This is a genomic window from Candidatus Eremiobacteraceae bacterium (genome assembly GCA_035295225.1).
GTDB lineage: Bacteria > Vulcanimicrobiota > Vulcanimicrobiia > Eremiobacterales > Eremiobacteraceae > JABCYQ01.
In genome coordinates, this window is sequence record DATGJI010000024.1 from 1 (window position 1) to 57,671 (window position 57,671).

Consider the following 57,671-nt stretch of genomic DNA (forward strand, 5'->3'; position numbering starts at 1 on the left):
ACCGGTTGTCACGCCAGTGGCAGAGCCGGGTAGCCACGTTCGGATCTGATAAACGCTGAAAGCATCTAAGCGTGAAGCAGACTCCAAGATAAGGTCTGGAACCGCAAGGTGAAGACTCCTGGTAGACCACCAGGCAATAGGCCGGAGGTAGAAGCGCAGTAATGCGTGCAGCTGACCGGTACTAATCAGTCGGAGAGTTATTCACTCGCAATCATCATAGTTGCGAATGAAGTTGCAAGATACACACCACACTATTGACGATTTCCCGCTATGCAGTTTTCAGCGAGCATGCACGTGCGCGCTGCAAAGTTTCCGGTGCCGATGGTGGTGGGGCCACACCCGTTCCCATTCCGAACACGGCAGTTAAGCCCACTAACGCCGATGGTACTGCAACCGCAGGGTTGTTGGGAGAGTAGGAAGGCGCCGGATTACTCAAAAGAGCCGGCCGCGAGAGATCGCGGCCGGCTCTTACTGTTGTAGGGAGAGAACCGAACGTATACCGGACAAGGGTATGGGGGCCGAACTCTTCTAACGGACGGATCGCGGACGCGTGCAAACTACAATGGAAGCGCAAAGATCAGTCTCGGAAGGGAGATCTGTATGAAATCAGCATTGCGCATCGCGCTGCCTTTATTGATCGCATTGACCGCGCTGTCGTCAGTCGCTTCAGCCGGCGCGAATTCGCGGGACGGCTGCATGAACCAGTGGCTGTTCAACGGCCTATGGCGCGTCGAGGTGACCAAAGTCGAGCCGTACATGAACGGCGGCCAGCAAACCGGGTGGCAAGTCACTGAAGTCTGGCGCAACGGAACGAGCCAAGAGCTCGCCCCGAGCGACTCCGTTTTGAAAGATCAGCAGCTCACGCTCGCGAGCGGCACGATGCTCGCTTCAGCCACCACCACCGGCACAATGTCGCTGTCGAGTATGCAGTTCCACTCGTTCGCGCCCGCCGCCCAGTTCCAATACTCGCAGATCTTTGTCGCCGCCAACGTCGATCCATCGGACAAACCCAAAGCGGTAGACATCTTGTTCGACGCGGCAAAGCTCTCCCAGCTCACGTTGAAACCGCAGTTCAGTACAGCGCAGCATGATTTCCACTTCCGGCTCGACTGCGTCGCATCGGGTGCGGCCGCACAAGCTCAAGGTGGCGCGAGCGAGATTCAAGCCCGCCAAGGCTGCATGGGGCAGTGGATGTCCAACGGGATATGGCGGATGCGCGCGACCGCCGTCAACCCCGACAACAACAACGATCCGTCAAGCCCGCAGATCGGCTGGATGATCACGCAGGACTGGGTGAATCTCGCGAGCCGGCCGCTCGCGCCGAGCGACGTGTTCGCCCAGGACGAATATCTCGTCACGGCCGGCGGGCAGAACGTGCCATCATCTAACAGTGCCGGCACCTCTATGAACCAGCAACAACTGCAATTCCGCATCTTCGCGCCCGGCAGCTCGTTTACATATCAACAGCGATTCCGATGGGCCGGGCTCGACCCAAACGACAAGCCGACAAAATTGCTCGTGACGTTCGACGGCCCCAAACAAAACGCTCGAGTCGGGCAACCGCACTACACGATGCCGGCGGACTTCCGCATCGACCTGACGTGTACGAAATAGTGTGAGTTGGAGGCGCGGCGAGCCAAAAACCGGAGGAGCCGGCCGCGGGTTATCGCGGCCGGCTTTTTGTCTGCCGTCTTGGGGGTCTGCGCGAGCAATCTCGCAAATGGCAACGCGTCCGTTCAGAGCGGTCAGGTCGGAAGTCCGCATTGCGTCGTGTGAGGTAGCTTCATGCACTTGGACGTCGTGAACGTCATCGCCACCGTGGGCACGTTCGTCGTGATCGCGGCGTCGGCGGTCGCGGCGTTGATTCAACTCCGGCATATGCGCGGCAGCAACCAGATCACGGCGCTCAATGAATTTCGCGAGACACTCGAATCCGGCGAAATCAGCGAAGCTCAGCGCTTCGTGTCGTTCGTACTTCCCGACCGGATGCTTGACCAGGCCGAGCGGGTGAAAATGACCACGCTACCGTTTACCGGTGACTACGCGAAGATCGGGTCGATCGCCAACCTTTTCGAGAGCCTCGGCGAATTCGTGAAGATCGGCATCATCGACGCGAACATCGCGTGCGACATTTGGGGGTTTGTCGTGGTCCGAAACTGGAACGCGCTTGCGCCGCTGACGACCTATATCCGCGTGACGATCGGCATGCCGCAGCTCTGGGAGAATTTCGAATACTTGACGATTCTGGCAAAGCGCTACCTAGAGCGATATCCGAACGGAACGTATCCCGCAAACATGCCACGCATGCCCGAGGACCGGCGGCTGCTAAATACGATCAATCAAGACCGAAACTCACAACCAAGTTGAGGAACGTCGTTTCGTCAGGTTTGAACGCCAGCGATGAACGAGAATAGGTTGATAGCCGCCTGGGAATCGTCCATAAATCACCGCTCAACTATCCTCGCGAGCGCCGTCTGCGGATGTTTTCACTGTCGTAGGTTTTTTGGACCGGGCGAAATCGACGACTGGACGGACCCCGACAACGAAGGAGTTGGAACGACGGCACTTTGCCCAAGGTGCGGAATCGATTCCGTTATCGGTTCGGCCTCGGGATACCCGATGACTGAATCGTTTCTCGGTCAAATGAAAAGGCGCTGGTTTGGAGCGCCGCGGCTGGACAAGAAGCTTCATAAGCGCTAGACCACCTCGCGGGCTCCGTGATATACTGCGGCGTGAAAGAGGGCGCATGCGCGACATCGTACTTCCAGAAGTCAAGCCAGCTCTCGAGTGGATCGGCGGCCGCGCCGTTCAAAAGGTGAGCCCGCAGCGAAAGCATGCACTCGCGCAGACTCGTTTCGCCATGGCACTAGAAGCGTGGGCGCGCGCGGGCGGTCGTGGCACGGTCGGCACTGAATGGGAATTCCGACTCAAGCCGGCAGGCGAGGCGCGCCGGCCCCTCGTGCCCGACGTCGCGTTCATTTCGTTCGAGCGTCTGCCGTACGAAGATGAGGCGGCCTCCGATATCCCGCACGTAGCTCCCGAAGTCGTCGTCGAAGTGCTCTCACCGAACGATCGCCGATCCGACATCGAGGAAAAGATCCGAGTCTATCTCGAGTGCGGCACAGCCGTGATGTTTTTGGTCGATACGGAATCGCAAACTGTTACCATCCGCGACGCCTCGCGAACGATGGGGTTGTCGCGCGGTGACATTCTGTCGCACCACGCGATGCCCGGGTTCTCCCTTCGCGCGAGTGAATTGTTCGATCGGATATCGCCCCGCCCGTAGAGAACGTCGAACTCGGGGGGTTAGAGCGCGGCGAGGCGGCCGCCGTCCACGATCAGCGTCGTGCCGTTCACGAACTTCGCGTCATCCGACGCTAGGAAGCAAATCGCGGCGGCGAGGTCCTCCGGCTTGCCGATCGCGCCGGTCACTTTTTCGGCGCCGCTTTTCACGTTCGGATTATTCCAAAGCATCGGCGTATCTACCGCGCCCGGCGCGACGCTATTGACCCGGATCTGCCGCGAAGCCATCTCAATGCTGAAGCCGCGCGTGAAGGCCTCGATAGCGCCCTTGGACGCCGCGTAGGGCACCACGTTCAACGTGGTCGCATGCGCGTGGACCGAACTGACGTTGACGAACGACGAACCGGCCGACATGTGCGGCGCGCCGTACTTCGCGAAGAAGAAAACCGAGCCGAGGTTCGTCGTGAGCACATGGAAGAAGTCGCTCTCGGCGATATCTACGATGGGAGTGAATGTCATCATCGCTGCGTCGTTGACGATGACATCAATCGTGTTGAACTGCGCAACCGCTTTTGCCACCACCGCCTGAACTTGCGCCGAGTCGCCGACGTCCACGGCGATCGCGATCGCCTTGCCGGCGGCAGCCGCGATCGCCTCGACGGTGGCTTGAGCGGCGTCGAGACGGAGATCCGCAACCACCACGTTCGCGCCTTCCGTGGCCATCTGCATGCAAGTGGCGCGACCGATCCCCGAACCGCCGCCCGTGACGATACACGTTTTTCCGCTGAACCTCATGATGGCAAAAGGCGTTCGCCTTTTGCGGCGAACATCCGGCTCCATGCGACGCGATTTCCGTTTTGGTGTGGCGACCGCCGACCATCAGTGCGAGGCCTACGACGGCCGCGACGACGTCCGCGACGTCTGGGAACGCGTGCGCGGGCTGACATCGCGCGGCCGAGCCACTGACTTTTGGAACCGTTACCGCGAAGACGTCGATCTTGCCAAAGGACTCGGCTGCCGCGCGTTTCGTCTCTCGCTTTCGTGGGCGCGTCTCGAACCCGAAGTGGGCACTTGGGATGACGGCGCATTCGGGCACTACCGCGATGTACTACAGTACATGCGTGACGCCGGCATGACGACGGTCGTCACGCTCCATCACAACACGTGGCCGCTGCACGTGCAGGCCGCAGGCGACGGCGCGGGCATGCTCGACGCACGATTTCCCGAGAGAATGCGCGCGTATGCAGAGCAGGTCGCACGCAGACTCGGCGATCTCATCGATTACTACGTCACGCTCAACGAACCGAATCAACTCGTCTACGGCTACATCAAAGGCTTTTGGATGCGTTCCTATCCCGTGCCGCCCGGCCTAGAGCCGTACGCGACGGGCGAGGAGCAGATGGACGCGGTGCTGCGTCTCATCCCCAATCTGTTTCGCGCTCACGCGCAGGCGCGACAGGCCATCCGCGCCATCAACCCGGATGCCAAAGTCGGATCAAATCCCTTAGTGCTTGGGTTGCCGCGTTGGCTTCAGCGGCTCATCGACCGCAATGCCACGCACTTGAAGTCGCCCGAACAAGCGGTGCGCCAGGCCGCTCGGCTGTCGCAACATAGGATCGTCGATACCGGTTTGGTGGATATTTCGATCGCGCAGATCGCGATGACGCAGCAGCGGATGAATCGCGTGCTCTTCTCCGAACCGTACGCGATCGCGACGCCGGCGCTGTTGCACCCGGCGTCGCTGACCGTTCCATCGGCGCTGCAATCGTGGCCGGTTCGCGTGGGGGTGATCGCAGACTCGCCGACTGCCGCGCGCGTCGGCGGCCTGTTCACCGCCGCGCAAGTCGAATACTATCCCGACATCGCAACCGCGTTCGACGCGCTGCAAAAAAGTTCGATAGATCTCATTTACGATGCCGACCTCCTATTGAAGCCTTGCGCGACGGCAGGATTTGCTCTGACACGACTGCCCCGGCAAGGCTGGCCCCTGTGCGTTGCGGTCGCGCTCGGCAGCCGCGCGCTCCTCAACGCCGTGGATCGTGCGCTACGCGCATTCAAGGAGCGAAACCCGGAACTTCCGCGCGATCACAACCGAAAGACGATCGCCGACATCGGAAAGGGCGCGCGGCCCGAGCGATTGGGCGATGTCCCCGACCTCGACCCGTCGCTGCGCGCCATTCGCAAGCGCGGCGTCTTGCGGGTGGGTATTCATCCCGGTGTGGAGGGGATGTGCATGCCGGACGGTGCCGGCGGATACACGGGGTTGGAGCCGGACCTGGCGCGCGCGATCGCGGACGGGATACTCGAGCCCGGCGCGCGGATATCATTCGTGCCGCTGCGCGGCGACAATCGCTGGAAATCCACCCGATCCATCTTGAGCATCGCCGACGATTTGCGCAAGACGATCGGCATGTTCGGCACGCTGATCGGCACCAACTGGTGGAACCTTGGGATGGCGGGCAAGATTCCGTCGTTCCTGTGTCCGCGAGAGTGCGTAGGCACGCTCGACTACGTCGGCATCGACTACTACTGGGGCATCTCATCGATCTGGCCGAGCGAACTCCATCGCCTCTCTGCGGCCGCGGAGTGCCACTATGCGACGGCGCCCGTCTGGCCCGGTGTTCTCGACGGCATCTTGCGCGAAGCCGAGGAGCAGTTTCCGGGATTGCCGATCATCATCATCGAGAACGGCTGCGTCACCGCGACGGACGGCTTCTCGCGCGCGAAGTATCTGAACGCTCACATCGGACAGGTGGAACGGGCCTTGAAACGAGGTTCGCCGATCGAAGCATATCTGTGCTGGAGCATCACATCGAACCGCGAGTGGGGTCTGCCTTTTGACGACAACAGCGACTTCGGGTTATATCACATCGATCTCGATCGCGACGCGGACCTCAAGCGGACCCCGACCGAAGCGAGCAACCTCTACGCCGAGTTGATCCGCGCGCACTCCGAAAACGCGACCTAAGACGTCAAACCGGCCGCGAACGGTCGCGGCCGGTCGTGGCCACACACGGCGACTAGATCATTCGCTCCAGGCGTTCGTAGCTTGTCTCCATTCCGCTCTCCATGCCCGTGGCGAGCATGGCGTCGCGCGTCTCGGCGTTGGGAAGCGTCATGCGCATCGTCATCAACGTGCCGAGGCCATCGGGCTCAAATCGTGTCTCCACCCGGTTGTCCGGCGTCGGAGCGGGCAAGTGCATCCGCTCGATGTGGACGATCCTGCTGTACGGCTCCAGCTCGACATACTCGCCCGTCAAGTAGAATCCGTTGCCTTTGCCGTCGGTCCATTCGTAGCGGATCCTCCCGTCCGGCCGCGGATCGTTGATGCAGACCGGCATCGTCCATCCATCGGGGCCGAGGAGCCATTTCCGAAGCAGTTCGGGTTCCGTGTGTGCGCGGTAGACCGCTTTGGGCGGCGCCGCGAAACGCCGCGTCACGATGACGTACTTGTCACCTTCGGTCGTCAAGGTCATCTTGCTCATCACTGCATTTCCTTTCGCCTGTTCACAGAGTCGCCAGAACGTCATCGAGACGATCGTAGTTCTTCGCCAGAGCTTTCCTCAACATCGCCAACCACTGATCGATCGCTTTGACGGCGGTGGGCGCTAAACGGCGTGGACGTCGCGATCCGTCAATGCGCTGGACCACAAGTCCGGCCTCCTCGAGAACCTTCAGATGCTGCGAAATGGCCGGCTGGCTGAACTTGAAAGGTTTGGCCAGCTGCATCACGGTCGCCTCACCGCGGGCGAGCCGGTTGAGGATCGCCCGCCGCGTAGGATCTGAGAGTGCGGCAAATGCCGCGTCGAGGTTCGTCACTCGGTTTACCGCCTTTATAAACGATATCTTATATAAGTAACACCTTATTGTCAAGCCCTATCTTCGTACCCGTGACGGCGACGCTGCCCGAGCGGGCAGAAATCCATCGCCGTATTTCATATAACAAGTTCGAAGCGCTCGCAGGCAGGACGTAGCCGGACGCACAGAGGAACGCAGTCGCACGGTAAGAGTGGCTTGAGCCCAATCTTCCCCGTGTGCTTTACCGCTAGACCGGAGCTCCATCATGCTTTTCCGCCGCTTGATTCCGATCGCAGCGTTACTCGTAGTTTCGATCTCCGGATGTTCGAGTCGAGGCGCCGTCCCCGCCCCGACTGCACAGGGCGTAAGCGAATTCGTCCAGCCGGATGCGATCGGAAGCTGGCTCTATGCCTGCGCTCCTAAGTCCAATGCATGCGACGCATTCAAGGTCTCAGGTACGAAGCTGACCTATGCGAAGACGATCACGACCTTGATGTCGATCCCTGAAGGCGGCGTCGCCACCGTTGCGGGTAACTGGTATCAGACTGAGCAGGCAGCGGCCGACATACAGATATTCGCGTCGCACAGCACGGGTCCCACGGGTCCCATCGGTACGCTTGCAGACGCAAACGCGCGGCCTCTTGACGTCGCGATAGACGCATCAGCGAAACTTGTGGCTGTTTCCGATGTATTCGCGGGCAGCGGCGGCCCCGGTGATCTAGCGATCTACAAGAATGGCGCAAGCACCCCCGCATCCAGGCTCACGTTTACGATTGCCGGCGGAAGCGTGGCGGGATTCGGCGCGGCCATCGATCACTCCGGCGACTGCTTCTGGTCGATCAACGATCTGCACAACATCATCGGTGACATCGTCGAATTCAAGAAATGCGCGGGCAAAGGCACCATCGTCGCGTCTACGGCGAAGTTCGACGCCATGGGCGGTCTGACGTTTGACAAATCCGGCAACCTCTTTTACGTCGACCAATTCAAGGGCGTCATGAAGTGCGCGGGCATCAAGAACTGCAAGCTGCTCAAGGGCGGTCTCAATTCCCCGGCGTACATCCGATTTGACTCAGGCTGGAAGCATCTCTGGTTGACCGACAACGGCGCAGGAACCATCATCGCGTTGAATCCGGCTACGGGCGCCGCCGAATCCACGACCCCGGCGCACACCGGCCCTTACTCCGGACTTTCCCTGGCGCCGGGCCCTCTATACTAGGCGGGGTGAGAGATATCCTGAGCGGAAAATATATCGCGGCGTTGTTGTCGCTCATCGCGACCCTTGGCGCCTCGCCGTACCCGACAGAGCCCGCGCCGGCGACGGCAAATGCTTTATTGACGGAGTTTCGGCAGGCGGTCAACGCTCACGACAAGTCAGCCGTCGATGCGCTTGTCTATTGGGGAACGGCCGACGAATGGTCGCGTCAGATGACAGAAACGGTCCTCGAGATCATGGAACGCGAGACCATCGCGTCCATCCATTTGGCGCCGCTTGACGCGTCGAGCAACAAAACCGCGACAATGCCCAACGGTAAGAAGTACGGTCCCAGCATCCCGCCCGTGTATCGCGTCATCGTGGACTATGTCCGCACACCCGGCGTGACCAAAGATGAAAGCTCATTTACGATCGGCAAAGCACATGACGGCTGGTACATAATCGCGATCGCCCCGTTAAAGCAGTAGCCGACAAGGCGGCCGTACGGTCAAAACGCCAGAGCGTTATGGCACGATCGAGTCGCCCACGGCATCGAAAGCCGGTACGCGTTTTCGCTGTACGACGGCACGCCCGCTTGTGAACCGATCGTCACAAGTTCTTCCGTGTCATGATAACAGATGCCGTTCGTCGTCAACGGGTCGAGCGGCGTCGCGTCAAAAATGCCGCGAGCGAGGTGGAACGCATGGGTCAGCTCGTGCGCGAGTCCGACGTGCCCCGGCGTCTTGCGGAAGTTGATCGGAAAGACGTCAGGGTCGAAGAAAACCGTGCTCGCGACGCCCGTGCCGCGAAGCTTCGCCAGTTGCCCGGTCGGCTGCAGCGCGCGCAGCGATCCGATCGGGAATTGCAGGAGCGTAAACGTGCCGACATAGACGGGGTGGTCGCGTCGCGCCGATCCCAACACCCAAGCTGAATCGCTATCGAGCTGCGCGCCGGTCCCCGCCACCGTGCGCAACTGTTTGGAACGGTATACGACGCAGACGTAAATGGAAGGATGCTGCGCGTGAATCGCTTCGATAGCGTAGATCAGATTGTTCCCGGTCCGATTCAAGAAGACATCGTTCAACAACCGCACGAGCTTTGCGCGATGGGCTGGGTCGCCAACGACATAGATAGCGCCGCCGTACAGCGATTGTGCAGGCGCGCCGCCGCATGCCGGTGCAGGTGACGGCGAAGGTCGAGGCGATCGCGACGGCGACGGCCGCGGGGATGGCGACGGTCGCGAAGACGGCGACGGCCTCGGAGACGGCGACGGCCTCGGAGACGGCGACGGTTGGCCGCCGGGTGCGGAGGGACTCGGGAACGGGCTCACGCTTGCTTTCGGACCGGGGATGAACGGCGTGAACGCATAGAGTTTGATGCAAGGCCACTCGGCTTCAATGATCGCACCCGCCTGACGGAAGAGCGCATTCGCCTTTGCGACCAGCGTCCGCGATTGATCCCCGTCCTCAGACCGGCGCGCCTGCTCAGCGAGAAGACCGCCTGACACGATGAGCGTGCGGGCGATGATGATCTGCGCGACGCATCCGGACGTGGCTTTCAAATACCAACCCGGTGCGTTTTTCTTCGCCTTCGTCCACTCGTCCATCGATGCGGTCTGCGCCGTGAGCTTCACATTGCCGCTGTCGTCGGTCACCGAGAGCACTTGGTAGAATCCGACCGCGTCGCGCGCTTCCGCGAAGAGATGCCACAGGCCGAGTACCGCAGCCTTGAGCGGCGGGTCCTGATCCGCGTCGACGTATCCTTGCAGTGTTTCGGCCGCGCTGGTCGATGTTTCACCGCCGTAGCGGGGCGCGGCGGTGAGGGCGAGCGCGACGAGAGCGAGGACCGCTACGAACGTGCGCCTCAAGCGTGACCGCGCGACCATGTCAAAAGCCAACGTTGCACAACCCCACGGGTCGGTTTGCCGCTGTGGCGAGTTTTGTCGTCATCGACGTCGGCTCCCTTCGGAGCCCGCGTGAGAGCCGCGAACCTCGGCAAGCGAGAACCGGCCGCGTATCATCGCGGCCGGTTCGTCACCGTGGAAGCGAGTATCGTTTAGTGATGGACGCGGCGGAAAACGCTCGGCCGCACCGACGCATTCGGCGAGATCATGGGCAACCGCGTCGAGTGATCCCCAAACGGCCTCGCCACGATTCTGTAGTCAAAGGCTATCGTCGATCTGCCGCCCCGCAGCTCGGCGACGTCGAATCCCGTGGGTGTTTTGTCCGCGACAAAGAGACCTTTGCAATCGCCGTCGGGCGTGAGAAAGACGAGGTAGCTCGTGCTGCGGTCGATGACGTTGCCGAATGACCCGTCCAACGCGACGTGCGCGCGCCCGTTCGTCAATTGCGCCGAGCCGAGATCCTCCATCGTAGGCTGGCTTTCGCGGGGCGTGTAGGAGACGACGCGCTTTGCAACATGCCCGCCGGCGATGCATCCGCTATTGCACGTGCCGGCGGTGAATATCTGGCCGGCGATCCGGATATTGCCTGAGGTGTCCAACGCATAGACAGTGTCGAAATTAGCATCGAACCCATCGAAGAGAGTGCCGTTTGCATTGCTCGTGTCAGCTTCGACCGACGCGTACGGCGAATTGGGGTCTTGATTGAATCCGTCCACCGATCCGTAGTTGACGCCCGTGGGCGCCTGTCCGAAGACGCCGCCGCCATTGACCGTTTTCGACTGCACGTTGCCGCCGGTCGTGAAATTGCCGCTCTCATCGATCGTGAACGGCGTGTTGAAACCCACTCTGCCGATGATGAGGCTTCCGCCCTGTCCGCCGCCGGTGACTTGTAACGCAGCACCGTTATTGGCTTTGATCGCATCGACGCCGACAGCGCCGGTCCCGATGATGCCGACGAACGGCGAAGTTCCCGTCACTCCGACCCCGGTTGCATTTGTGGACGTGCCGGAGACGCCGGAAAGAAGATTGCCGGCGTTCGACGTGCCGATCACGCCGTTGCCCTTAGCCGAAACGCCTTTCACGCCGTTGCCGCTGGTAGACGTGCCGGTCACCCCGGTGCCCGACTTCGATACGCCCTTCACACCCGCGTCTAACGAACCGGACGGCGATGAATCTGTGCCGAGCACGCCGGCAGCGTTCGTCGTCTTCGTGCCCACAAGCGTCGTGGATCCGGTCAGCCCGGATCCCTTGACGCTGCTGGAAGCCACGCCGGGACCTGAGCTCGAGTTCGCATATGACACACAACCGCCCGTGCTCGAGCACGTGGTATCCGGTGCACCGCCGCCGTCGGCCAGGACGCGGCCAATAGTGGACGCGCTCGTGAGGGTGCCGAGGCCGATCGCGAATACCACCGCGGCCAGAACCAGAAGTTTCTGCTTCAACATAACTTTTCTCCAATGAGCTGCGCCGAGACGCGAGTACCTCGCCTCACGCGAATGATGTAGGTCGGATTGTAGCACTCAGCCGACGCGTCAGCGTCCGACCACGGCCCTATCGGACTCAGCCTGCCCCACCCTGGGCGGTCCCGCGACTGGCTAAGAAAACCGCGCCCAGCGGCTCCCTCCGGCAGGGGGCCAGAAAGGCTCGGGTTGTCGTGTGACAGAAAATTCGGAACGTGTTCGTCCACCGCCTCAAACTACGGCCGCCGCAGGTGCTTGCGACGTGGCTCGAGCGGCCACATCTCGAAAAGCGCCTGCATTCGGGCGTGCGCGTTATGTCATTGGCGACTGGGCCTGGGTACGGCAAGACCGTGCTCGCTGCTCGGCTCTACGCCGCGTGGACCGGAACGAAGCTCTGGTACGGCTTGGACGCCACCGATCGTGATCTTTCGGTCTTTGCCGCGCACCTCAACGCGGGGATCAAATCTCTCGGCGTCGAGCCGCCGACATTCGATGCGACCGCGGCGAATACGCTCGGTTCGCCCAGAGAAGTAGGTACGCGGTTCGCGGAGTGCATCGCCGAAACGGCGCACGCGACGCTCTTCGTCTTCGACGATGTCCACTTCCTCGAAGGCGGTCGAGCGCTCGGCGCACTGTCGGAGTTCGTCGAGCGTTCTTGCAAACTCGGCGCGTCCTTCATCCTGTGCGGTCGATCAATCCCGATCTCTCTGCACAACGTCGCCGCTTCGGCGCAACTCGTCGCGATCGGACCTGGGGATCTCGCGTTCAGTAAGATCGAGACGGATGCGTTCTTGAAGCGTGCGCGCGGCGATGCCGAACGGCTGGACAGCATCGCGCATCTCGCAAAACGCGCAGAAGGGTGGGCGGCCGGGCTAGCCCTTATCGCATCGGACAGGACGATGGGAGAGGCCGATGCCGAGCGCGAGGCCCTCACCGCGCGCGACGACGACGCGCGGCAATACCTCTTCGACTACCTCGCAGCGGAAGTGCTCGAAAGCCTCAGCGAGCGGGAACGAAGGTTTCTCGAAGAGACGTCCATCCTCGACCAGCTCGAGACCGCGTTGTGCGATGCGATCCGCGACGCCGACGACTCTCGCGCTCTGCTCGAGTCGTTCGCGCGGCGTGGCCTGTTCGTCACGCGTCAGTCAGACGATGCGTACGCGTATCATCAACTATTTCGCGACTTTCTCCGCCACACGCTGACGCGGTCGCATCAATCCGATTCCGTCGCGCAATTGCACCGTCGCGCGGCCGCATTCCTGACGGCGCGAGGAGATGCGCCGCTTGCGATCGAGCACCGGCTCGTCGCGGGCGACGAGGCCGATGCCGCCGCCGCGCTCGAAAGCGCCGCATTCAAACTGCTGCGGGCCGGTCTCGTGACAACCGTGAGCGGTCTCATGCGGCGCCTCACCACACCGCGCATCGAAGCAAGCCCGACTCTGCTCGCCGCGCTCGGACACGTGCAACGCGATCGCGGAGAGTGGGATGCCGCGCTCTCGTCGCTTGAACGGGCCATGACCGCGGCGCGCACGGTCAAGGCCTACGACGTGTTAGCCGAAGCCGTGCGCATTTGTGCGCCCATCCTCGCATCGCGCGGAGAATTCGATCGGCTTCGCTCGATGCTGGACGAGGCGCTGTCGCCGGGATTCGATCTTCCCGAGACGAGCCTGACCTCGCTGCGGATGACCAAGGCAGCGGTAGACGTCGAAACCGATCGGCTCGAAGAGGCGCTCGAGTTGTATCGCGAGATCACGCCGGTCCTTGTCGCTCGCGGCGATTTGCCGGCGCATGGACAAGTGCTCCACAACACCGCGGTCGCTCATCTGCGCCGGGGCGATGTGTACGCCGGGCTCGCCATGTACGAGCGCGCGCTGAAACTCAAAGAGTCGGCCGGCCAGCGCGTTTCGATGCTCACGACGCTCGAAGATCTCGTGTATGTCAAGACGCTCCTCGGCGATGTGGACGAGGCGCGACGCTTGGTCGACCCGCTCGTGTCGCAGGCCAAGGATCTCGGGGCGACCGCAATCGTGGCGCGCGGGCTCGAGCAGCGCGGGGTCCACTGTCTTTTCAGCGGCGATATAGACGGCGCCCTAGAAGCTTTCCGCTCAGCCGAGGCCGCATGCGACCCGGGGGACATGCTCGTACTGCCGGACATCGAGCACGGCCTGGCGCAATGCGCGTTGCGAGCCGGCGATATCGCAAACGCGGACATACTGTGCGCACGCGCGATAGCGGTATTCCGCGGCGCCGGCCGCCGGCAGCAAGTGGCTCCGATTTTGCTCACGCGAGCGTCGTGCGCATTTGCCGGCGGCGATGCCTCGCTTGCCGCAAGACTCGCGCGTGAGGCGATCGCCGCTTCCGCTGATGGCCCGAACGCGCTCTTCAACGCAAGCGTCTGCCTCGATGCAGCGCCAGTGTTGATGCGTTGCGCCCAAGAGATGTCTGCAGCGGACGCCGCCGACTGCGACCGAGATGCATCGCACGCGGTGACTACGGCTGTCGCGATCATCCATCAGCGCGACTACCGGTTCTTGCTTCGCACGAAAGCTGCGGCCTTCGAAGAGCTGTTGCCGCACATGCGGCGGTGGCGCGTCGGCTCGGGATTGATCCCCGATATCAAAGATGATGCAGCGCTAGCGCCGCTTCGGATCGAGATGCTCGGCCAGCTGCGCGTTCTGGTCGAGGGGGAACCGGTTCCGCCAGAAGCGTGGAAGCGGCGCCGCGCCCTCGAGATCTTCGCATATCTTGCGGAGTGCGCTGGGGCCGGCGTGTCGCGCGCCCGACTTATCGATCTATTCTGGCCGGAAAGCGATGCCGACGCCGCACACGACAACCTGCGCGTCACGATCACCGCCATTCGAAAGGCCGTGGGCGACGTCATCAAGTACGAAGCGAACGCGTACCGGTTCGTGGCGCCGAAGGGCGCGACCGTGGACGTGCAGGAGTTCAAGGCACACATCGATGCGGCGCGCCAGGCCGACGGGTCGGCGAACTTCTCGGAGGCGCGCAGGCGCTACCAATCCGCCGTCGACCTGTATCGCGGCGATTTCCTCGAGGGCATGCAGGAAGGCGGCTGGCAATGGCGCGAGCGCGAGCTGCTGCGCGCGGGATGCCTGGAATCTCTGCGCTGGCTTGCAGATTTCGCGCGCAAGACCGGCGATGCACGTGCGCAACGGTCGGCAGTCGAGAGGCTCCTGGAGGTGGCTCCGTTCGAGCTCGAAGCGGTCAAGACGCGGCTGGACGCACTCTGTCGAGAATCCCGCATCGCGGAAGCCAAGCGAGACTACGAGGAATGGCGTTCCCGTTACCGTGCCGCGGTCGGCGCGGAAGCTCCGGATATCTGGCGCGCCGTCGAACCCGCGCTGACGGCGAGCGTGTCCCAAGAATCGGTCCCGGCCCCCATCTAGGATTTCGCGCTTGTTCGTGGTTTGTCACAGGCCGGGGTATATGATGTCCACGTCGGGAGGACGATTGATGCACCGTCGTGTCGCCGTCGCGTTCATGGTTGCCGTTTGTGCCTCGCTTTGGGGCGTCTCAGCATTGGCGCTCACAGGTGACGGAGTGGCGGCCACGGTGCCGCAGTTCGAGCAGGTCGCGTCTCTCGTCGGCCCCGCACCGCCGACCCGCCAAGTACATCTCGTCGTTTTTCTCGGGTATCCGAATCAGGCCGCGGTCGACAACTTCACCAACGCGGTCAATAACCCAGGGTCGCCGATGTATGGCGCCTTCCTGACACCAAGCCAATTTGACGCAAGTTTTGGACCGTCCGGACACACGTACTCCACGGTCGAATACGTCTTGACCGGTGCGGGCATGCGAGTGGTCCAGTCGTACGCAAACCACAAGGTGATCGATGTCGTGGCGACCGTTGCGCAAGCCGACGCGCTTTTCGACACGGTCATCGACGAATACAGCTATCAGAACGTCATCTACTATGCGAACTCGGTTCCCGCGCTCGTGCCCAACGCTCTCAAGGGCGTCGTCATGGCGGTGAGCGGGTTCAATAATTTCGCGCACAAATTCGCGACGCCGCTGACCGCATTGCCCGGCCCAAGCGGATTTGGCCCGCTGGACATCGAGACTGCCTACAACGAACCGATCCACGTCAGGCCGCTCGTGAACGGAGCGGGCGCCACGCTCGCGGTCGAAACCGTCTACGACTATAACGACTCAGACCTCGCCGGCTATTGGAACGCGTACGGCGTGAAGCACGGCGGGTACGTGCAGCGCGTCTTCGTCGGCGATCCCGTGAACCAAGGGCTTCCTGCCCCCGGCCAAAACGACGAGACCACCCTCGACGTCGAGCAGACGACGAGCAATGCCCCCGGAGCGAACGCTCTCGTCTACGAGGGAGCGGATCCGCTCAACTCCACGTTCGACGACGTCTACGAACAGACGGTGCTCGATCCGCGCGTCGACGTGGTATCGACTTCATGGGGTTCGTGCGAAGCGGGCGCCGATCCAAACGAAGTCGCGGCGGACAACGATCTCTTCGAGCAGGGCGCCGCGGAAGGCCAGACTCGGTTCGCCGCGTCCGGTGATAACGGGTCGAAGGATTGCGGCACGAACAATCCGCCGGACGGTCTGCCCGGCGAGCCGAATCCGACTAATGTCGATTTTCCGGCGAGCTCTCCATGGATCGCCGCAGCGGGCGGCACGACGCTTTCCCTCAAACCGGATCGCGCGATTCGAGCCGAGACCGGATGGTCGGGGAGCGGCGGCGGCGTATCGGCGTTCTTCTCGGTGCCGGCGTATCAGGCCGACGTGACGACACTTGCGAATCCCAATTACCGCAACGTGCCTGACGTCGCGCTCGACGCCGACCCCAACACGCCGTACGCCCTCTATTATTTCGGTACGTGGGCGCTTCCCGTGGGCGGCACAAGCGCCGTAGCTCCGAACCTGGCTGCGCTTTACTCGCAGATCGACGGCTACTATGGACGCCGTCTGGGGCTCGCGCAGACCGGCTTGTATTGGGGCTTCGTGGCGCACACGTACCCCGGCCGCGCGTGGCACGATATCGTGTCCGGCAGCAACGGAGATTTTCAGGACCACGTGGGCTACGACAACGTGACGGGCGTCGGTTCCCTCAACGGCAACGCCTACATGATGCAGATCCCGCGGACACACCACAAGACGCCTCTGTAGGAAGCGGGATGGCGGAATGGCCGACTGCGTGCGCTGCAAACGGGCAGATGCGCCTCTTGTTCGTATAGACGGCGAGCTGTTCTGTTTGGACTGCGCGCGTTTGCTCGGAAAATTGCCGCCGCCGAAAGAACGCGACGATAAACCGTAGTCCAAAGAATTCCCGCGGCCGTTACTCAACTGTTCGCGGCTTGTAACTTCCCGGATGCTATGGTTCGAAGGCCGGCGAGAGAAGATGCGTCGGCGCATCAGCCATGCCGGCCTAGCCGGTCCGAAGGGAAGGTACGAACACGATGAATGTTCCGAAGATCCTCGCCGCGATGGCGCTCCTCGCGGTCGCAGCGCCCGCGGCGGCGGCCGAGCGCTCGTATTCGCGCTACGTCCCCACCGTCACATGGGCCCAGACCGCTACCCAAGCGGTTCCGCTCGCGGCGACGCCGCAGCGCGCGTTTGCGCTTGGCCGTCTTTCGGAGTCGGTGCCGCTGCGCATCGTCGTCGGACTGAGCATGCGCGATCGCGCAGGAGCCGACCGTTTGATCCGTCGTCAATACACACCGGCCGACGTCTTGTTCGACAATTTCTTGACGCCCGCGCAGTTCACGACTGCATTCAATCCGACACGATCCCAAGCGATCGCCGTCGCCACATATCTGCAGAGCAAAGGCTTTACAAACATCGGCATCGAGCCGAACAACCTGATCGTGACTGCAACGGGCAGCGCGTCGCGAGCCGAGGCGGCCTTCAACACGGCCATCCGGGCGACGCAGTATAACGGTCAGATCTACTATGGTAACGTGACGCCTGCGATGGTCCCGTCGCAACTGCGCGGCTTGGTCGTCGCGGTGCTCGGCCTCAACAACGCGTACCGCATGAGGACGCATATCCAAGTCACGCGCAGCAACCCATTTGCGCAGCCGCGCAACGCCGGACCGCACGTCGTAGCGGCGAACACACCGCCGCCTTGCCTGCAAGTCGTGAACGGGATCTGCGTCGGCGGCGAATACAGCCCGCCGCAATATCAAGTCGCCTACGACGCGTGTCCGAAGGCGTGCACCGGCGCGTATACGTCGATCGCCGTGATGGCGGAAGGCAACGTGGCGCAAGTGCAGACCGACTTGCGCTATGCCGAGACGTATTGGGGTCTGCCGAAAGTGCCGTACTCCGTGGTCAAAGTCGGAACATCCGGCGTCGACGTCTCCGGTCTTGATGAATGGGACCTCGATACGCAGATATCGAGCGGCATCGCACAAAAGGTCAAGCATCTCTACCTTTACGACACGACGTCACTCAACGATTCTGACATCTCGCTCGAAGTCAGTCACTGGGTCAACGACGATCTCGCGCAAGCCGGCAACTCGTCGTTCGGCGAACCAGAGACGCTGGCGTACGCCGATGGCTCGATGCTGTTGGACGATGAAGAGTTCAATCAAGCAGCGGCACAAGGCCAGACGATGTTCGCCTCGACCGGCGACAACGGCGAAGGTTGCCCGGTGATCGCCGCCACGGGCGCGCCGCTCACGGGCACCCCCGAGAATTGCTATCCGGCTACGTCGCCGTACGTGGTCGCGGTCGGCGGCACGACGCTCGACACCAACGCAAACGGCACCGGACCGGGCACGTACTACGGAGAGCACGCCTGGATCGCCACCGGCGGCGGATTCAGCACGGTCGAATATGCGCCATACTGGGAGATGAACGGCATCGACCAAGGTGCGACGGTTCTCGGCGAAGCCGGAACCGGCCGCGGGATGTCCGACATTTCGATGTGCGCCGACAACAACGGTTGCCCGATGGACGTCGTCGTGAACGCGCCTGCGACCTCGGGCGTCGGCGGCACGAGCCTGTCGTCGCCGATGTCGATGGGCGTCTGGGCGCGCCTCGAATCGAGCAACTTCAACAAGCTCGGCTTTGCGGCACCGGTGCTCTACGGTGTGTACGGTTACTACGAGCCGTGCCCGCTTGGATCGAAGCAATGCGTGCCCGTTTCGGAGACGATGACGAGTGCGCTACCCCCCGACGAAACCGGCACGATCGGCGGATTCCACGACGTCTTGTTCGGTGACAACGGCCTCGGTGCGCCGGCCGGACCTGGCTGGGATACGCCGACCGGATTGGGTTCGATCGACATCTGCGTCATGCAGGCCGACATCAAGAACTCGATATTCTCCGGACACTGACGACACGACGTGGGGCGGATCGAAAGGTCCGCCCCTTTTTTTGTCGTCCACTCGGTGCCTAGTACCGGCGGATGCGCGCTTGTCCGGTCAGACCAAAGACGGTGACGCTGTACGCACCCCCCACGTATACCTTACCGTTCATCACTGTGGGGACCAGATACGCGCCGCCTTTCGGATTCAGCCACATCGAGACGGGCGCCGAATACAATTCCGTGTAGACTGAGCTAGCATCATACGCGACAAGCATCACGGGGGTCGTCTGGATGTTGTTCGGGCGGACCAGCGACCAGACGATCCCAGTGCCTGGCATAGACCCGTTTGACGACACGACCGGCGTCGAGCCGCCCAATCCGGTGAACGTATTCGGCGATTTCGCGAAAAGCGTGAAATGCGTGTTCGTCCCCGTCAACAGCTTGAACTGTTTGAGCCTGTCTTGATTGCCGCTGTAATAGACCATCGGGCCCTTCGGCGAGCGGTAATACGCAGGACCGCCATGCACGCCGACTGACTTGAATCCCACCTCGTGCGGCAGTTCTTGTACGATCATATCAGGGCCGCCGGGCGTGTATCCGCCCATCGCATCGCGATTCATGAGATAGAGCCAGCCGGCCTTGCCGCACGCCACCGCGAGGTGGGGGATCGCGCCGGGCTGGTCCGGGAGCAGCATCGTTCCTGCGCTGCCCAAGTCCAGGTCGCTTGAATTCAACAAAGAGATCGTGTAAGGCGTGAAATAATCCAGAATCGATAGCGCCGGGCTGAGCTTGACCACGCTGTTTCCGTAGTCGCCGTTGCTCGGCGTCGCGTTCGGCAGCGAGTTGCCGATCGCGGCGAAGACGTTGCCTTGCGCGTCTGCGGCCGGAGCGAACCCCGATCCCCAGATGGTCGCCATCGTGGGATACGCCGCGTCCGTCGTCGGGCTAAAACTCGCGAGCTGTGCCAGCGTGTTCTCGTCGTATGCGAAGATGTAACCATTGGAGAGCATCAGCGACGCGTCGCCGTGCGACGCGAAGGGCACATAGACGATGCCGTTGACCAACAGCAATCCCGCTCGTTGCAGCTCCCACTGCGAGACGAACGGCTTGAGCGTGCCATCCGACATGGTGACGCCGCCGCCGACGACGACGGGGCTGCCGGCATTGTCCAAGCCGGTGTCCAGCGCGATCGAGTGCAGCACATGCTGGAAGAGTTTGCCCATAGGTCCGGTCTGCAGCGTCGCAGCAACCACGAAGAGCGCGTTTGCCGATCGATCTATGACGGGCGTGCCCGTGATCCCCACCATGGGCCAGACATTTTGGTTCTGGTAGTTGACCTGAACTTTCGTGACGGCGGTGATACCGCTCATCGGGTCGACAAGGCTGCGTTGCCAGAGCACGACGCCGGTGTCGGCGTCAAATGCGTAAATCGTGTCGTTCTCGGTGCAGATATATAAGACGTTATGCAGCAGGCCATCGGGCATGAGAAGCCCGTTCACGATCAACGGCTGCGCGTACGCGTTGCCGTCGATCGGCAGCGTGAAGAGCGGACCGAACGTCGAAGGCGAGACATTGGACGTCGTCAAGGTCGTCTCGTACGGATTCCAACCGGTCCGCAAATTATCGAAGTGATACGTTGTGGCGTCGGCCTGCACGACGGCCGGTCGCAGGGCATGCATGCCGGCCGGACCAAGCCCGGCAAAGCTAGCGGTGACCGCCGTTCCGGGGCGAAGTGCAAAACGTAACGGCACGCGCGCGACGCCGAACCGCGAGAATCCGCGGCCCAGCCAATAACCGTCTGCGAAAACATCCACGGAGGTTCCCGGGGCGACGTGCGTCACCACAACGTAGCGCGAGGATTGGTCAAGGTCGAGAACCTGCGGCTTGGCGGGCGGCGTCAGACGAAGGCCGGTGAACGATTGCAGCAAAGCGGCGATGATCAAAGCGATTGCCATCATATACGACAAGTATTCGGCCGCTTGGCCCCTAGAGCATTGATTTCACGGTCACAATCGCGCCAAGTTGGGACCTCCACGCAGCGGACCCTGGGCGTACAGTCCTAGCCGCCGAGGGAACTTCACGCTAGACGGAAACGTTGATCTACTGGAGGATGACCCTGTGCGGATCTCTTCGAGCCTGCTGCTTTTCGCCTTTTGGCTGACGGCTTTCTTGCCGTCGGCCATTTCCGCCGATTCAGCCGCGACAACCCGGATCGCCGTGAACGGCTTGATGGTCAACTCCGATGTCGCACCATTCGTCGAACAGCACCGCGTCGTCGTGCCCATGCGCGCGGTCTTCACCGCGCTCGGCGGCTACGTCATGTTCGACGCTCCGTCGAAGACCGTGATCGTCGCTCGCCCGCATTCTACCATCGAATTGCGGATCTTCAGTCAGCGCGCGGACGTGAACGGCAATACGGTGTGGCTCGATGAACCTGCGATCGTCCGGAACGGCCGCACCATGGTGCCGCTCCGCTTCATCGCCGAAGCGTCGGGCGCCGACGTGAGCTTCGACGAAGTGCGCAACGTCGTTGGCGTGATGCTGAGCGGCGTTCCAGGCGCAGCGCCCGGACCCGGTGATTCAACCGGAAGTATTCCCGCGATCAAGTCGATGTCCGTGGATACTCACGGCAAGCAGCTGCTGGTCACGGGAGACGTCCTGCAAGTCTCGATCATCGGCACGCCGGGGGCTTCGGCTTCGTTCGATCTCGCCGGCGTCGCCGCAGGCGTGGAGATGCACGAGATCTCGCGGGGCACGTATACCGGATTCTACATCGTGCGCGCGGGCCGCAACGTCTCAGGCGTCAACGCGTACGGCCACCTGTCGCTCGAAGGCCATACGGCGTACGCAGCATCGAGCACGACATTTTCTATCGTCGGACGATCGCCGAGCGTCGTATCATCGGCGCCGGCGAGCGGTGAACGCACGTTTATCGGCCAGCCGGCGATATCAGCGGCGATCGACGACCACGGTGGCCCGGCGGTCGATGCGAATTCGCTTCGCGTGTTCCTCGATGACTCCGACGTGACGAGCTACAGCGGCGTCAGTTCGCGCAGCATCTACTTCACGCCGTACTATCCTCTTGTACCGGGTTGGCATAGAGTCGGTGTCTACGGCAGCGACGTAGCAGGCATTCCGTTCTCGTCGGACTGGTCGTTCTTCGTCGAGCCCTCGTATCAGTACGCGTATTACGGCGGCGCATGCTGTTCGAACGCCGGCAACGGATTCGGCAATGCCGGCTACCCGATCTACTCCGTCTCGCCGCTACAGTTCGGAACCTTTGGGCCGGGAAGCATCATCACGATGGTGCTGCAGGGCTATCCCGGCGGCTATGCGATCGCGAACTTCGTCGGCCTGCCTGGATCGGTATATCTCTCTCAGGTCGGCGGAATGCCGGGCTACTACGTCGGTTCGTATACCGTACCGCCAGGCATCAATCTCTGGCCCGTCAATTTTGACGTGACCTACTACGGCGCGAACGGCCAGACGGCTCACGCGCGGCAGGGCACGGGATTACGATTCGTCGCGTCCACGGCGACGGCGCGCAACCAGCCCGTGGTTCGTCGACCGGCGTTCGCGTCCGGCACGATCGCCGCCGCGCGGCTCACGCGCGTTCCGGTCAGCATCCCGAGCGCGCAGCCGGTGGCGAAGCGGCCGTCGCCCATCAAACCCCTGCCGATCATGCGCTTGCCGCCGACGGAGCCCGCGGCCCCGAGGCCGCCGCCGACGCCGCGACCTGTCGTGACGCCGCGACCTATCGTGACGCCGCGACCTATCGCGACGCCGCGACCTATCGCGACGCCGCGACTTCTGTCGACATCCGCGCCGCGGCCCATGCCGACGCCGCGCGTCCTGGCCACGCCGCCGCCGGTGCCGCTGCCCGCGCCCCACCCTATCGTCACGCCGCGTCCCACGCCAAAGCCAACGACCAGGCCGGCGCCGGCTCCCAGCCCTGCGTCGACGCCGACAACGCCCTGAACCAAGTGCGTCCGCCCTGCATCATCGCGGCGGGGTAATCCGAACGACGCCTTCGAACGTAGAAATCACTATGGAACAGGCAACATTTGGTGCGGGCTGCTTCTGGGGTGTCGAGTCGGCGTTTCGCGAAGTGCCCGGCGTTGTTGACGCGGCCGTAGGTTTCATGGGTGGCCGCACGGCCGATCCGACGTATCGCCAAGTTTGCGAAGGCAACACCAATCACGCCGAGGTGGTCCATCTCAGTTTCGATCCGTCGAAGGTTTCGTACGATCAACTGCTCGACGTCTTCTGGAAGATCCACGACCCGACGACCCTGAATCGTCAAGGCCCCGACGTCGGCTCGCAATATAGGTCGGTCATCTTCACACATTCGCCCGAGCAAGCCAAGGCAGCCGTCGCATCTCGCGATGCGCTTGCCGCATCGGGTCGAGCGGGACGCAAAGTCGTCACGCAGATCGAACCGGCGCAGCCCTTCTATCGCGCTGAAGAATATCACCAGCGCTATTTCGAAAAACAAGGCGGCGGGGCCGCCTGTCACCGCATAGGCTAGTCTGCCGCGTGGGCTAGTCAGCCGCGCGCATGCCGGGGAATCACCTCCGTTCGTGTTAGATTTCGGACGGAGGTACCTATGGAAATTAGCTCTACCTGGCGCCCTTTCACGGGTGATCCGGCAACGCCGCGAGCTCGGCTGCCCGATTCCGCGTTCGCGTTTCCGGCCGAGCGGGCGGAGCCATTGACGGATGCAAAGCACGTCCGCAGCGCCATTGCCCGCTTCAAGCAAGTACGCCACATGTCAGACGCCGAACGCGATGCGGCATTCGACAACATCAAGACCGCAGCGCGGTACTACGGCGTCAACGTCACAGAGCGGACTTGGCGCGACATCGGTTCCGACTAACAGCGGTGCGCCCGCCGGCGATCAGCAGTATCCAGTCACCACCGCGCCGGTCTGGACCACCTCAAACGCGCTTGCCGGCAACGATTTGAGCTGGTTGAGATTGTTGTCGTTCCAGTTCGTATTCGTCTCTCCGGTGAAGTACCAATCGGAACCGTTGTCCGCGAGAATCATACCGTACGTCTTCATCGCCTGGGCGATCGCGCGCGCGTCTCCCGTCAACGCCGAGATGTCGTACGACGCTTTGAGACGCACCCGCAAACCCATGGGCGGATAATATGGGTACTGACCGTGCGGATATCCCGACGTGCAGTGTTGGGCCGGATGGATAAACGCCGCTTGCGTCCGGCTCATCGTGAACCGAAATGCGTGCGAAATCGTGCCGGTGTCCGCTTCTGACTTCTTCACGAGGCCCGGAAGAATCGCTAGCCCTGCTGCATCTGCCGATGTCCAACCATCCGTGCGCTGCGGATTCGCTTTGGCGAACGAGAACGCGGCACCGGAGTATGCATGGAAGCCGTTTGACGGCGGCGGCCCGAGATACGTGGTCGCGTACGTCTCGTACAACTCGCACGTGCCGGTATCGATCACGATGGCGTGACGATCGCTGCCGGCCTCTATCGGCACGTTTGGAGGAAACGGATACGGACCGGCATTGCTCTCCTGCGGATCGTCAAACGAGACGGGCAAGAACGGTTGGTTGGCGGGAACCGTGGTCCATGGAATCCCGTACGTCGGATTCGATCCGAAGTCCGGATGGAGATGGGCGCCCGTATTCATGTTGGCGAGATACTGAGCTGAGTGCGGATCCACGGGGTACTGCGAGATGTTCGTGTTCCACGGATCCGTTCGCGGGAACACCTTGCAGCCGCCGATCACGGGCACGTGATCGGGGCCAACGCCGCCTAACTGGCCCGAACCAAGCGCGACTCCGCTGCCGGCGCCGGAACAACCGCTTGACGCCAGCAGCACGCTGCACAAGACGAAAGCCAAACGGCGGCCGATTAAATCGCTCTTCATGGCACACGCGCAATTCGACGCTGCATCCGGCGGATTCCGGCGCCCGTTCCCCTTCGACACGGAATGTGTGATGCGTCTCAACGTCGCGCAGCGGCCGATTGCCCGGCCGGCCTTGCAGCACGGTCGCTACCCGTCAGTACACTTGGCGCGACCGTTAACGAACGACGCTGTTCGACGTCACTCCGACTGGCGACTAGCTATGAATTTGCCGACGATGAGCGCGATCTTGTCGAAGAACCGGCGGTCCTCTGCATCGAACGCGGCGAGGCGGTGACTGTCCACATCGATCTCGCCGATGGGTTTGCCGTGAACGCGGATCGGCGCGACGATCTCCGACTTCGTTTCGAGCGAACAGGCGAGATAGCGCGCGTCGCTGTTGACGTCGTCGACGATGACCGTCGCATCGAGCGCGACGGCCGCGCCGCAGATGCCGGAGTTGACCGGGATCCGGACGTGCGGCGTTGGCGCTCCATTGTACGGCCCGAGGACGAGCATCTGATCGTCATGTGGATCGAGCATGTAGAAGCCGGCCCACGCACAATCGGGCGAAAGCGCCACGAGCGTGTCCACGATTGTTTGCTGAAACGACGCAAGACTCGTTTCCTTCGCCGCGCTCGCCTCGATTTGCGCGATGATCTCGGGCCAGTGCGTGCCGGCGACCAGCTTCACGTCGTTCTCTCCCGGACCGGCGATTCCACAAGGTGCTTGCGCGACGTCGACGAGAACTCTGCGATGTGGCTGTCGCAGATACGCTTGCCTGGATCGCCGACGTCGCGCGCGCGGCTCGCGCAAACTATGCGCCCAAACCGCGCGGCATTGCTTTCACCATGCCATCCGGTCGAGTCATCCTCATGACGGAATGGCAGAAGAACGGATTCCTCCGTTGGAACATCGACGATCATTTCTTCGGCGACTGCCAACCAGCATTCGGCCCGGAGATGTATCCCGACCTCGAGCGTGGGTTGCGCAAAGATCCGGGCGTCGCGCGTGCCGCGCGCTATCTCGAGAACATCGAACAGACGCACAACTGATCCGCTCAATCGAAGAGTTTCAATCGCGGGTCGACTGCGCTCACCGCCGGCACCGCGAGAGCGACGTCCAAGAGCGCCGCCATTTGCCGCGCGTTGACCGCGGACTGACCGTTCGCATGATTGTTGAAGAAGACATATGTCTCGCGTGTCTTGTCGGCGACCTGCTCGATGAGCGGCACCCACTCAGCCAATTCCGCGTCGTTGTATAAGTAGGAATAGCGATCCGACGGCTTGTCGTGATGCCACCATGCCGCGGCATTGCGTCCGTGAAAGCGTACGTAGCCGACGTCGGAGGTCACCTGCGCGCCCGGACGCAAGAGCGTGTCGTGCGAAGGCTCATCGACGTTACACCAGCCGAGGTTGAGCGCGGCCAGACGCCGCAGAACGTCGGGTCTTTGCCAGTCGCGATGGCGAAACTCCACCACAATCGGCGCGTTCGGCCACGCTTTGCGCAAGGCTTCGATGCGACGGTACGCGGCCGGCGACGGACGAAAACCGTTGGGGAATTGAGCGAGGATCGCGCCGAGTTTCCTTGCGGCTCTGATCGGCTCGATGCACGCCGCAAACCGCGCCGCCTCATCTTCGGCCGGCTCGGCCTCGGCCGGAACGTGAGTTATGGCCGACGGGGCCTTGACCGTGAATCGGAACGTCGGCGGCGTGCGCCGGTCGAGGCGTTCGAACAGCTCCGGACCGGGGGTGGCGTAGTACGTGCTGTCGATCTCAACCGTGTCGAAGCGCTCGGCGTAGTAAGCGATGAAATCCGACTGCGATACGCCGCGCGGGTAAAACGGGCCGACCCATTCGCGATAGGAAAAGCCGCACGTGCCGACTCGGATCATGCGGTCGATTTCGTCGCGCGCGGATTCTTCGCCTTATGGAATGTAGGGCGGCCCTTTATGGGCCGCCGGCGGACCGTAAAGGTCCGCCCTACATGAATCTAGCGCTTTGGAGCGCCCCTGAAGGCGGAGACCATCGCATCGAAGACCGGCGTCGGTTCAAGATTTGAGCCGAACGGCAAGCCGCGCACCACGCCGTTCCTCGCAGAGCCGTTCGGATCCCAACCGTTTCGCCAATTGTATTTGTCGGCGAGCGACCACGTGATGACGGTGGTCAAGGCCTTGTTCTGCACCGCAGTTCCGAGGAAGCCGCCATAGATCTTTGCGGAGACGTTATCCCGCGTCGCGTTGTCGTTGCCGAGACGGATATCGATGAGATCAAGCTCGGTGATGAAGAGCTTTAGCCCGAGCGATGCGACGTCGTTAAGAAACGTCGCGTACCCTGGCGAAACAAACGAGTCAGAGTCGCCCTGGAGATGCCCCTGCATGCCGAGGCCGTGGATCGGCACGCCTCGTGATTTCATGCCTTGAAGGAGATCGAGGACGAACTTGCGTTTTCGAACGCCGGATGCGGTATCCGTTTCCATATCGTCATCGTTGTAGATGAGAATGGCGTTCGGATCCGCCTGTGCGGCCGTGTGGAATGCGAGATCGATATAATCAGGGCCGGCGTTTTGGAACCACGAGTCGGTTCGCAGACCGTCGGGCCGGCCGTCGCCTGGATGAATTGCCTCGTTCACCACGACCCACGAGTACGTCTTACCTGCGTACCGGCCGACCACGGTCGAGATATGGTTCGTCAGCATCTGACGCGCATTCTGCGGCGTGAGATAGTGCTTCAGCCATTTCGGTTGACCGCCGTGCCAGATCAGGTGGCATGACGCGACTTTGAGCGCCTTGCTCTGCGCCCACGCCATCCACGCGTCGGTTTGCGAGAAATTGAAGGAAGTTGGGCTCGGGCGTACGTTGGCCCATTGAAAGTCGTGACCGGATTCGACGAGCGCGCACTGCTGCGCCATGAGGTTTGCAAGATCCGGGTATTGCTGGATGAGCGCATAGTCGCGCGCATTCGCGCCGTACACGATCCCAGCCGACGCAGCGGCCGACCGCAGCGTCGTGGTGTCAGCAAGCGCGGCCTGCGCAAAGAAGGGTGCTGCCGCAGCAGCGGTGATGAAAGTCCGTCGTCTCACTAGCGTGCCCTCGCAGTTGTATCGTTATACAATATTTCTACGATACACGGCGTGGTGTCGTTCCGAATCCTCTGAATGGGACGGGGTTCAAGGCCGTGAGAAAAGCCCTACCAGCGTGGCTTTGCCAAGCAGATGCTTGCTGAGAAGGTCTGTCAGCTCGGGCCCGGTGGTGGATTTCGACGCGCCCGGCAGCAGTGCCGCGTCAAGTGCATAGAGCGTGAAGATGTAGTGGTGCATGCCGCTGCCCACGGGCGGACACGGGCCGCCATATCCCGGTTTGCCGAACGACGTCGTGCCCTCCACGGTTCCAGCCGGCGCGGCGGAAAAATCACCGCTGCCAGCCGCGGTCTTGATCCCATCGACTGACGCCGGAATGTTGAAGACGACCCAATGCCACCATCCGCCGGGCGCTTTGGCATCGGGATCGTGCACCGTCAAGGCGTAGCTCTTCGTGCCCGAAGGCGCGCCGCTCCAATGCAGCGGCGGCGACACGTTGTGGCCCGTGCAGCTCATGCCGTTGAATTCGTAGGAGGTCGGCAGAACCGCGCCATTCTGAAAGCCGGCGCTCGTGAGCGAGAACGGCGCGGTCATCATCGAAGACGCGGCGAGAAGTGCGATCAGCATATTCATGCCGGCGACCATTACATCTGCGGGCAGGTCGTGCCTGTTCGCCGCGGGTATCTTGGGAAGATGAAAAAAGTCGCGGTGACCGGCGCGTCGGGGTTTGTCGGCCGGGCAATCGTGGCGGCGCTTGCTAAGCGCGGCGATGCCGTTCTCGCCCTCGGTCGGTCCGCCTCCATAGACGACCTGCCGCAGGGTGTGAGAACCGCGCGCTTCGATCCCAACGATACGAAACCGCATCCCGAGCTCTTCGAAGGCCTAGACGCTGTCGTCCATCTGGCAGGCGAGACGGTTGACGGGCGTTGGAACGAAGAGAAGAAGCGACGGATCTTCGACTCGCGGGTTGTCGGGACTCGCAACCTCGTCAGCACACTCGCGAAATGCGATATCGCACGACCGCCGGTTCTCATCTGCGCATCGGCGGTCGGCTTCTACGGCTCGCGCGGTGACGAAGTGTTGTCGGAGTCGTCGCCGCCCGGCGACGACTTTCTGGCCGGCGTATGCAAAGCATGGGAGAACGAGGCCGACGTCGCGCTGCTGCTCGGCATGCGCGTGGCGAAAGTGAGGGTGAGCTTCGTCTTGGGCGACGGCGGCGCAGTTCGAAAATTGCTGCCCCCTTTCAAGGCGTTCGTCGGTGGACCGTTTGGAACGGGGCGCATGTGGTTCCCTTGGATCCATCTCGAAGACATCGCGGCGATGTTCCTTTGGGCGATAGATCACCCGGAAGTCAGCGGCGCGCTCAATGCCGTGTCACCCGATGTCGCCACGAATGCACGGTTCGTCCAAGCGCTCGGCCATGCGATTTCGCGCCCTGCGCTCGCGCCGGTCCCTCCATTCGGCCTCAAGCTCGTCGTAGGCGAATTTGCCGATGCGGTGCTCGCGAGCCAGCTCGTCCTACCCGCGAAGGCGATGGATCTCGGATTTCGTTGGGAACATGAATCGCTCGAGGAGGCGATGCTCGACGTCCTCGCGCCGAACACGAACAAAAAACCCGCCACACATGAGTTGCGGGCGGAACAGTACATCCCGCGGCCGATCGAGGACGTGTGGCGGTTCTTCGCCGATGCGTCGAAGCTGCCGCAGGTCACGCCGCCGAAGCTGAGGATCGTGATTGTCGACCCGCCGACCGAACTGACGCGCGGTGCGACGATCGATTATTCGGTGCGGGTCGGCGGATTGCGGATGAAGTGGCGGACGTTGATCGCCGGGCTAACAGCCGGGTCTAGTTTTGTTGATTACCAAGTGCGCGGTCCGTACGCGTTGTGGCGGCATCGCCACGGATTCGAAGTCGGAAAATCGGGTGGGACGATCGTGCGCGACGAAGTTCGTTATTCTCTGCCGTGGGCGCCGCTGAGCGATATCGCGTTGCCGTCCGTGCGCCACGAGCTCTCGGACATCTGGGCCTATCGCAGGCACAAGATATCCGAGTTGTTCTCCTGAAGTACTGCGGCGTTAACCGATGCGCACGCCCCAGCCTTCGAACGCGCCCTTTTCGACTGCCGGCGAGATGACCGTCGGTCGAACATTTGCTGCTAGAATGTGCGTCACCATTTGGTTCTCCTCGTCCGGCCTAGCCGGGGTGATTGATTGAGTTACATACGCATATACTCGTGTGACAAGTGGAAGTTGCAGATAGTTGCAGGGCTTGTCGTTTTTTCGACACTGGCCGGATGCGGTTTTCACGCCGGCGGCCCGGGGACGAAAACTATCGTCATCGGGGCCGATTTCCCCACGAGCGGCATCGACGCAGCCGCCAACGTCCCGACGCAGAACGCCGTGGTATTGGCGGTCGAGGACGAAAACAAGCGCGGATTGCCCGACGGATACACGATCCGGCTCGAGACCACCGACGATTCCGTAGGGGGCGTCCATAACCCCGAACAAGGCGCGCTCAATATCCAATCGTTCATCTCAGACCAGAAGGCGCTGGCCGTCATCGGTCCGGGCAACTCCAATGTCGCGCGTGCGGAGATCCCGGTCGCAAACGCAGCGTCGCTTGCGATCATCTCGCCGTCAGCGACCTCGATCAGCTTGACCGACGACGCATCGGGCGCACGCGAACTCAGGCAGACGAACCCCGGCCTCCACACATTTTTCCGAACCGTGATGCGCGACGACATGCAGGGAGCTGCCGACGCGGATTTTGCGTACCACGCGCTGGGTGCGCGCCGCGTCTACGTGATCGACGACAACGAATCGTACGGCAAAGGGCTTGCCGACGTGTTCATACCGGCGTTTCGCAAGCTCGGCGGCGTCGTCATCGACCGTGCGCACTTCGCCAAAGCGCAACAGGACTTCATCGCGCTGCTCACGTCCGTCGCCTCCACGAAGCCGGATCTTATCTTCTACAGCGGCGTGGTGAGCACGGGCGGCGCTAAGCTCCGTCGCCAGATGCTGGAGCTCGGCATCAACGCGAAGTTCATGGGCGGCGACGGCCTCAAGGATCCGGGCTTCTTGCAGGCCGGCGGCGCCGCAGCCGACGGCACGTACGCATCCGAGGGCGCACCCGAATTGTCGCGCATGCCGAGCGCGCGCTCATTCTTGACAGAGTACGCGACGCGCTTTCCGAACCAACTGCTCGGAACGTACAGCGCAAACGGTTACGCCGCGGCGCAAGCAGCGATCGAGGCCATTCGGTCTCTCATGTCGCGCAACGGCGGCGTGCCGCCCACGCGCGCACAAGTCGTCGCCGAGATCGCGAAGAGCACCGTGGCCGACACCCCGATCGGGCCCGTCGCCTTCGATCGCGCCGGCGACATCACGACGCCCGTGGTGAGCATGTGGATCGTGCGCGGCGGAAAGTATGTATTTCTCTCCCAAGAGCGCACGAAGCTATGACAAGCGACGCGCTCTCGGCGCTCGTTCCCACCATCGAGAAACTCGGCTTCACGGTCGAGTTCATCGAGCGCAACATCATCGCGCGCGAGGGACCCGTGACCGTGTCGGAGATCGCGATGCTCTGGCAGGGCATGCCGAACAAACACGATCGGAAGCGCACTCGTCAGCTGCTCGATGCGCTGACCGAAACCGGCTTGCTGAAAGTTGTGGACGCCGAAAGCGGCGTGTTTGCGCGCGTTGACGTCAGTGCTTGACCCACTGCCATGCGTTCCAGGTGGCTGAGAACGGGCTTGGCCGAAGGCCGGCCAGCGAGGGCTGGGCCGCATATCCGTAGCGCGGCGCATAGAGAAAATCGTATGGCACGTCGCGCGCTAAGATGTGCTGGATCTGCGAGTAGAGCGCTTTCCGTTCGCTTTGCGTGGTTCCGACGAGCGCTCGGTCTTCGAGCTCGTCCACCTCGGCGTTGCAATAGCCCGCGTAGTTCGCGACGCCGTGACATGTGTCGATACCCGAGTCGTCGGGATCCGCACCGGTGCGCCACGCGATGTACGCCATGTCGTACGTTCCCGTCAGCAGCAGCCCGCCTTCGCTTCGCGGCAGATAGAATTGCGCGACCGATATCTTCTTGATCTCCGCGACGATGCCGCGGTCGCGCAGCATGGCTTGCGCGTACTCGGCGGTGCGAACCGCGGTGTCGCCTTCAGGAAACGTGACAAAGACAAGGGCGAGCGGCGTGCCGCCGCGATCCCGCCGCAGCCCGTCTTGTCCGCGCTTCCAGCCGAGCGAGTCCAGTATTCGATCCGCCGCTTGCGGGTCGAAGCGCGGCAATCGTGCCGAGGCGTCGTAAGCCCACGAGAATTGCGGCTGGTCGCTGTCGGTGACCGGATATTGGCCGCCCGTTATCCCCGCCGACATACGCGATCGGTCGATGGACATCGCAACGGCGCGGCGCATGCGCACGTCGTCGAACGGAGCCTTCCGGCAGTTGAACGCGATCGCGCCGAAGCCGGCGAACGGTGCGTAGACGATATGCAGATCGGACGCTGTGCCCAACGCTAGACGCTGCGCCGGAGAAAGCAACGACCAATCGAGCTGTCCGCCGCGAAGCATGATGAGATCGGTGTTCGTGTCCGGCACTTCGCGCGCCCAGATGCCTCGCGCCGCGGGCGCCCCACGGAAATAGTCCCGGTTCGGCGCGAGCGTCAAGCCTTCGCCGCGCGTCCAGGACGTCAGTCTGAACGGCCCCGTTCCGATCGGATGAGTATTGAATTCCGATGCGCGCAACGAACCCCTGCCTTCGAGCAGATGGGCGGGCAGAATCTCCATCGGCGTCGTGCCGTAGGTGAAGAAGGTGGCGACCGTAGGTGCCCATGTATGGCGCAAGTGCACGACGGCGGTCAGCGGGTCGGGCGTATCGATCGCGGAGATCAAATCGTAGCCGTGGGTGGACGGCACATCGTTGCGCGGATCGACGATGGCTTGCCAGGTGAAGCGAACATCGCGGGATGTGAATGCCGCGCCGTCTTGCCAGCGCACGCCGCGCCGCAGTCGGTAGGTTATCGTACGCCCGTCTGAACTGACGCCGCCGTTCGCCTTCGTCGGAACGGCGATCGCGAGCGACGGCACGAGCGCGCCTCGATCATCCACGTCGAGCAAGACATCGAACATGAGGCGCGCGACTTGATGCTCGTCGTCGTTCTGCGCGAGGATCGGATCGAGGCTATGCGGATCTTCGGACAGATTGAAGGCGATCGTGCCCTTGGGCCCTTGCGCGGCCGGCGGCTGCGACCGAAGCGAGCACGCGGAAAATCCGAGCGCCGCGAACACGAGCATGGAGGCCGCCCAACGACGCACGTGACGCAGCTTCGAGAAGGGGAGGCGGGCCTCTTTTTGCGCACGAAGGGCGCCCCATGAGTGACGGCGAGCGGAGCGCACCTTCAATCAAACGACGCACGACGTGGCTCACGCCGACCGTCATGGCGGTCTCGATCGCCAGCCTGCTGTCCGACGCGTGTTATGAGTCGATCATTCCGCTGCTGCCGGCTTTTATCGCTTCGCTCGGCGGCGGCGCGCTCGCGCTCGGAACAATCGAGGGATTGGCGGATGCGCTCGCCGCTGGATTCAAGCTTTGGGGCGGCCAGCTGGCCGACCATAGCAAGAAGCGGCGTGTTCTGGCCGGCGGCGGTTACCTTGCCGTCGGCGTCTTCATGCCGGCCATCGCCTTCGCTCACTCGATTCTCGGCGTCGGCCTCCTTCGCGTTGCGGCGTGGCTCGCGCGCGGATTCCGCAGTCCGATCCGCGACACGCTGATCGTCGACGATACCGATCCCAAGCTCGTCAACAGAGCGTTCGGGTTTCAGCGCGGCCTCGATACGGTCGGTGCGGTGATCGGACCGGCGACAGCCATGATCCTGTTGGCGCACCACGTCGCGGTCTCGACGGCGATTGCGACCGGATTCATTCCCGGCGTGCTGGCAGGCGCTGCGTATTTCTTCGTGCGAGAGCGCCCGCGCACGGTTCCGCCGCGTGCTCCGCTTCATCTCGCGGTTTCGGGCATGCCGCCTGCGTTCAAACGCTACGTCATCGGCGCAGGCGTGTTCGGGCTGGGCAATTTCTCGACGACGCTTTTGGTTCTTGCCGCGATCCACGCGCTGACGCCGGTCGTCGGTATCAGACCGGCGCTCGTCTATGCAAGCGGCCTGTATCTCGGACACAACGTCATCAGCGCGTCATTGTCATACCCGCTCAGCGTGGCGAGCGAACGGCTCGGCGTCGGGAGGCTGCTCGTCGTCGCTTTCGCCCTCTTCGCGATCGTCTGCTCGATCCTCGCGTTTGCCTCGACGTCCCTCGTCGGCATCGCGATCGCATTCGCAGTGGCGGCGATCGCCGGATCGATCATCGAGCCGATGGAGGCGACCTTGGCATCCAAACTGTTGCCGGCCGCAACGCGCGGCACAGGTTTTGGCGTGCTTGCGGCGGTCAACGGCGTCGGAGATTTCGTCTCGAGCGCCGGTGCCGGTGCGCTCTGGCAGATCGCCGGTCCCTTGGCTGCCTTCGGATCCGCCGGCGTCGTGTGTTTGGCCGGTATCGCGCTCGTCGCGCCGGTCGTGTGGACGCTGAAACGTGCGTGAAAACGCGGATCGGTTTCGGCACGGAGCGCCGAAACTCGGCGCCGAATCGTTCGTCAATCGAAAGGGGAGTCACATGTCAGCACGTCACCGATCAATCCGCTCAATTGTCGCTCTTGCCGCGCTCGCGGTCGCGTTCGCGAGCGCCGCTGCGATCGGCCGCACAGACGCGATGTCGAGTTCCACGCCTGCGCCATCGTCATCGGCGGTGGCGGTCAAAATCGCCAACTATGCATTCTCGCCACAGACGATCACCGTCACGGCCGGGACCGTTGTGAAGTGGACGAACACGGACAGCGTGGCTCACACCGCCACCGCGTCGGACAACTCGTTCGATTCGGGGAATTTGAATCAGAATCAATCCTGGTCGTACACGTTCACGAAACCCGGCAAGTACGCGTACGTGTGCACGTATCACTCGAACATGACCGGTACGGTAATCGTGACGGCTACCGCCGCCACCCCGGCTCCCACGAGCGGTTATTAGAGATGTAGGGCGGGCCTTTATGGCCCGCCGGCGGACCATAAAGGTCCGCCCTACATCACAAGACCCAGGAACGAATCGTGCGGGCACGGCGCCACACGCCGCCGGAGTCCTTCTGCCAAAGCTCCGTGGCTCCGTGTCCGCTTAGAGGACCGCGCCAGACCGCGCGCGTGACGACCGCGCCTCCGCCTTCGGGCCGCGCGGACACGATCCCGAGCGGAGCGGGCTGCGAACCAAATTCCGCTTCCCAACGCGTCTCGTCGGAGATCGTACGAAGTATCAATCCCTGCGGTACGATCGGGTCGGCGATGTCCGTCGCGAGCACCGGATGAACGCCGGAAACGCTTTGCAACTCGGCGACCGTCGAATCGAGCATGGACGCGTCGCCAAAACCATCAAACGCATTCTGCGCACTGTTCGCGCGCCGAAGTCGGGAGAACGCGTTTAGGCCGTTGTCGTCGACGGCGGCGAGGAGAGAGCGATCCAAACGAAAGGCCGATAGCGAACCTTCCGCGCCGGCGGCGCGACCCGGTGTCGAACCCCAGACCAGAAATGTTCCGGCCGGCAACGCAGCAAGGAATAGCTGCTCGCCCGCATACGTCGCGCCGGTGGCATAGCTCGCCGGACTTGCGTCGCCGGCGAGCGGCGCGACGCAAATCATCGCCACGCCGTCCATCGGTCTTGTCTCGGCCACCCATAGATCCCCGGCCGTCGCACCGACCGCGCCCGGCGATCCGTCAAGCGAATACCGCACGCGCCATTGCACGCCGTCGTGCGAAGACCAGAGCAACGCGCGATCGGAACACGCGCTCGCGGACGCATGGCAGTCGACAGAGGATGCGCCCCAAAGCGCGCCGTCGTCGGATCGAGAAAGGACCGCAAACGGAAACGCGGGCGCGCGGGCACGGATGAATCGACCTCGAACATCGCCGAGATAGACGTGCCCGAGGTATGACGCGATCCAGTGCATTCCGTCGGCGGGGCCGGCTGGATAGACGCGCCACTGCAAGATGGCCGCGTCAAGCGCATCCGTGTCAGGCTGGAGCGCGGGCCAAAGATCAATCTGGCCCTTCGATTCGACGGCAGCGATCAACGGCTGCACGTCGCTGTACCCGGATGGGAACGTCAAGGGAAGCGTCACGTAGGTCCCAGACCGCTGAACAGTGAGCGCTAAACCTTCGGGCCACGCGAAGTAAAGATGCGCGTTCGAAAGCGCGCCAAAACCGTCGCCCACCGAATACGCCGGGTCCGATGGCCGTAACGGATAAGAGTATTTGACAAAGTCTCGTGTCGCCGCGACGATGCGTGTGAGCCCATACGAGAAGACGAAGTACGCGACGCCATCGCGATACGCGCCTTGATAGACGGTTCTCCCGAGCGGTGCGATAGGCGAAAGCTGGCGCCCGAAGACATCGTCGAAGTGCGGCGCTAGCGCGTCGATCGCGCCCGCGCGCGCAATGCGCGGGGCACGCTGTGCGCTGGAATCGACCCACGCAATGCTCTCGCCGAGCAACACGAACGAACCGTTCGCGGCGATGCCTTCCACTCGCCGGTGCGCGCCGATCTGCCGGATCACGTATTTGCCGTCGGCCCGCACGTAGACGCTCACTCGATCCGAATCAGCCGGCGTGACATCGCTCATCTCGCCGGCGAGCGTCTGGTCGGCGGACATGCGGCGATCGGGCGATGAAAACGTGCCGGATTCCGCGCCGCCGCCATCCAGCGTCAGCTTGGTGTCGACATCGCCATCGCGGATCGAAATGGAATTCGCGCCGGTAAAGCGCGCGCTTTGCGCGAGTCCATCCGACGTCAACTGTGTGAGTCTGCGCGTTCGGAGGTCCAACAGAAACGCCTGGCTCGGGTTCATTCGCGCGGGATCGCCGAACAGCGCGGCGCCGGCGAACACCGCGACGAACACCGCGCGCGAACCGCTGCGATCAGTCGAAGCATCGCCGACGATCGAGCCGGGCATGATCCCGAGCGGCAACGATTGGATATGTAAAAATGCGCCGGTGGGCAGTGCGAGCGTCGTCTCCGGATATGGCACCCCGATGCCGCTCGCTGCGGCGCCGACGCGCAGCGCCGCCGCAAGCGCGATGACGATGAGCGCGAAAGTCACGAAACGGAAAGCGCCACGATACGCCACGCGCATACGCCGCGCTACGACCGCAGCGTGGCGAGGCCCTTCGCGCGCATTTGCGGAAATAAGCGGCGATGCGCGTCACGCACCTCTGGCGCTACCCATTCAAATCTATGCGCGGCGAGGCGCTGACCGCCGCGCGCATGGAGCTCGGCGGCATGCCATTCGATCGGCGTTTTGCGTTCCGCGACGAAACGCCGGGGTCGAATCGCCTCGGACAGCTCGAGACCGCGCGCCAACACCTAGCCATGCTCGGATACGCAGCGAGGGTTGTAGACGGATCGGTCGTGATCGCGGCGCCGGACGGCAGCCTCCTGGCTGCGACCGATCCAGCGCTCGCGCAACGTGTGAGCGCCGAGACCGGTTCGCAGCTCACCGTGACGGAAGATCCGAGTGGCGGCAATCACGACGATGCGGACGTTCTCGTCATCAACGCGGCTTCAGTGGCCAAACTCGCAGCAGAATGGGGACACGACGTGGACCCCCGGCGCTTCCGCCCGAACGTGCTCGTGGCCGGCGACCGACCATTTCAAGAAGAAGCCTGGGTGGGCCGATATATGAAGATAGGAGAGGCTACGCTCAAAGTCGTGTCACCGTGCGTACGGTGCGTCCTCACGACGGTCGAACCCGAGACGCTTGCGGTCGATCCTTCGTTCCTTAGATTGGTCGCGCAAAAGCACAACGCAAGCTTCGGGGTCTATGCCAAAGTCGTCGAACCCGGTGCAGTGCGCGTCGATGACGACGTCGCGGTCACCGAGGGACAGAGCGAGCCGGACCAAGCACAAGGTGTGAAAGTGTGATGACGATGGAGATGTTCAGACGTTCGGCGATCGCGCTCTGCTTCACGATCGCGCTCGCGGCGCCGGCGGCGTCGCATCAAGCCCCGTTCTTGCCCCCCAAAGGCTGGGTCTTCGCGGCCCCGCCGGCCGGTTTCATCGGGAAGTGGATCAAGCCGGGGAGCGACGCATACAAGCAAAACGTCAGCGTCCTCGGTCACAAGTTCGACGGGTCGCTCGCAGATTTCCATGCGATCGCGATCGGCCAGCTCAGAGAGAAGTTTCCGGGCGGCACCATAGCGGTGAACCAAGACACAACCGTGTGTGGCGACCATCCGGCTAAGTACGTCTCGTACGGCTTGAACTCCGATATCGGTCCGATGATCATCGAGCAGATCGAGACCGTGGAAAATGGAGCTGCCTACATCGTGACGTATGCTCGCTTAGCGACACAGGATTCCGACCCAGCAGCGCGAGACTCATTGACGACCATCTGCGGAGTCTGAAAGTGCATGCATAGAACCTCGAGCGCGGCTAAGAACGCCGGGCGAATCGGCGCGGTGTTCGGAGCCGCCGCCGTCGCTACGCTGCTTATTGCGATGCCGGCCGTGCAAAGCCGAGCCGACACGTCTCCGTCGCCCCAAGCGACGCCGGCTAGTCCGTATGGTCGTGTGCCGGTTCCGGGCAACACCGTCGTCTTCGACGGCACCGTCGGCGGCCAGCGCACGGCTTGGGCGTATTTCAGTCAATTCTGGCTCGAGCGGTATCTATCGGTGACGGTCGACGCAGCAGAATTCGCGGTGCAGGGCACGTCGCTCGACAACGAGCTCAACACGATCTCCGACCACGTCATCACATTTCCAAACGGCACGCGCGGCACCGTCGAGTCGATTCAACCTTACCATTACAAGGATCGTCTCGATCTGGAGGTCCGAATCAGCGTCTCCAGCGGCCCGATGCGCGGTAAAGATGTCTGGACCACTGCGGCAGAACTGACGGACGGCACCGGGCACCCCTACGTGAAGATGTAACGCACGGCGCGGTGCGCGAGCACCATGACCGAGAGCATCGAGGCGGGGCCCATAGTTTCAGGATATCGGCGCCTCCGCGGCGTAGCGATTGACGGCATGGCCAATTTCGGAGATTTCCTATCCGCTCGGCCGGGTTTGCAGCGGCGGCTGTTTTTTTTGGCTCGCCGTTTTGTCGCGGGCGAGACGGTCGAGACGGCGATCGATGCGGTTCGCACGCTGAACGCGGCGGGGCTCAGCGCGACCCTGGACTTTCTCGGCGAGGACGTCCACGACGAAGGCGCGGCGGCATTGACGGCCGACACGTACGTGCGCATGATCGACGCGATCGTCGCGGCTCGCGCGGACGCAAATGTTTCCGTCAAGTTGAGCGCGATCGGCCAGGCGATATCGGACGATACCGCTGTCCGCAATCTATTCCCGATCCTCGAGCGTGCCAAAGCCGCGAACATGTTCGTGCGGCTGGACATGGAAGGTTCGAAGACGGTCAATTCGACCTACCGCATTCTCGCCCGCGCCCGGGCGGCGTACGAGCAAGTCGGGGCGGTCGTGCAGGCGTATCTGCATCGCGCGCAGGACGACGTGCAGAAGTTGATCGCCGACGGTACCCGCGTGCGGCTCTGCAAAGGGGCATATGCTGAGCGGCCGGATGTCGCCTTTCAAGACATGCCGGCGATCCGGCGCAACTATATGCGTCTCGCGGAAGCGCTGCTGACTTCCGGTGTCTATCACGGGATCGCCACGCACGACGACAATCTGATCGAAGCGGTGCGCGCGTTTGTCGAACGCAAGGGCATCGGCCCGGATCGGTTCGAGTTCCAAATGCTCTACGGGATAAGACCGGAACGGCAGCGCGAAATCGTCGGCCTCAAATATCGGCTGCGCGTGTACGTGCCGTTTGGGACGCATTGGGCCGGATACTTCTATCGGCGACTCGCGGAACGTAAGGAAAACGTGTATTTCGTGGTACGCAGTCTGTTCAGCCGATGATCGTCGGTATGCACTTTGGCGCAGTGTTCGTGCGCTCGTCATCCATTCGACGCGTGATCGGGGCGCTGGAACAATTGATGGACGAATCGGATCGGGCGCGGACACAGGAGCGCGGCTTGGAACCGACGCCGGACGACGTGACGGTGGAGAAAATCGTTCGCAGTTTCGCCGTGCTGCCGGAAGAAGACGATTGGATATCCGTGCTCGAGGACGGCCATTCGCTCGACGACGGCGGAGTGGCCGAGGGCTTGAGCGAGATACTCCAGACTGAAACGCTGCACTTCACGTACAGCGACGCGCAGAAGGCGTGGTCGTTCACCCGCTATGTGGATGGGCAGCCGCTCGACGCCGGGGGCGCCGAGGATCGCGACTATGACGTGAGCGCGATGCAGTTTCTCGAGCAGAACTCCGTGCCGCATTTCGGCGTGTACTACGAAGAGATCGCGGCGTCCGCCGGACCGGATGCCCCGGCACTGGAGGGATCGCTTGAGATCCTCGGCGACATCTCGATTCGACCGCCGATGGGGACCGAGATAGTCACGTTTCGCCGCCGCCCCTAATCTTCGATACGGCCATAATCGTAGATCTGCCTTGGAAGGCAAGTGTTCTTTCCTCGGCTTACATACGTCGCATGCGAAAGCGGCTGTTCGACGGCAAGATGCCGTTGACTCTACGCATCGTAGCGTGGTTGTTCATAGTTCAAGGCGTCTTTTCGCTTGCGACAAGTCTGATTCAAACACACGCAGCCAACGTCGGATTGAACCCATCTGGTTTCGGGGCGGCGACTGACATCCTCAGCGGCCTAATAGACCCGATCGTCGGCGCAGGCATTCTCTTCCGACGTCGATGCTGGCGATCAATCGCCGCGTTGGGTGTCGGCAGCAATTGCGGGATGCAGGTCGCTGGAATCGTGGCAGCGTCAGGGGGCGATCATCTTTTCTACCCCCAGTCGATTATTCTATTGATATCACTTGGCTTCAGCTGCTTGGTGCTCTGGGCATTGACGGATCGGAGAGCCCACCTCGCGATGAGGTGACCGATGGCCGGTTACGATGCGCGGTGCGCTTCGCCGAAGAGGCGCTGCGTTTCCGCGAATCGATCGACGCGGCGAAAAGCGGCTTCGGCCTGCGTGTAGGACTGCGAAATGATGCTGGCGGCCGCGGCAAACGAAGGCGGCGTGTTCAAGGCGGCCATGTGGATCAAGACCGCGGTGAGGCCGGCGGCCAACTTCAGAGTGCTGATAAAACGTCCCGACATCGCGTACTCCTCGCTGTTGAAACGCTGGCACAACGCCCTATTGTTTCCCAAGCGATGAAAGTCGCGTTAAAAGGGAGCCGACTGGCCTCGGCCCCCTGCAAGTGATAAGTCGGTCTCTTCAGGAACTTAGAGGTGCTGGGTCACCGTGAACGTCAGCGCGCGGCCGGGCAGTGAGTACGCGTTCGTCGGCGACGGTCCGGTCGGCGTTGGATATGCGACGCCGGCGCCGAACAACGTGAACTTGTCCGCGAACTGATTCGTCAAGTTCTGCACGCCGAGTGTGAGCGTCGTCTGCTGCATCTGCTTGTACACGCTGCCGTTGAACAGCCAGTATGACGGCCGGTTCAACTCGTTGTTGGCACTTTCGTACCCCGCGCCGATCGCATAGCCGAACCCGGTCGAACCGTGACCGTCGAGCGACAGCAAGCCTTTGTGCGGTGGTATGCCTTGGAATTGCTGACCCGAGACGACGTTTGGCGCCGAAGGGTCGAACGCTGCCGGATCGTTGAGCGGATAGGCGATGTCGATCCCATACTCGGCGTGCAGCGCGCTATAGCGTGAAAGCTGCTTGTCCGCGCGAAGCTCGACGCCTTGGTAGCGGACGTTCGCCAAGTTCTCGATGAAGCCGAACTGACCGCCGCCCGGATTCGAACTCGGCACGAAGAAGATCGGGTCGCGCAGCGCCGTGCTGTAGGCGTCGATCTCGATCCGCGGCGCGAGTTCGTCGCCGCCGAAACGATGTTCGTAGCCGACTTCGAATTCGCTCGTATGTTCGGCGGTGAGGGTCGGGTTGATCGCCCGTTCGGTCATGAGCGGCGCGCGGAAACCCGTGCCGAACGAAGCCCGGAAGACATTGTCGGCGCTTGGCGTCCAGACCATCGCGAGCCGCGGGTCGATGCTGGAGCCGAACGTGTCGTATCGGCTCGCGTACACCGCTGCGGTGTAATGCAGCTGCGGCGTCGAATCCCACTGATACAATCCTGCAAAGGACCGCTGCGTCTGCTGCGTCGACAAGATGCCGGGTGAGAATGGCGCACCGGGCGGCAGCGAGAGAGTCTCGTGCCGAATATCCGTGAGCAGCGTCCACGTGCCGTTCGCGAGATAACGGTCGTACTGGATCGAGTCATCGCTCACGACGTCGCGGTCGTCGAACAGATATGGATTCGCCAGCGTGACCGGCACGCCGGGAACCGTCTGATCGGTCACGTTCGTGAGGTGTCGCATGATCAAGGTGCCGGGCGCGGTTCCCGTCGTGCTCGACTCACCGATCGGCAGCTGCACATCTAAACCGTATGCCGGCGAATTCGTCAGGTCCGCAGCTCCGGGATACGCGGTGAATATCGAGCTTGGTCCGACGCTGTTCGGATCGTTCGGGAAGCTGAGCGGCGCGGAAAGGTCGCGATACGCAGTCGTGTTGCGATAGGTGGCTTCTACGAATCCGTCGCCGATGCCGAGCGAATAGCGCAGCTTCAATAACGATGATGTCGCATCGATCGTGCTGCCGAGCGTGGTCGATGCGACCGTAGGCGGCGACGCTTGCGGGTTCGGCTCATAGAGCGCGTCGTAGCCGGTGACCGCGCCGTTCGTGCTGTAGCGATGGAATGAAAGCGCGTAGCCGAGACGATCGCCGGTCGTACCGGTCGCCTGAAGCGTGTAACCGGATGTGTCGAAAGTACCGAGCGAGAACCGCAGCAAGCCATGGTCTTGCGGCGTCGGGTCGAGCGTGCGGAAGTTGATCGTGCCGCCTTGTGTGTTCGCCCCGTCCAGCGAGGCCGGTCCCACGCCATAGACGACCTGCACCGCAGAGAATTGCGCCGGGTCTAGCAACTCGAGGTCGAAGTCACCGGTGTTGGCGTTGTTCACCACGTGGCCGTCGATGTCGATGAGCGTTTCCGAGGGGTCCGGGCCGCGCAAGCTGGCTGTCTGCGGCAAGCCCGGCGCGCCGCCTGCAGGACGCGTCATCGTGACAGCGATCTGTTGGCTGAGCGCATCGGCAAGATTCTCGACGCCGCGCCCGGCTAGGTCTTGGGGATCGAGGTTCGCCGACGGTGCGGAGGAGGTGGATAGCACCTGACGGCCGTTGACCGTGACACGATCGAGCGTCGAAATGCTGCCTGTGGTCGCGCGCGCTAACTGAAGGACGATCGCCGCCGTGTGGCCCTCGGTGACGGAGATCGTCCGCGGAGCCAGGGGCGCGAAGCCTCGCGCTTGCGCGGTCACGACGTATGTCTGGGCCGGGAGGTCGAGCTTGAACGAACCGTCGGCGCCGGAGATGACGGAGTTACGCGTAGGACCCGCCGCAAATTCGATCCGGGCCGCAGCGATCGGCTGACCGGAAGCATCGATGACGTTTCCTTGAACAGACCCGGTCGAAGCCGCTAGCGCAGGCGTTAACAGCAGCCCGGCAAGGATGGCTGCAACGGTAATTTTAAGAGTCGCGAATATTCTCAAGGTATATACTCATTTATCCCAGCTCCGTCGGCGCGCCTGCCGCGCGTTTCCCAATCGGATTGGGACGTTTTCCGTCATCCTCCGACTATCGTCAAACTCTTCACAGGACCGGGTTTTCAAGCATGCGTAGTTGGCGATGTACGGCACCCGCCGCATGCAATGGCGGCCCACATCTAGACTAGAATGCAGGAGAGCCATGAACGACAGATCGGACAGCGCAACGCGGGCTGAACGCGACTCGATGGGCGAGATGCAGGTCCCCGCGCACGCATTGTACGGCGCGAGCACACAGCGCGCCGTGCTCAATTTTCCGATCAGCGACCTTCGCTATCCGCGGCGCTTTATCAAAGCACTGGGTCAGATCAAACTCGCGGCGGCGCAGACCAACGGCGAACTGGGGTTGATCGACGAGGGCGTCGCCCGCGCCGTCGTAGAGGCCGCGCAAGAAGTCGTCGACGGTAAGCACGACGCGCACTTCGTAGTGGACATCTTCCAAACCGGCTCGGGAACGTCCACCAACATGAATGCGAATGAAGTGATCGCCCACGTGGTCGCCGGCCACAAGCGCACCGACAAGAAAGTGCACCAGAACGACCACGTCAATTTCGGCCAGAGCTCCAACGACGTGATTCCGACCGCGACGCACGTCGCCGCCGCCAGCGCCATCAAAGAAGATCTGCTGCCGGCGCTGCACACGCTGCAATCCTCGCTTGAGAAGAAGAGCCAGGAGTTCTGGCAGATCGTCAAGACCGGCCGCACGCACTTGCAAGACGCGACGCCGATCCGCCTTGGTCAGGAATTCCTCGGCTACGCGGGTCAGATAGAACGCGCTCGCAAACGCGCGAATCACGCGCTCGACGAACTATGCGAGGTCGCGCTCGGCGGCACTGCGGTGGGCACCGGCATCAACACACATCCCGAGTTCGCCAAGCGGACGTGCGCGAAGCTGGCGGAAATGACCGGCCTTCCCATCCGCGAGACGTCGAACCATTTTCAAGCGCAATCGAGCTTGGACAATTGCGTTGCGGCGAGCGGCGCGCTCAAGACGATCGCGGTATCGCTGACGAAGATCGCCAACGACATCCGCTGGCTCGGATCCGGTCCGCGCGCCGGCATCGGTGAGTTGGAATTGCCAGCCGTTCAGCCCGGTTCGTCCATCATGCCGGGCAAAGTCAATCCCGTGATCTGCGAGAGCGTGCTGATGGTCTGCGTGCAGGTGATCGGGAACGACGCAGCCATCACGGTCGGCGGACAGAGCGGCAACTTCGAGATCAATCTCACGATGCCGATCGTCGGCTATGATCTGCTTCAGTCGATCTCGCTGCTCGCGCACGCCTGTACGAACTTCGCCAAGCAATGCGTGGACGGTCTCAAAGCGACCGACAAGGGCCCGCAGATGGTCGAGCGCGGACTTGCGATCTGCACATCGCTCGCACCCATCATCGGATACGACGCGGCCGCCGATATCGCCAAAGTCGCTGCCAAGACCGGTAAGACGATCCGCGAAGTAGCGCGCGAGAAGACGAAGCTGTCCGACGCCGAGCTCGACTCGATCCTCAACCCGGCGCTGATGTGCGAACCGAGCGCGGATCGCGTCGGCGCCGGAGGCGGATAAACGCCGCCATGAAAACGATCGGCCTGGTCGGCGTCGGCGCGATGGGCGAACCGATCGGCGCCACGCTGTTGCGCGCCGGCATGACGCTGCGCATCTGTGCTCACCGCCGCCGCGAGCGAGTCGATCGCCTCATCGCAGCGGGCGCCGTGGAAGCGTCAGATCCCGCCGCCGTCGCCGACGGCTGCGACGTGCTGATCATGGCGCTGCCGGACTCGCCGCAAGTCGAAGAGGCGCTTTTCGGCTCGCGCGGCGCGGCGCCGTCATTGCGGCGCGGCTCCTACGTCATCGACATGTCGACCATATCTCCCGTAGCGTCGCGCGACTTTCACAAGCGTCTCGCGGAGCGCGGCGTCGCCATGATCGACGCGCCGGTCTCCGGCGGCCCGGCGCGAGCGGCCGACGGCACGCTTGCGATCATGGCCGGCGGCGAACCGGAATCGTACGCTGCCTGCGAGCCGATCCTCCGCTTGCTCGGCACCCCCACGCGCGTCGGTCCCCCGGGTATGGGCGAGACGGTCAAACTCGTGAATCAGATCATCATCTCATCCGTCATGATCGCGAACATCGAAGGGATGCTCTTCGCAAAAAAGGCGGGCGCCGATATCGACCTCGTGCGCCGCGTGATCGGCTCCGCGACCGGTTCGAACTACATCCTGGAGAAGTGGCTGCCGCAGACCTGGTTTGCGGGATCGCACAAGGGCGGATTCGCGCTCGATCTCTTGCGTAAGGATCTCAATGCCGCGCTGAAAGCGGCAGAAACGATGGGCCTATCGATGGTCCTTTCCACGTGTGCCGCTCAGCGCTACGGCGAGGCGGCGAGGGACGGCCTTGGCGCCGACGATTATAGCGCGGTCGCTGTGCCGTACGAACGCGCCGCCGGCGTCAATATCACCGATTAATATTTTTCGCACGAGTCGTGCGCGCTCTGCGGCTTCCCATTCACCGTGTAGTTGAACACGCGATCGATACGCGTCGGCGTGGAGCGGCGCCACAGGACGGTTCCGTGCGAGGCTGCTTCAGGCTGATAGAAGGTTCCCGTCCAAGTCCATCCGTTTGACGCGGGTCCCGGTGATGTGTTCGTGGCGAACGTGCCGTCGCCGTGAAAGTCGTAGTATATCCACTCTTTGAGCTTGGGCACGTAGCCGACATACGCCGTGCCGCCGTCGGCGGAACGCGGTCCCCATTGCACGGTCGTCCAGCCGACGCCCGGCGCAGGCGCGATGTGCCAATGATATCCACCGGTACAGGTCCACGATCCGGCGAACGCTTGCGCGAAAAGGCTTGTCGCGGCTGCAGCAAGTGCGAGTAGCATGGCGATCATCCTTTCGTGATGCCGTCGATGTGTTTCGGCCGGGAACATTGGTCGGAACGAGCGGCGAAGCCTAGGGGCCGACTCGCGTCGGCCCCTTCAGAAGCGTGGTCGGTCCCTTCAGAAGCGTGGCGCTTGCGTTGAACGGTGCCTTACGGCGGCGGCGTCGCCGATATCACGCAATCGATCCGGTTCGGCGTGTTGAAATTGTGGTCTTCCTCCATGACGCCTTGGCCGTACGCGTAACCGTATCCATCCGTGGACGTGCCGATCATGTGCGAGCCTTCAAAGAATTCATTCACCTGATAGACGCCGAACGTCGTCGGGTTTGTCGGACCAGTGCCCCAATAGAAGCGACTAATGGTTCCGCCGTTCTCTGCCGGGTAGTCGTAGAATTTTCCGGCCGGCCCCGGGCTTGCGGCTTGTATGACGACGGGCGACGCAAGCGGCTGCGGCGACGAACCGGCAGTCGCCATGTAGCCGTAGAGCAACGTGTCGCCGGCGGCATCGTTGGCGAGCAGCTGAATTTCGTCCGTGCTCTGCGTCGGCGAGGATGGGATTTGTTCCTGATATTCGTATGTGAGCGTCCCGTTGACAGTAACGCTGCCGATGACTCGGTTCGTCTTTGGAAAACTCGATGCGCCCGGCGCCGGTGTGCCGAGGTAGCACTTGTAGGTCCACGCATCGCCGACGGCCAGCGGTTGGTAGAACTGCATGATCGTGGGCGAAGGCGATGGCCGCGGACCCGGAAGTCCGCCGCCTCCGCCACCCCCTCCGCCGCACGCCGCGAGAAGCGTCACTAAGCCCACGAGTCCGAGCATCCATTTCATACGCCGATCATGCCAGGTTCGCTGTTGAAAAGTCTCAAACGATTGCTCAAGGATGTCTCAAGACGGCTCGAATTCTCCGAACGGTGCGCGCCTCGGCGCGCTTGAATATTCGTTTGGCCCCTATCGCATGCGCACCGACGACATGATCCTGTATTTTCGGGATGCTGCTGTTCCGCTCGCGCCAAAGGTCGCGCAGACGCTGCTCGCGCTGCTCGAGCGCGCCGGACGGGTTGTATCTAAGGAAGAACTTCTCGAGACCGTGTGGGGCGGCGCCGCGATAGAGGACGCGAATCTTTCGCAGAACATCTATACGCTGCGGCGCCAATTCGAGGCGACCGCCGGCGAATCGCTCATCGAGACGCTCCCGCGCCGCGGCTACCGGTTCGCCGGACGCGTCAGGCGCGCGGCTCCCGATCGTAGGGGGAGAAGACGGTCTTTGCTCGTTGCGAACGCTTTACTCGCAGCAGCGACCGCGTGCGCGGGGTGCGGGGCCGCGCTCATCGTCTTTGCGAGCACCGTCGGCGTGCGCGCCCCGGTGACGACGGCCCCGCCGGCGCTCGCTGCCAGCCAAGCCTACTGGACAGGCTGGTTGTACTATCGCGAAGGCACTGACGAAGGATTCCGCACTGCGCTGCGCTCGTTCAAGCAAGCAGCGGACTTGCAGCCTTCGGATCCGCGCGGTGCCGCCGGCGAGGCGATGACCTATGCTTCGCTCGCGGACAGTGAGGGAGATTCGCCCTCGGCCGTCGCCGATAGCGCGCATGCTGACTGGCTTGCATATCACGTGCTCGCAAATCATCGCGATTCCGCCGCTGCACTCGCGGCAAAGGGATTCGTTGAATTCGACATCGATGGCGCCTTTGCGGCCGCGACGCGCGATCTACGGCGCGCCGAACATCTCGATCCGCAGAGCGCGCCGTCTTACATATGGTACGGCAGTGTGCTGCTCTGGCAAGGAAGATTATCGGCGGCGCGCGAGCAGCTGTCGCACGCGACGCGGCTTGATTCGTCGCTTCCGAGCCTGGACTATCTGTTGGCGTGGGACTACTATTTCAGCCGCGACTTCGACAACGCGATCGCTTTCGCCAAGCTCGCAATCGCCGACCCGTGGACCGAAAATGCAGGCCGCCTGCTGCTCGCCGCAGCCGATGAGGGCGCAGGCCGATTCAAGCCCGCGATCGCCGCAGTTGCGGATCTGGCTCCCGGACCGACGGATGACATCGCCGCGAGCGCCACGCGCGCCCACGTCTACGCGACGATGGGTGATCGTGTCGACGCAGCTCGCGAGCTCCGTACGGTCGAGCGGCTCAGCGAGCGCTATAAGCAGCGGCCTTTGCTAACCGCCGTCGCGTATCTCGCAAACGGCCGGTTAGACGAGACGTTCGCTTGGCTCTCGCGCCTATCGCAGATCGATCGCACCGTTCTCGAAATGGACCCGCGCCTTGATCGCGCGCGACAAGATCCGCGGTTCTCGAAATGGCTCCACGGCTAAGCCTCGTCTGAAGGGGCCGACTTTCAGTCGGCCCTGGATTGGTTTCGCCTAGGGCAAGCGGTGTTTGCCCGGCTACGGAACGACGCGGGCAAGCGATACTTGGCCCGGCGCCGAAAGATTGTCGACATGATGACCTACGCCACGCTTGACGGACCGCGCACGATCAGCTGGCGCGACAAACCTCTGCCGAATCCAGGACCGGGCGAGGTGCTCGTACGGATTCGCGCGGCGCTGACGTGCGGCACCGACCTCAAAACGTTTCGGCGCGGACATCCAAAGCTGCAATTCGGGCCTTTCGGGCACGAAGCTTCCGGTGACGTGATCGCGATCGGCGAGGGCGTGACATCGTTCTCTCCTGGAGATCCCGTCATGTGGGTGCAGACCGCACCCTGCGGCGGCTGCGAGGCATGCCGCGCCGCCAAAGAAAATCTTTGCGAAAAGCTCTTCGACGACATCGCGCTCGGCGCATACGGCACGCACTTACTGCTGCCCGACAAAATCGTGCGGCGCAATCTCTATCGAAAACCCGCGCACCTCTCGTACATGGAGGCCGCGTTCTTGGAGCCATTAGCCTGCGTCGTGCATGGCTGGTCGGTTCTCCGCCGCGCGAACGCACGAGAGCCGCTTCCGCACGACGTGGCGATCGTCGGCGCAGGCACGATCGGATTGCTCCACCTGCTCAACGCGGTGCAAGCCGGTGTGCATGCGACCGTCATAGCGCGCGGCGCAGATCGACTCGACCTTGCCATGCGGCTCGGCGCCGACGAGGTCCTCGACGCGGTGAAGGTCGAGGACGATCCTGCGGACCGCGCCATAAACGCGGCGCGTTTCGATGCGGTGATCGAATGCGGCGGAACGGCCGAGAGCTGGAACACCGCGGTTCGACTCGTCGCACCTGGCGGGCGCGTTCTTCTGTTCGGCGGACTGCCGGCGGGCGAGCGCGTAGCCTTGGACGCGGGCCGCATCCATTACGACGAACTAACCCTCCTCGGCACCTTCCATTTCTCGCCGGACGACGTTCGCGAAGCGCGGGACCTGCTCGCGGGAGGCGCGGCAAACGTGAAACCGCTCGTGAGCGGCATCGAGCCGATGAGCGCGTTGCCGAGCGTGTTTGAGCGGCTCGATAAGCGCGAAGGCTTCAAGTATGCTTTAGTCCCAGAGCCCGCGCGCGTCGGGTGGATTTGAGGCGTGCAAGCGCGAAACGCCGAGATTCCGATATGCCGACGACGACACGCGCGGCGGTCTACGACCGCGATGGCAGCATAACGCTAAAGGATCTAGCGCTCGACGCGCCCGCCAAGGGCGAACTCGTCGTGCGCATCACCGCGTGCGGCATTTGCCCGGGCGAGGTGCTCGCGTGGTACGTCGCGCGCAAAGCACCGTTCGTGCTCGGGCACGAACCGGTCGGAGTCATCGAACGCTGTGGTGACGGTGCTGCGCCAGGCTCCAACGGCGCAAAGCCGTTCGCGGTCGGCGAACGTGTCTTCATCCACCATCACGCACCGTGCATGACGTGCCGATCCTGCCTACGCGGCGACCACGTCCAGTGCGCGACGTGGCGTTCGACCCACCTCGTGCCGGGAGGCATGGCGACCTTTGCGGTCGTGCCCGAAGCAAACGTGCGCGCCGACGTGCTGCGCCTGCCCGATGCGCTCGGTGACGACGCCGCAACATTGATCGAACCGCTTGCGACCGTCGTCAAGTCGGTGCGCCGTTCGCGCATGCGCGCGCGCGATCGCGTGTTAGTCATCGGCCTCGGCGTCATGGGTCTACTGCACATCGCGCTGATGCGCCATCGCAACGCGGGGTTTGTGCTCGCGGCCGATCGCGTGCCCGAGCGTCTCGCATGCGCCACGCGCATGGGCGCCGATCGCGTGCTCGATGTCTCGACGGATAAGATCGAAGAACTCGTCGCATCGGAGACCGGCGGAGACGGCGCCGACGTCGTGATCGTCGGGCCGGGGTCCACAGATGCGATGGAGAGCGCGTTGCGCTGCGCAGCGCGCGGCGGTACGATCGTGCTTTTCACCCCGCTGCCGGAACGCGATCGCTGGGAGCTGCCGGTACATGACGTCTACTTCAAAGACCTCACGATCACCGCAAGTTACTCCGCCGGACCGGACGATACGCGCGAAGCGCTGGCGCTTCTGAACGGCGGACTCGACGTCGCGCCGCTCTTCACCCATCGTTTCCCCTTAGACGGCGTCGTCGATGCATACCGGCTCGTCGCGCAAGCGCGCGAAGCGCTCAAAGTCGTCGTATATCCAGGTGCGCGATGAAGCATGAGTTTGATCCGGCCTCATTCTCCTGGCGCGGCATCGAGACAGAAGGCTACCGTGCGGGGCGAGAGGATCTTCCGGATCAAGGCTACCGCGGCGTCACGCGCTTCACGATCACGTCGCGCGAAAGCGTTCCTTGCAACTTTGAAGTCCGCTACTTCGAGATCGCGCCCGGCGGGTATACGCGGCTCGAGCGGCACGCGCACGTGCATTCCGTGACGGTGCTGCGCGGTTCGGGCTATGCGATTGTTGGTTCGGAGATCCACGGGCTCGGATCGCACGATCACGTCTACGTACCGCCGCAGACGCTGCATCAATTCGTCAACGACGGCGACGCGCCGCTCGGATTTCTCTGCGTGGTCGACGGTGAGCGCGATCGGCCCGAGCAGCCGAACGCGCGCGATCTAGACCTCTTGAATAGTAATGATGCGACACGCGGGCGATATAAGCTGTAGCAGGCAGGCCTCCCCACAACTCCCAATAAATTAGTTGCTATTCGGATTCTGAAGCGGCCGAGCCACATGCAGGCGCCGACTTCATGTCTGCCCACTATGATGGAGCATCTATCATGACGCGTTTCTTGGCATGCATCGCTTCCTTATCGTCGCTGATCGTCGCGATCTCCGCGGCCGGGCCGGTCCAAGCGGCCGGATCTGCAAGTCCGAATCCGGCGGCTTCGCCGAGCGACTACCAGCAGTTCGTCGCCGGCCTGACGCCGCAGAACGGCCTCTTCACGCTGTGGCGTAAAGATGGAAAAGTCTATCTCGAGTTGACCAAGGATCAACTCGACACCGACTTCATCGAGACGTCCACGCCGGAAACGGGGATGGGCGGTCTTGGCGTCGCGCCGGGCAATCCATATTACCAACTGGCGCGCGTCATGCGCTTTTCGCGTCAAGACAACAACGTCGTCATCACGTTCCCGAACACGTCGTTCGTCGCGCCCGACGGATCGCCGTCTGCGCTTGCGATCTCGCAAAACTTTCCGCCATCCGTTCTGGCGGTGGAACCGCTCGCCGCGACCGACCCGGCTACCGGCAATGTCGTCATCGACGCTTCCCCGTTCCTCGGCGATGTCTCAGATATCACGGACGGCATCCGCGGCATCAGCCAGGACCCACAGAGCCAGTATCATCTCGACCGCGGCAAGTCGTTGTTCGGAGTCTCGAAGGATTTTCCCGACAATGTGATCCTTGAAGCGGTTCAGACGTGGACCACAGACTTGCCTGACGCATCCGTGGACAACATGATCGACCCGCGCAATTTCCAGCTGAAGATGAAATACAACATCGCAAAGGCGCCGCCGGCGGGTTCGTACATGCCGCGGATCGCAGACGACCGCGTCGGCTACTATCCGAACATCCTCTTGGACTACGAGGCGAACTTGGCGCGCGCGCGACAGTTGCGCTACATCCTGCGCTGGGACGTCCGACCGTCCGATCCAAGCAAGGCGCTGTCGCCGGCGATCCATCCGATGGTCTACTATTTGTCGGACACGATCCCGTTTGAATATCGCCAGCCGATCAAAGATGCGCTGCTGACATGGAACAAGGCCTTCGAAAAAATCGGCATCAGCGGAGCGGTGCAAGTGCGCAACCAACCCACCGATCCGTCGTGGGATCCCGACGACATCAACGTGAACGTCGTCCATTGGCTGACGCAAGCCTACAACGGCGGCTACGCCCAAGCCGGCACGGTCTGGGATCCCCGCACCGGTCAGATACTGAAGACATCGATCGTGATCGATGCCGACCTCGTGCACTTCTCGGGACTGACGATCCAGGACTACGTCGCGCCGACCATCGACGCGGCCACGCCACGCGCGCCGTTCAGCGACGAGCTGCGCTACGGGCAAGAAGCGCGCGCTTCGGCGGCGTTTGGGATGTACGCCCTCGCGGCGATGGGCGCGCCGCTCTCGCAATCGCAGCTGTTGAAGTATGCGCAGGACAGTCTCAAAGCGATCGTCCTCCACGAGTCCGGCCACGAGTGGGGCTTGCAGCACAACTTCATCGCGTCAGAAGCGTATTCCGCAAAGCAGTTGCAGAGCAAAGCGTTCACGTCGCGCTACGGCATCGTGAATTCGGTCATGGAATACACGCCTGTCAACTTGTGGCCGCGCGGCGTGTCGCAGGGGGCGCTCTTCCAGACCGTGCTCGGCCCTTACGATTACTACGCGATCCACTGGGGCTACGCCGCGATCCCGGGCGCAGCGACGCCGCAAGCAGAGGTGCCGACGCTCTCGCAATGGGCGCAAGTCTGGCAGCAGCCGTTCTACCGCTTCGCGATGGATGAAGACGTCCAGTGGGGCAACGGCCACGCGATCGACCCGCGCGTGAATCAGTTCGATCTATCCAATGACAACGTCGGTTGGTGCGGCGCACAGCTCTCCATCGCCGACGATCTCATCGGCAAGATCTCCAAGCGCTTCACGTCGCTCGGCGATACGCACGATGCGCAGCAACAGGCATTTGGCGCGGCATGGCGCGTCATCTCGCGCTGCGTCTCGTTTGCAAACCACTACGTCGCCGGCGAGTACGTCTCGCGAGCGCACATCGGCGACCCCGGAGCGCCGCTGCCGTTGACCGCTGTCTCACGCTCGGATGCGCGCCGCGCGTTTGACCTGCTCGATCGCCGGCTTCTCGGTGCGAACGCTTTCTCGTACCCGGCACAGACGCTGCGGCAGATGGTCTACACGGAATGGGTGACGGACTTCCCCCAGCCGCTGTGGGCGTACAACCCTCCGCTGCGCCACGACGTGCCGGTCGCGACGCTTGCGGAATCGCTGCAAGCGGCGACACTGTCGCGGTTGTTCCAACCGACGATGCTGCAGCGGCTCGACGACCTGTCGCTGAAATATCCGGCGGGTTCCACGATGAGCCTGGCCGATCTCTTCGCGTGGACGCAAGCGTCCGTATTCGGGGATCTGCGTTCGAACGGCGCACCGAGCGAGATCCATCGCAGCGTCCAGCAATGGTACGCGCATCTGCTCGCGGGGCTTGTTCTCTCACCCGGTGCGGGAACTCCCTACGACGCGCAGTCCCTTGCGCGCGCCGAACTCGTGGATCTCCAGTCAGAGCTGAATGCGGCGCGGTCGCGCGGCGGCCACGACGCGATGACTGCCGCGCACCTCGCGAGTTTGCAAGTGCTGGTCGATCGAACGCTCAACGCGCAGATCGCGCTGCCTGCCCCCGGCTGATCGCGGGGGTCGACAACTACAGGGACGGTCGGCCTAGCGAGGCCGACCGTCGATCGATCAATCCCTAAAAGAAGTCGTTGCGTTCGGCGCCATCATACCGACCCGACCGCAAACAACAGCGCTTGAACTTGCGGCCCGACAGGCATGGGCACAGGTCATTTCTTCCGAGCTTTTCCAGAAGTTGCTTGTCGGTGTGGACGATTCTGAATGCCCCTCCGGACTCGTGTTTCGGACGGGAATCCTTTGCGCCGTTTGCTAGTGGGTTCGAAAGCTAGGCGTTTGGTCGTGGTGTGTCTTGCGTGTCATGATCGTACCCTCCGTTTCGCTCTGATGGCGACGATGCATGGTAACACGATCGCGCGGCACGCGTCAATTTCGCGATATTCCGTTGCGAACATTAGGCGTTGGTGAGAACGCTGCCGGTGACGTAAGGAAGCGCGGCCGCGGCGCCAGAAATGCCGCGGCATCATGGAAGAGCGGCGCTGGGTCCGGGCGGCAGGCACGAGCGAGATGGAGTTCTACCAGCGCGCTTCGAGCAAGGACCGTTCGTGGGCTGGCTTCGAGTGCGCGCTGTACGACACGTCAGGGGGTCTCGTCGAAGTTCCGGCCGCGCTGTCGTATCACGTGAGCATGCACGTCGGAGCGCCTGTTTTCGCTTCGTGCCGCTGCGATGGTCCGATACACAAACGCTTGCAGACCGCCGGCGACATCGACATCGTGCCGTTCGGCTGCGCTGCCGCATGGGAAGACGACGGTCCGACGTCGATGCTGAGCATGCGGCTCTCGCCGGCACTCGTGCGGTCGGTCGCTGATTCTATGGGTTTGAATCCCGACCGGCTCTACATCGAGCCGCAGTTGCAGATCAAAGATCCGAAACTGCAACACCTCGGGTGGGCGGTCAAAGCAGAACTGGAGGCGATCGATCCGTTCGGCCGGCTCTATGCCGAAAGTCTCGGCACCGCGCTTGCCGTGCACATGTTGCGTCGTTACGCGCCAAGGATCGAGCTGCCGGCAGGACGCGGCCTGTCGAAGAGACAGCTGAACCGCATACTTGAATACATTCACGATCACCTCGGTTCCGATCTTTCACTCGCCGAGCTTTCGGAGGTCATCGGCGTCAGCGCATCGCACCTTAAAGCGCAGTTCAAAGAGAGTACCGGAACGCCCGTGCACCAATACATCGTCCAACGCCGGGTCAACTATGCCGTGGAACTGCTGTCGGGCGGCAAGCGCCGGCTTAGCGAGGTCGCGTTGCAGGCTGGATTCGCAGATCAGAGCCATATGGCGCGCTGCATGCGCCGCGTCATCGGCATGACGCCTTCAGGCGTCATCGCTCGTCACTCGTGACGGTGTTCACGCGTTCGGCAGTTGCGGTCGTCTTGGCCGCTGCCTTGTTGTCAGGTTCGATGGAAATCGGCGCGCCCGCGCGCGCGGCGGGCGTCGCATTGCTGCAAGATTTCACCGGCGGCGCCGGCTGGCTCAACGGCTCGCCACTCACGCCCGCTGATCTGCGCGGCAAAGTCGTACTCGTCGATTTCTGGGAATACAACTGCGTCAATTGTCTGCGCACGCTGCCGTACCTGAAGGCGTGGTACGCACGCTATCACGCCGACGGATTCGAGATCGTGGGCGTGCACTCGCCGGAGTTCGGCTTCGCGGGTGATCGCCAGAACGTCGCGAGCGCCGCGCAACGGCTCGGCGTCACCTGGCCGGTCGTCATGGACAACGATCACACGATCTGGACGCGTTACAACGTCGAGGCATGGCCGACAGAAGACCTTTTCGATCAGGACGGCAAGATCGTCGAACTTCAGCAAGGCGAAGGGAACTATCCGCAGACCGAAGCGAAGATCCAAGCGTTACTGAGAGCCAAGAACCCGACGTTGAAACTGCCGCCCGTGATGGCGTTACTGCCGCAGGATAACTACGACAAGCCCGGAGCGGTCTGCTATCCGCAAACGCCGGAGATGTTCGTCGGCCCGTGGCATGGGCAGATGGTCGCCGATGCCGGCGCCTTCAACGACCCCGCCAAGGACACGATCTATCAGGATCCGGGCGCGCCGCATCGCGAAGGGGCGATCTACCTTCAGGGTTACTGGCACGCGACCCAGGACCTGGAAGGCATGGTCTCCGGCGGAAGTGACGGCTACCTGCAGCTGCACTACAAGGCGATTCAGGTTCTCGTTGTCATGAAGCCTGAGAGCGGCGGTTCTGTGCGGGTGGTCGTCACGCAAGACGGCAAACCAATCGATCGCGCAAATGCGGGCCCCGATATCCATTTCGACGCGAATGGCGCCTCGTACGTGACGGTCGATGCGGCCCGCGCATACGAGATATTGGATAACGTTCATTTCGGCGAGCACGAGCTGCGGCTTTCTCCGCAACATTTCGGCGCGGGGATTTACGATTTCGCATTCGAGTCATGCGAGGTGGGAACCGACTCGTAATAGGACGAGCATCGCTCGCCCAACCGCGCCCTCGCCCGATCGCGCGCTCGCCCAAATCAGGACTTCATGCTGCGCGTTGCCAAGAGCACGCTCGTGGGCGTCCGTCTTCACACTCATCGATTTGCAACGGTCGCGTTCGCTTTCGTGGCGTCATGCCTCGGCGCCGGTTCCATGGGCGTGGCGCTTGCAGACCCCACCCCTTCGCCGACGCCGACGCTCGCGACGCATCGGATCTCGGTGCACTCGACGATCGAGACGCTCTTTCTCACGCAAGGCGCGTCCGGTCCGGGCTTGCGGCCCGTAGAAGGCCCGGGATTTGCGAACGGGGCGCCTGCGGCGCCGGTGTCGCCATACGATGTGTTCTCCGGCGCCCCGATGGTGCCGGGACTCGTCGGCCAAAACCAGCTGACGCTCACTGCGGCGTACCGCGCGAAAGGCGTTGACTTCGCCATAACGTTTGGCGCCGAATCACTCGTCGGCGATCGGACGAACGAGGAGTATTGGGCGGAGCCGCTGCTACCGGAAGACAATCCGCATCTCGGCTCGCGGGCGATCGGATTATCCATCGTCTTTCCGACCCATCCTGGGACCGACGACTACATCGGAACACGCGCGGGGATTTCGCAGGCAAGTATAACATCCGACGGCGGCAAGCTATCGCTGCGCGGCGGATGGCTGAATCTCAACCAGTCGCTTGGCTTTGTCTTCACCGCACCGCCGACGACGAACGCGCTCGCCGGACTGCTGCTCAAGACGCCTGAAAGCCTGAATCCAAACTCGCCGGCGCTCGACGCCTGGGCCGCTCCGCCGTCGACACTCCCGATGCGCGGCCTCGATCTGACGTTTAGCGGCCGGCGCTTCAGCATCGAGGCGACCGATGCGGCGTTGCCTGCGTTGCCGGGCACGCCCGTCCGGCTGACCGGCTTGTCGGTCGGCGGCTTTGACGA

General features: G+C 62.7%; 50 protein-coding genes and 2 rRNA genes (1 of these 52 running past the window's edge). 35 read left to right on the top strand and 17 right to left on the bottom strand.

The window, feature by feature from the left end:
- The 5 genes from VKT51_03890 to VKT51_03910 all read left to right on the top strand — a co-directional run.
- Positions 1–205 (top strand): 23S ribosomal RNA (locus VKT51_03890); the annotation flags it as partial.
- Positions 206–311: 106 nt separating this feature from the next.
- Positions 312–429 (top strand): 5S ribosomal RNA (rrf, locus tag VKT51_03895).
- A gap of 171 nt (positions 430–600) precedes the next feature.
- Positions 601–1,614 (top strand): hypothetical protein, encoded by a 1,014-nt coding sequence (locus VKT51_03900; protein ID HLJ83306.1) that lies wholly within the window; start codon positions 601–603, stop codon positions 1,612–1,614.
- A 171-nt stretch (positions 1,615–1,785) separates the two neighbouring features.
- A complete protein-coding gene (locus tag VKT51_03905) occupies positions 1,786–2,367 on the top strand; it encodes a hypothetical protein (protein ID HLJ83307.1) in 582 nt (193 codons plus the stop codon).
- Positions 2,368–2,746: 379 nt separating this feature from the next.
- Positions 2,747–3,286, top strand: coding sequence for a Uma2 family endonuclease (locus tag VKT51_03910; protein HLJ83308.1), 540 nt, complete (start codon positions 2,747–2,749; stop codon positions 3,284–3,286).
- Between the two features lie 20 nt (positions 3,287–3,306).
- Here VKT51_03910 and VKT51_03915 read toward each other — a convergent pair whose 3' ends face one another.
- Positions 3,307–4,083, bottom strand: coding sequence for an SDR family oxidoreductase (locus VKT51_03915; GenBank protein HLJ83309.1), 777 nt, complete (start codon positions 4,081–4,083; stop codon positions 3,307–3,309).
- On the opposite strand from VKT51_03915, the gene VKT51_03920 reads away from it, so the two are divergent.
- Positions 4,082–6,211: a family 1 glycosylhydrolase gene (locus VKT51_03920; protein ID HLJ83310.1), complete on the top strand. Its 2,130-nt coding sequence runs from the start codon at positions 4,082–4,084 to the stop codon at positions 6,209–6,211. The genes VKT51_03915 and VKT51_03920 overlap by 2 nt on opposite strands.
- A 52-nt stretch (positions 6,212–6,263) precedes the next feature.
- Here VKT51_03920 and VKT51_03925 read toward each other — a convergent pair whose 3' ends face one another.
- Together VKT51_03925 and VKT51_03930 are read right to left on the bottom strand one after the other, a co-directional pair.
- The gene (locus tag VKT51_03925; GenBank protein ID HLJ83311.1) at positions 6,264–6,728 is read right to left on the bottom strand and encodes an SRPBCC domain-containing protein; all 465 of its coding nucleotides are present in this window, start codon (positions 6,726–6,728) and stop codon (positions 6,264–6,266) included.
- Between the two features lie 22 nt (positions 6,729–6,750).
- Positions 6,751–7,062 (bottom strand): metalloregulator ArsR/SmtB family transcription factor, encoded by a 312-nt coding sequence (locus tag VKT51_03930; GenBank protein ID HLJ83312.1) that lies wholly within the window; start codon positions 7,060–7,062, stop codon positions 6,751–6,753.
- A gap of 244 nt (positions 7,063–7,306) precedes the next feature.
- On the opposite strand from VKT51_03930, the gene VKT51_03935 reads away from it, so the two are divergent.
- On the top strand, positions 7,307–8,260 hold the full coding sequence (locus VKT51_03935; GenBank protein HLJ83313.1) for a hypothetical protein: 954 nt from the start codon (positions 7,307–7,309) through the stop codon (positions 8,258–8,260).
- A 5-nt stretch (positions 8,261–8,265) separates the two neighbouring features.
- The gene (locus VKT51_03940; protein HLJ83314.1) at positions 8,266–8,724 is read left to right on the top strand and encodes a hypothetical protein; all 459 of its coding nucleotides are present in this window, start codon (positions 8,266–8,268) and stop codon (positions 8,722–8,724) included.
- A 20-nt stretch (positions 8,725–8,744) separates the two neighbouring features.
- Here VKT51_03940 and VKT51_03945 read toward each other — a convergent pair whose 3' ends face one another.
- Together VKT51_03945 and VKT51_03950 are read right to left on the bottom strand one after the other, a co-directional pair.
- A complete protein-coding gene (locus VKT51_03945) occupies positions 8,745–10,103 on the bottom strand; it encodes a hypothetical protein (protein HLJ83315.1) in 1,359 nt (452 codons plus the stop codon).
- Between the two features lie 188 nt (positions 10,104–10,291).
- Positions 10,292–11,581, bottom strand: coding sequence for a hypothetical protein (locus tag VKT51_03950; GenBank protein HLJ83316.1), 1,290 nt, complete (start codon positions 11,579–11,581; stop codon positions 10,292–10,294).
- Positions 11,582–11,814: 233 nt separating this feature from the next.
- Between VKT51_03950 and VKT51_03955 the strand changes: the two genes are divergently transcribed.
- The 3 genes from VKT51_03955 to VKT51_03965 all read left to right on the top strand — a co-directional run bounded on the left by VKT51_03955 (position 11,815) and on the right by VKT51_03965 (position 18,921).
- Positions 11,815–15,006, top strand: a complete 3,192-nt coding sequence (locus VKT51_03955; protein ID HLJ83317.1) for a BTAD domain-containing putative transcriptional regulator — start codon at positions 11,815–11,817, stop codon at positions 15,004–15,006.
- A gap of 67 nt (positions 15,007–15,073) precedes the next feature.
- On the top strand, positions 15,074–16,747 hold the full coding sequence (locus VKT51_03960; GenBank protein HLJ83318.1) for a S53 family peptidase: 1,674 nt from the start codon (positions 15,074–15,076) through the stop codon (positions 16,745–16,747).
- A 290-nt stretch (positions 16,748–17,037) separates the two neighbouring features.
- Positions 17,038–18,921, top strand: a complete 1,884-nt coding sequence (locus VKT51_03965) for a S53 family peptidase (protein ID HLJ83319.1) — start codon at positions 17,038–17,040, stop codon at positions 18,919–18,921.
- Between the two features lie 58 nt (positions 18,922–18,979).
- Here the strand turns inward: VKT51_03965 and VKT51_03970 are convergent, their stop codons facing one another.
- On the bottom strand, positions 18,980–20,848 hold the full coding sequence (locus VKT51_03970) for a hypothetical protein (GenBank protein HLJ83320.1): 1,869 nt from the start codon (positions 20,846–20,848) through the stop codon (positions 18,980–18,982).
- Between the two features lie 163 nt (positions 20,849–21,011).
- On the opposite strand from VKT51_03970, the gene VKT51_03975 reads away from it, so the two are divergent.
- The 3 genes from VKT51_03975 to VKT51_03985 all read left to right on the top strand — a co-directional run bounded on the left by VKT51_03975 (position 21,012) and on the right by VKT51_03985 (position 23,769).
- Positions 21,012–22,871, top strand: coding sequence for a copper amine oxidase N-terminal domain-containing protein (locus VKT51_03975; GenBank protein HLJ83321.1), 1,860 nt, complete (start codon positions 21,012–21,014; stop codon positions 22,869–22,871).
- Positions 22,872–22,941: 70 nt separating this feature from the next.
- Positions 22,942–23,421 (top strand): peptide-methionine (S)-S-oxide reductase MsrA, encoded by a 480-nt coding sequence (msrA, locus tag VKT51_03980; GenBank protein ID HLJ83322.1) that lies wholly within the window; start codon positions 22,942–22,944, stop codon positions 23,419–23,421.
- 78 nt (positions 23,422–23,499) lie between these two features.
- Positions 23,500–23,769 (top strand): DUF6582 domain-containing protein, encoded by a 270-nt coding sequence (locus VKT51_03985; GenBank protein HLJ83323.1) that lies wholly within the window; start codon positions 23,500–23,502, stop codon positions 23,767–23,769.
- Between the two features lie 21 nt (positions 23,770–23,790).
- On the opposite strand, the gene VKT51_03990 is transcribed toward VKT51_03985, so the two are convergent.
- Together VKT51_03990 and VKT51_03995 are read right to left on the bottom strand one after the other, a co-directional pair.
- Positions 23,791–24,786 (bottom strand): hypothetical protein, encoded by a 996-nt coding sequence (locus VKT51_03990; GenBank protein HLJ83324.1) that lies wholly within the window; start codon positions 24,784–24,786, stop codon positions 23,791–23,793.
- A gap of 177 nt (positions 24,787–24,963) precedes the next feature.
- Entirely contained in the window at positions 24,964–25,455 is a 492-nt protein-coding gene (locus tag VKT51_03995) for a GAF domain-containing protein (protein ID HLJ83325.1), read from the bottom strand.
- A 65-nt stretch (positions 25,456–25,520) separates the two neighbouring features.
- Between VKT51_03995 and VKT51_04000 the strand changes: the two genes are divergently transcribed.
- Complete coding sequence (locus tag VKT51_04000) at positions 25,521–25,817, top strand: hypothetical protein (protein HLJ83326.1); 297 nt, start codon at positions 25,521–25,523, stop codon at positions 25,815–25,817.
- Positions 25,818–25,822: 5 nt separating this feature from the next.
- Here the strand turns inward: VKT51_04000 and VKT51_04005 are convergent, their stop codons facing one another.
- The 3 genes from VKT51_04005 to VKT51_04015 form a co-directional block, all read right to left on the bottom strand.
- On the bottom strand, positions 25,823–26,656 hold the full coding sequence (locus VKT51_04005) for a DUF72 domain-containing protein (GenBank protein HLJ83327.1): 834 nt from the start codon (positions 26,654–26,656) through the stop codon (positions 25,823–25,825).
- Positions 26,657–26,754: 98 nt separating this feature from the next.
- On the bottom strand, positions 26,755–27,843 hold the full coding sequence (locus VKT51_04010) for an endo-1,4-beta-xylanase (GenBank protein HLJ83328.1): 1,089 nt from the start codon (positions 27,841–27,843) through the stop codon (positions 26,755–26,757).
- Between the two features lie 87 nt (positions 27,844–27,930).
- On the bottom strand, positions 27,931–28,467 hold the full coding sequence (locus tag VKT51_04015; GenBank protein ID HLJ83329.1) for a YbhB/YbcL family Raf kinase inhibitor-like protein: 537 nt from the start codon (positions 28,465–28,467) through the stop codon (positions 27,931–27,933).
- A gap of 36 nt (positions 28,468–28,503) precedes the next feature.
- On the opposite strand from VKT51_04015, the gene VKT51_04020 reads away from it, so the two are divergent.
- The 3 genes from VKT51_04020 (at position 28,504) to VKT51_04030 (ending at position 31,556) form a co-directional block, all read left to right on the top strand.
- Positions 28,504–29,904, top strand: a complete 1,401-nt coding sequence (locus tag VKT51_04020) for a TIGR01777 family oxidoreductase (protein HLJ83330.1) — start codon at positions 28,504–28,506, stop codon at positions 29,902–29,904.
- A 186-nt stretch (positions 29,905–30,090) separates the two neighbouring features.
- On the top strand, positions 30,091–31,302 hold the full coding sequence (locus VKT51_04025; protein ID HLJ83331.1) for a branched-chain amino acid ABC transporter substrate-binding protein: 1,212 nt from the start codon (positions 30,091–30,093) through the stop codon (positions 31,300–31,302).
- Positions 31,299–31,556, top strand: a complete 258-nt coding sequence (locus VKT51_04030) for a hypothetical protein (GenBank protein ID HLJ83332.1) — start codon at positions 31,299–31,301, stop codon at positions 31,554–31,556. Before VKT51_04025 ends, VKT51_04030 begins: the two co-directional genes overlap by 4 nt.
- On the opposite strand, the gene VKT51_04035 is transcribed toward VKT51_04030, so the two are convergent.
- Complete coding sequence (locus VKT51_04035; GenBank protein HLJ83333.1) at positions 31,546–33,156, bottom strand: peptide ABC transporter substrate-binding protein; 1,611 nt, start codon at positions 33,154–33,156, stop codon at positions 31,546–31,548. The two genes, VKT51_04030 and VKT51_04035, sit on opposite strands and share 11 nt — an antisense overlap.
- A 56-nt stretch (positions 33,157–33,212) precedes the next feature.
- On the opposite strand from VKT51_04035, the gene VKT51_04040 reads away from it, so the two are divergent.
- Positions 33,213–34,433 carry an MFS transporter gene (locus VKT51_04040; GenBank protein HLJ83334.1) on the top strand — a complete coding sequence of 407 codons (1,221 nt, stop codon included), beginning with the start codon at positions 33,213–33,215 and terminating at the stop codon, positions 34,431–34,433.
- A gap of 73 nt (positions 34,434–34,506) precedes the next feature.
- Positions 34,507–34,917 (top strand): cupredoxin family copper-binding protein, encoded by a 411-nt coding sequence (locus VKT51_04045; protein ID HLJ83335.1) that lies wholly within the window; start codon positions 34,507–34,509, stop codon positions 34,915–34,917.
- A gap of 55 nt (positions 34,918–34,972) precedes the next feature.
- Here the strand turns inward: VKT51_04045 and VKT51_04050 are convergent, their stop codons facing one another.
- Entirely contained in the window at positions 34,973–37,033 is a 2,061-nt protein-coding gene (locus VKT51_04050) for a hypothetical protein (GenBank protein ID HLJ83336.1), read from the bottom strand.
- Positions 37,034–37,128: 95 nt separating this feature from the next.
- On the opposite strand from VKT51_04050, the gene VKT51_04055 reads away from it, so the two are divergent.
- The 5 genes from VKT51_04055 (at position 37,129) to VKT51_04075 (ending at position 40,408) form a co-directional block, all read left to right on the top strand.
- Positions 37,129–37,854 carry an MOSC domain-containing protein gene (locus VKT51_04055; protein ID HLJ83337.1) on the top strand — a complete coding sequence of 242 codons (726 nt, stop codon included), beginning with the start codon at positions 37,129–37,131 and terminating at the stop codon, positions 37,852–37,854.
- Positions 37,855–37,859: 5 nt separating this feature from the next.
- Positions 37,860–38,336 (top strand): hypothetical protein, encoded by a 477-nt coding sequence (locus tag VKT51_04060; protein ID HLJ83338.1) that lies wholly within the window; start codon positions 37,860–37,862, stop codon positions 38,334–38,336.
- 6 nt (positions 38,337–38,342) lie between these two features.
- Positions 38,343–38,861 (top strand): hypothetical protein, encoded by a 519-nt coding sequence (locus tag VKT51_04065; protein ID HLJ83339.1) that lies wholly within the window; start codon positions 38,343–38,345, stop codon positions 38,859–38,861.
- Positions 38,862–38,957: 96 nt separating this feature from the next.
- Positions 38,958–39,848, top strand: a complete 891-nt coding sequence (locus tag VKT51_04070; GenBank protein ID HLJ83340.1) for a proline dehydrogenase family protein — start codon at positions 38,958–38,960, stop codon at positions 39,846–39,848.
- A complete protein-coding gene (locus VKT51_04075; GenBank protein ID HLJ83341.1) occupies positions 39,845–40,408 on the top strand; it encodes a hypothetical protein in 564 nt (187 codons plus the stop codon). The genes VKT51_04070 and VKT51_04075 overlap by 4 nt, the downstream gene beginning before the upstream one ends.
- 487 nt (positions 40,409–40,895) lie before the next feature.
- Here the strand turns inward: VKT51_04075 and VKT51_04080 are convergent, their stop codons facing one another.
- Together VKT51_04080 and VKT51_04085 are read right to left on the bottom strand one after the other, a co-directional pair.
- Entirely contained in the window at positions 40,896–41,105 is a 210-nt protein-coding gene (locus VKT51_04080) for a hypothetical protein (protein ID HLJ83342.1), read from the bottom strand.
- Between the two features lie 126 nt (positions 41,106–41,231).
- Positions 41,232–43,556 (bottom strand): TonB-dependent receptor, encoded by a 2,325-nt coding sequence (locus VKT51_04085; protein ID HLJ83343.1) that lies wholly within the window; start codon positions 43,554–43,556, stop codon positions 41,232–41,234.
- Positions 43,557–43,752: 196 nt separating this feature from the next.
- On the opposite strand from VKT51_04085, the gene VKT51_04090 reads away from it, so the two are divergent.
- Together VKT51_04090 and VKT51_04095 are read left to right on the top strand one after the other, a co-directional pair.
- The gene (locus VKT51_04090) at positions 43,753–45,171 is read left to right on the top strand and encodes a class II fumarate hydratase (GenBank protein HLJ83344.1); all 1,419 of its coding nucleotides are present in this window, start codon (positions 43,753–43,755) and stop codon (positions 45,169–45,171) included.
- 8 nt (positions 45,172–45,179) lie between these two features.
- The gene (locus tag VKT51_04095) at positions 45,180–46,070 is read left to right on the top strand and encodes an NAD(P)-dependent oxidoreductase (protein ID HLJ83345.1); all 891 of its coding nucleotides are present in this window, start codon (positions 45,180–45,182) and stop codon (positions 46,068–46,070) included.
- Here VKT51_04095 and VKT51_04100 read toward each other — a convergent pair.
- The gene (locus tag VKT51_04100; protein ID HLJ83346.1) at positions 46,067–46,492 is read right to left on the bottom strand and encodes a hypothetical protein; all 426 of its coding nucleotides are present in this window, start codon (positions 46,490–46,492) and stop codon (positions 46,067–46,069) included. The genes VKT51_04095 and VKT51_04100 overlap by 4 nt on opposite strands.
- A 140-nt stretch (positions 46,493–46,632) precedes the next feature.
- Complete coding sequence (locus tag VKT51_04105; GenBank protein HLJ83347.1) at positions 46,633–47,310, bottom strand: hypothetical protein; 678 nt, start codon at positions 47,308–47,310, stop codon at positions 46,633–46,635.
- A 52-nt stretch (positions 47,311–47,362) separates the two neighbouring features.
- On the opposite strand from VKT51_04105, the gene VKT51_04110 reads away from it, so the two are divergent.
- From VKT51_04110 to VKT51_04145, 8 genes are all read left to right on the top strand, one after another.
- On the top strand, positions 47,363–48,802 hold the full coding sequence (locus VKT51_04110; protein HLJ83348.1) for a winged helix-turn-helix domain-containing protein: 1,440 nt from the start codon (positions 47,363–47,365) through the stop codon (positions 48,800–48,802).
- Positions 48,803–48,928: 126 nt separating this feature from the next.
- Positions 48,929–49,987 carry a zinc-binding dehydrogenase gene (locus VKT51_04115; protein HLJ83349.1) on the top strand — a complete coding sequence of 353 codons (1,059 nt, stop codon included), beginning with the start codon at positions 48,929–48,931 and terminating at the stop codon, positions 49,985–49,987.
- 32 nt (positions 49,988–50,019) lie between these two features.
- Positions 50,020–51,081: a zinc-binding dehydrogenase gene (locus tag VKT51_04120; protein ID HLJ83350.1), complete on the top strand. Its 1,062-nt coding sequence runs from the start codon at positions 50,020–50,022 to the stop codon at positions 51,079–51,081.
- Complete coding sequence (locus tag VKT51_04125) at positions 51,078–51,536, top strand: cupin domain-containing protein (GenBank protein ID HLJ83351.1); 459 nt, start codon at positions 51,078–51,080, stop codon at positions 51,534–51,536. The genes VKT51_04120 and VKT51_04125 overlap by 4 nt, the downstream gene beginning before the upstream one ends.
- Before the next feature lie 113 nt (positions 51,537–51,649).
- Positions 51,650–54,277, top strand: coding sequence for a zinc-dependent metalloprotease (locus VKT51_04130; GenBank protein HLJ83352.1), 2,628 nt, complete (start codon positions 51,650–51,652; stop codon positions 54,275–54,277).
- Positions 54,278–54,745: 468 nt separating this feature from the next.
- Positions 54,746–55,624, top strand: a complete 879-nt coding sequence (locus VKT51_04135) for an AraC family transcriptional regulator (GenBank protein HLJ83353.1) — start codon at positions 54,746–54,748, stop codon at positions 55,622–55,624.
- 2 nt (positions 55,625–55,626) lie between these two features.
- Entirely contained in the window at positions 55,627–56,724 is a 1,098-nt protein-coding gene (locus VKT51_04140) for a redoxin family protein (GenBank protein HLJ83354.1), read from the top strand.
- A 66-nt stretch (positions 56,725–56,790) separates the two neighbouring features.
- Positions 56,791–57,671: the beginning of a hypothetical protein gene (locus VKT51_04145; protein HLJ83355.1), read on the top strand. It continues 1,072 nt past the right edge of the window; 881 of the gene's 1,953 nt are visible here — the first part of the coding sequence; it begins with the start codon at positions 56,791–56,793; the stop codon falls past the right edge of the window.

Excerpts from the sequence above, each read along its gene's own strand:
- VKT51_03935 (HLJ83313.1), top strand. The coding sequence starts at position 7,307 with ATGCTTTTCCGCCGCTTGATTCCGATCGCAGCGTTACTCGTAGTTTCG.
- VKT51_04120 (HLJ83350.1), top strand. The coding sequence starts at position 50,020 with ATGCCGACGACGACACGCGCGGCGGTCTACGACCGCGATGGCAGCATA.
- VKT51_03990 (HLJ83324.1), bottom strand. The coding sequence starts at position 24,786 with ATGAAGAGCGATTTAATCGGCCGCCGTTTGGCTTTCGTCTTGTGCAGC.
- VKT51_04060 (HLJ83338.1), top strand. The coding sequence starts at position 37,860 with ATGGAGATGTTCAGACGTTCGGCGATCGCGCTCTGCTTCACGATCGCG.
- VKT51_03920 (HLJ83310.1), top strand. The coding sequence starts at position 4,082 with ATGCGACGCGATTTCCGTTTTGGTGTGGCGACCGCCGACCATCAGTGC.
- VKT51_04030 (HLJ83332.1), top strand. The coding sequence starts at position 31,299 with ATGACAAGCGACGCGCTCTCGGCGCTCGTTCCCACCATCGAGAAACTC.
- VKT51_04105 (HLJ83347.1), bottom strand. The coding sequence starts at position 47,310 with ATGAAATGGATGCTCGGACTCGTGGGCTTAGTGACGCTTCTCGCGGCG.
- msrA (HLJ83322.1), top strand. The coding sequence starts at position 22,942 with ATGGAACAGGCAACATTTGGTGCGGGCTGCTTCTGGGGTGTCGAGTCG.
- VKT51_03925 (HLJ83311.1), bottom strand. The coding sequence starts at position 6,728 with ATGAGCAAGATGACCTTGACGACCGAAGGTGACAAGTACGTCATCGTG.
- VKT51_04135 (HLJ83353.1), top strand. The coding sequence starts at position 54,746 with ATGGAAGAGCGGCGCTGGGTCCGGGCGGCAGGCACGAGCGAGATGGAG.
- VKT51_04040 (HLJ83334.1), top strand. The coding sequence starts at position 33,213 with ATGAGTGACGGCGAGCGGAGCGCACCTTCAATCAAACGACGCACGACG.
- VKT51_03970 (HLJ83320.1), bottom strand. The coding sequence starts at position 20,848 with ATGGCAATCGCTTTGATCATCGCCGCTTTGCTGCAATCGTTCACCGGC.
- VKT51_03905 (HLJ83307.1), top strand. The coding sequence starts at position 1,786 with ATGCACTTGGACGTCGTGAACGTCATCGCCACCGTGGGCACGTTCGTC.
- VKT51_04130 (HLJ83352.1), top strand. The coding sequence starts at position 51,650 with ATGACGCGTTTCTTGGCATGCATCGCTTCCTTATCGTCGCTGATCGTC.
- VKT51_04045 (HLJ83335.1), top strand. The coding sequence starts at position 34,507 with ATGTCAGCACGTCACCGATCAATCCGCTCAATTGTCGCTCTTGCCGCG.
- VKT51_03910 (HLJ83308.1), top strand. The coding sequence starts at position 2,747 with ATGCGCGACATCGTACTTCCAGAAGTCAAGCCAGCTCTCGAGTGGATC.
- VKT51_04125 (HLJ83351.1), top strand. The coding sequence starts at position 51,078 with ATGAAGCATGAGTTTGATCCGGCCTCATTCTCCTGGCGCGGCATCGAG.
- VKT51_03915 (HLJ83309.1), bottom strand. The coding sequence starts at position 4,083 with ATGGAGCCGGATGTTCGCCGCAAAAGGCGAACGCCTTTTGCCATCATG.
- VKT51_04055 (HLJ83337.1), top strand. The coding sequence starts at position 37,129 with ATGCGCGTCACGCACCTCTGGCGCTACCCATTCAAATCTATGCGCGGC.
- VKT51_03900 (HLJ83306.1), top strand. The coding sequence starts at position 601 with ATGAAATCAGCATTGCGCATCGCGCTGCCTTTATTGATCGCATTGACC.
- VKT51_03985 (HLJ83323.1), top strand. The coding sequence starts at position 23,500 with ATGGAAATTAGCTCTACCTGGCGCCCTTTCACGGGTGATCCGGCAACG.
- VKT51_03965 (HLJ83319.1), top strand. The coding sequence starts at position 17,038 with ATGAATGTTCCGAAGATCCTCGCCGCGATGGCGCTCCTCGCGGTCGCA.
- VKT51_04090 (HLJ83344.1), top strand. The coding sequence starts at position 43,753 with ATGAACGACAGATCGGACAGCGCAACGCGGGCTGAACGCGACTCGATG.
- VKT51_04100 (HLJ83346.1), bottom strand. The coding sequence starts at position 46,492 with ATGATCGCCATGCTACTCGCACTTGCTGCAGCCGCGACAAGCCTTTTC.
- VKT51_04095 (HLJ83345.1), top strand. The coding sequence starts at position 45,180 with ATGAAAACGATCGGCCTGGTCGGCGTCGGCGCGATGGGCGAACCGATC.
- VKT51_04115 (HLJ83349.1), top strand. The coding sequence starts at position 48,929 with ATGATGACCTACGCCACGCTTGACGGACCGCGCACGATCAGCTGGCGC.
- VKT51_04015 (HLJ83329.1), bottom strand. The coding sequence starts at position 28,467 with ATGCTGATCGCACTTCTCGCCGCGTCTTCGATGATGACCGCGCCGTTC.
- VKT51_04005 (HLJ83327.1), bottom strand. The coding sequence starts at position 26,656 with ATGATCCGAGTCGGCACGTGCGGCTTTTCCTATCGCGAATGGGTCGGC.
- VKT51_04065 (HLJ83339.1), top strand. The coding sequence starts at position 38,343 with ATGCATAGAACCTCGAGCGCGGCTAAGAACGCCGGGCGAATCGGCGCG.
- VKT51_03960 (HLJ83318.1), top strand. The coding sequence starts at position 15,074 with ATGCACCGTCGTGTCGCCGTCGCGTTCATGGTTGCCGTTTGTGCCTCG.
- VKT51_04080 (HLJ83342.1), bottom strand. The coding sequence starts at position 41,105 with ATGTCGGGACGTTTTATCAGCACTCTGAAGTTGGCCGCCGGCCTCACC.
- VKT51_04110 (HLJ83348.1), top strand. The coding sequence starts at position 47,363 with ATGTCTCAAGACGGCTCGAATTCTCCGAACGGTGCGCGCCTCGGCGCG.
- VKT51_04075 (HLJ83341.1), top strand. The coding sequence starts at position 39,845 with ATGATCGTCGGTATGCACTTTGGCGCAGTGTTCGTGCGCTCGTCATCC.
- VKT51_04070 (HLJ83340.1), top strand. The coding sequence starts at position 38,958 with ATGGCCAATTTCGGAGATTTCCTATCCGCTCGGCCGGGTTTGCAGCGG.